Genomic DNA, 54452 nt, shown 5'->3' with positions numbered 1-54452 from the left:
GGAGTAGGCGAACTGGAGCGTGGCGCCCTTGCAGCCGTCCTGGTTTTTGGTGGTGTCCAGCATGGCGATTTGGGGCCACAGCGCCGGAGCGATGCCAATCGATTGGAGCGAGCTGGAGCCCGCGGGAACGTTGAGGGGATACTGGCCCGAATAGTTCGTCACCACGTAGTCTGCCGTCGTGCAGGGCAGCCCCGCGGCCACCGCAGCAGGCGTCCTGTTGATGGCAGCGATCGAGACGGACAGGCTGTTCAAAGCCAGGCCCTTATTGTTTGGATTCGCTATTGCTAGATTCAGCGGGACAGTTGACCCCGGCGTGAGTTGGGTGCCGAGGTTTCCGGAAATGCTGAATGTCTTGTTGGACGATTGGACCTGCAGTTGAACCACGACGGCGGTGGGCTGGCTGACGCCGGCCGTGGCCGGAACAGTGCCCCCAATACTGAGGTCCGCCTTGCCGTCAGGGGTGGTGGCGGACGTGCTTACCGTGAGCGTGACGGTGGCGGTCTTGCCGGAAGCGAGCGTCACCGACGTCGGTGCGAAGGCCGCCGTCGTACTTGCCGGCAGGCCTGCAATTGTCGGAGTGATGCTGCCGCTGAACCCATTGTTGGAGGTCAGCGACATCGCATAGGTGACTGAATCGCCCTGGTCAACTGACCTGCTGGCGGGATTCACCTGGATGGTGACGCCCTTAGTTTTGTCGCCTTGGCTCCCGCCCTGGCTGGCCGCGAAGATGGTTCCCGCCGAAACGAGCATCACCACAAGACCCACCAGCAGCACCTTCGCCGCGGTGGTGGTTCTTCGCATGATTGTGCGGAAGTACCCGGATTCGTTCTGCACGTTCAGCCTTTCTGGTGTGGTTCTGAGTTAGCGGGAGGAGGTGGAGTTCGCCGGCGGGAAGACTCTGACACCTTCCCGCCGGCGAATTCTGTTAGACGCTGCCGACGGTGATGGTGACTATTGCGCCCTTGCACGGGCTCTGGTCGACCGTTGCACTGTCGTTGAACGTCAGTACTCCGCTACCAACGGAGGTGCCAGTGGAGTTCTTTGCCACCGTAGTGCTGCTTGTGTTGGCAGTAACGCTGAACCACGCAGGGAGGCACTCGGCAACGTTGGTTGACACAGTAGCGGTCAAGGCCCCGACCTTGGTGCTCGTATTCAGGTCGGCGTTGTCTGCCGTATAGCCCACGGTGCGGAAATCTCCCGGCGTGAGCCCGCCGGTGAAGTTGGCATGCAGCGTGACCGTTCCGCCGCCCGCGGAGTTTGTCGCTTTGCCTTCACCTGCACCGGTCGTGGTCCAGTAGGCGTAGGCAGCACCGCCGCCGCCGGCTACCAGGGCGAGTGCTCCGGCGGCTGCCAGGACCTTGTTCTTCTTCGTCATTTTGCGCATGGCTGAGACTCCTTTGGCTGGGGGTGTAAACGATGAGTGAGACGCACAGCCATTGGAATCCACTAAGGGAACTTGCTTCCGGCTGATCGTTGACGCCCATACTTCCCGGGGCGGGTACCTCTGGACAACGCGTAGCGGTACTGGATTTTGCGCTCCTTCAGGGAAGGTACTTCTTGGATTGGGGCAGAAGTACTCAGATTTGATGGGTGCCGCCGGGGGCCAAAACCAAGTAGTCCGCGGCGCCCGGGCATACCCTCCAGGCGTGACGGGTGCAGTGGCCAGAGCTGTATATAATTCTGGTTGTCGGTTTAGCAGTAGGCCGTTGGACAGTTCGTCGATCCAGCGATCTCTGCCATCCTCAAGCCGTGACGGCAGGATGTGCGGCGTAATTGCGGGTCGTCTTGACCTGAGTGAATGGCACCGAGAACCTTGGCCGGCGAGTCGACAGCAAATACAGCTCCTTCAATTACTGATCATCTACATGAGGAACTTCTCAACAGCTCCGACGTTGAGGATTTCCTCGCTGAACTCGCGCGCGTATCAGCGCGCAACCTGTGCGAGCCCCGCGACGAAGTGCTGTGCTGCGTCACGCTTCTGCGCCAGCGCAAAGCCGCCACCGTGGCCAGCAGCGGGGACCCGGCCCAGGTGGTCAGCCAGATCGAATACGAGTCAAGCGACAGCCCGGGCATAACCGCCTCCGAGGGGCATATGACGGTCCACATCCCCGATCTGGAGCAAGAGGACCGCTGGCCCGAATACGTCCAAGCAGTGCTGGGCCACGGCATTCGGTCAGTCCTGGCCATTCCCTTCCAACTGGAGGGGGAAACCAAAGCCACCCTGCTCCTGTACTCCCACCGGACCGGCCGCTTTGAGGGCCGCATCCTCGAAACCGCCGAGGACTTTGTCCGCCAAACGTCCCTGGCCCTGCGGCTGGCCGTGCGGTTCGCCCATTACAGCGAGACCGCCGCCCACCTGCGCGCCACCCTTGAGAGCCGTACTGTCATCGATATGGCCGTGGGCATCATCATGGCCCAGAACAGGTGCAGCCAGCAGGAGGCCTTCGGTCTCCTCAAGGCCGCCTCGAGCACCCGTAATTCCAAGCTGCACGCCGTGGCCGCGGCCGTGGTTCACGCCCTGGGACATGGGCCGGCGGAGACCCACTACGACGAGTAGACGACGGCGGCGCTACGTCCCGGCGTCGTAAACCAGTTCGGTCCCGTTGACCCGCACACCGGACGTGGGCTGGTGGCGCGCCAGTTTCCCTCCGGGCATCAGGTGCAGCACGTCCACGTGGTCGAGCAACACTGCGTGGTCCGAGATCAGCCGGCGATGGCACCGCCACCATACGGTCTCGCTGCACATGATGGCCACCGCCTGTTCTGCTGCCTGGGCCAGCAGCTCGTCAAGAGCCAGCGAAAATTCAGGCGACCGCATGTAGGCCGCGTAGGCCCGGAACGAATCGTTGCGCATCGTCACGTCCGGGGAATCCGCCGGAAGCTTGCGGAATCCGCCCAGCCTCTTCTCCCAGCGGTAGGACACCCCGGCCGCTGGCAGCCACTGCGCAAGCAGGTCCTTGCCGAAATGGGGAAACTTGCGGCTGCCGGGGGCGATGCGGACATCAACCAGGGATTGGACTCCAGCGGTGGCCAGCAGTGCAGTGAAGTCCTCCTGGCTGGAAGTTCCGTGGCCCACGGTCAGCAGCTGCGGGTGTTGCGCGGAAGATGTCATAGTAGCGATTCTCCCCCGACGCAGCCCGTACACTGGTGGGAAGCTGGCTCTAGGGGCTTTTATGGAAACTCAACACGTCTGCCTCGTCATCGAGGACGACGCCGATATCCGCGGGCTGATCACCGTCATACTGACCCGTGCGGGCTTTGCCGTACGCGAAGTTGCCACCGGCGCCGAGGGCATCGCAGCCGCAGCGGACCCCGGCATTTCCCTCATCACCCTGGATCTTGGCCTCCCGGACATGGACGGCCACGTGGTTGCCCGCGCAATCCGCGCCCTGAACACCGCTCCCCTGCTGTTCCTGACCGCCCGGTCCGAAGAGGACGACATCCTGGCCGGCATGGCCTCGGGGGCTGCCGATTACCTGACCAAGCCCTTCCACCCCAGGGAACTGCGGGAGGTGGCACTGCGGCTCTGCCCCGTTCCTGCCGCCAGCGAGGACGGCACCAGCCAGGACCCGGCTTCCTGCCAGCCTCTCTAGACACTGCACGCCGAACATCTGGGTGGTCACTGGCCTTGCGGTCTTATCCGGTGGAACCCGTCTTCGCGGCGTACGAAATGGCCTGGCGGCGCACCTGATCCACATAGGAATCGGACTGGTTGTAGGAGTAGATGGCCTCAGTCCAGCCGCTCGCCGTGGTGAGGTCACGGCCTTTGGCGCATAAATAACCGGCTGCGCTGAGGGCGGCATCGTCGATATTGAACGGATCCGCTATTCCGTCACCGTTCCCGTCGCGTCCCGCAAGCTTCCAGGTGGAGGGTATGAACTGCAGGGGCCCGACGGCGCGGTCCCAGCGGGCGTCGCCGTCCAGCGCGCCGTCGTCCGTATCGGCGATGGCGGCAAATCCGTTGCCGTCCAGGCTCGGGCCAACAATCGGTCCGCTCGCCTGCCCTGCGGGAGTCAGGCTCCCGCCGCCGAAAGCTCCGTGAGCGGATTCGACGAAACCAATGGCCGCCACGGTGTTCCACCCGATGCCGCACCCCGGGGTGGAATGGTTGGCCGCACCGGCCGCCGCTACATAGGCGCGGAGGGCACGGGCGGGAATACCGGTCTGCGAGGCAGCTTGGATGACCCACTGGGCGTCGGCGTTCCTGGTCACATTCACGGCGGAGGTAATCCCGGCGGCGAGCGTCTCGAATTTCGCCTCCGCCCGTGGTGGCGGAAGAGCCCCGCGGGCGTCCGCGCCGGATTGCCGGAGTGCCCAGAATGAGAACGCCGTGATGACGCAGGTCGCGAACACGCAGAAAACCGCAAGGCGTTTGAGTCGGAGCACGGGGTTGATCCTATCGAGTCCGAGCCCGCCAGGAGGAACGACGGGTGCCGGACGCCCACCCCCGACTCCCGGGGGCCGGGGGTGGACGCCCCCGACCCCCAACCCCTTCGGACGCTCTCTCACTTAATGCGGGTTTTTGATTGACGCTCTCTCATTTTCCTCAAGAAAGTGATAGAGCGATTGGGAATTTCCTGCATTAAGTGAGAGAGCGTCCGGGGTGGGGCGGTGCTGTATCGATTTCGGTTAACGGCGCATACTTGAACGCACAGGCGGGCACGGCCATGGGAGGACACCATGAAGTTTCTCGGAGCACTGATTGTCATCTGGCTGATCGTCGGAGGAATCGCCGCCTGGCAGCGCGGTTACTTCGGGGGTGCGCCCGGAACCTGCGCCCAGGCGGGCACGGTGGCAGTGACCATCGTTGCGGGTCCGCTGAACTACATGGGCGTCAACCCCAAGATTGAGTGCGAACTACCCCAACCCTCCCAGTAGCCCCGTCCTTGGAGCCGCGCCGGGCGTTCCCTAGAGTAGGGAATGCCGGGCGCGGCTTTGCGTGTTCCGCCCCGAACCTGATTCCGAACCGTCGAAAGGACCGCCTGATGGCCTACGTAACCGTTGGAACCGAGAACAGCACCGACATTGAGCTTTACTACGAGGACCACGGGAGCGGACAGCCGGTGGTTCTGATCCACGGCTACCCCCTGGACGGCGCCTCCTGGGAGAAGCAGACCACCGCACTCCTGAAGGCCGGTTTCCGGGTCATCACCTACGACCGCCGGGGTTTCGGCAAATCCAGCAAGCCCACCGAAGGTTTCGACTACGACACCTTCGCCGCCGACCTTGATACCCTCCTAACCACCCTGGACCTGAACGATGCCGTGCTGGTGGGCTTCTCCATGGGTACGGGCGAAGTGGCCCGATACATCAGCACCTACGGATCGGCCCGCGTTGCCGGCGCAGCCTTCCTGGGATCCCTTGAACCGTTCATGCTCAAGACCGACGACAATCCCGACGGCGTTCCGCAGGACGTTTTTGACGGACTCACCGAAGCCGTCACCGCCGACCCGTACGCGTTCCTGAGGGAGTTCTTCAAGAACTTCTACAACACCGACACGTTCCTGGGCACCCCCCGCCTCAGCCAGGAAGCAGTGGATGCCAGCTGGAATGTCGCATCCGCCGCAGGGGCCACCGCCCTGGTCGCAGCGCAGCCCACCTGGCTGACCGATTTCCGCGCAGACATCCCCAAGATCGACGTGCCGGCCCTGATTGTGCACGGCACGGCGGACAACATCCTGCCCATCGACGTGAGCGGCCGCCGGTTCACCAAGATGCTGCCCAGCGCCGACTATGTGGAGATCGACGGCGCCCCGCACGGCATGCTGTGGACCCACGCCGTGGAGGTCAACGAAGCCCTGCTCGCCTTCCTGAAAAATAAAGCGCTCGGCTAAGCGCTCAGCCCGCCACGATGTGGTCCGCCCTGCGCATTCGCACTGCAACGAGGACGCCGGACGCTGCCGTCAGGGCGGCGACGGCGCCCACTGCAGCAGGAATGCCGTAGGCATCAGCGATGATTCCGGAGAGTAGTGCGCCGACGGCGAACCCGCCATCGCGCCATAGCCGGTAGATGCCCACGGAGCGAGCCCGCCAGTGGGGGTGCGCCACGTCGCCGATCGCCGCCAGCAGGGTGGGGTAAACCATGGCGGTGCCGGCGCCGAGCAGGATGACCGCTGCGAGCCAGATTCCGAAGTCTTCGCCGACGGCCACCATGGCCAGCGCTGCGGCCTGGACGATCATGCCGACGACGATCAATGGCTTGCGGCCGATCCGGTCGGAGAGCGCACCAGTGATCAACTGCCCGGCGCCCCATACGGCCGGATAGGCGGCGGCGAGGATTCCAATGCGTTCAAGGCTGAGCCCTGCAGTGGCGAACAGGACCGGGAACAGGCCCCAAGCCAGCCCGTCGTTAAGGTTGTTCACCATGCCGGCCTGGCTGACGGAGGACAGTGAACGGTCGCGGAAGCTGGTCAGGGTGAAGACCTCACGACTGCTCAGGCCGGCGTGGGTTCCGGTGTGAACCGGGACATGGCTGGCAGCCTCCGCCCGGGCATGCTGATGTGTCTCGCGGACGGTCAGCACTGACAGTCCAAGTCCCAGGGCGATGAACGCTGCTCCCAGCAGAAACGGGCCTGGGCGGAGCCCGTAGGCGGAAGCGATGTAACCGGTCGCCAGCGCCGTGCCGGCCACGCCGAGGTAGCCCGCGGCCTCGTTCAGGCCCATGGCCAGGCCGCGGCGTTTGGGCCCCACGAGGTCCATCTTCATCATGACGGTGGTGGACCAGGTCAGGCCTTGGCTGATGCCGAGGACCACGTTGGCTGCAACGATCCAGCCCCAGGACGGCCCGAAGATCAGCAGGAACGGGACCGGGAGGGCCACCAGCCAGCCTGTGACCAGGACGGGTTTGCGGCCGTAGCGGTCCGAAAGGGTGCCGGCGAAGTAGTTGGTGGCTGCTTTCGCCACGCCGAACGCCAGGATATACGTCAGGGCGCTGGTGTAGAGGTCGAGCTGAAAGACCTGCCCGGCCAGCAGGGGCAGCACCGTGCGTTCCTGGCCCAGGGTGCCGCCCACCAGGGCGTTGACGGCAACCAGCAACATGAACTGGGCGAGGTTCTGCCGCAGGCCGAGTAAGGCTGCGCCTGAATCGGCAGTCCCGGAGACGAAGGTGTTCGGCCGCATTCCTGCTTCTTTCGGTAGACGTAAGGTGGCCCGGGCGTGTGGGGGCACGCCCGGGCCGGATGCCCGGGCTGGAGGGGGACCTGCCCGGGCGGTCTTGGGGTTGCTAGGCCTGCTTAGGCGGCGGGGACGCTGTTCTGCCGGGCGTTCCAGGCGGCGTAGCTGCCGTCGAGTTCGACGACGTCGTACCCGGCCCGGCGAAGCGCGCTGGCGGCCACGGAGTTCCGCACCCCGCTCTGGCAGTAGGTCACAATGGTGCCTTCCGCGGGAAGCTCATCAAGGTGCCACATGACGCGGCCGCCGCTGAGCTGGTACGAGCCCGGGACATGCCCGGCCTTGTGTTCGGTCTTGTTGCGGACGTCCAGGACCATGGCGGCGTCGAAACCGTCGAGTTCCTCCGGCTGGATCAGCTTGGGAGTATAAGCGGGCAGCCCGTCGATGCCCGTCAGGTAGCCGGCGACGTTGTCGATGCCGACCCGGACCAGGTGGTCCCACATGTCCATGGCCTGCTCCTGGTCCTTGGCAAGGAGCACCAGCGGGTTCTCGTCCGTCTCCGGATTGACCACCCAGGCGCCGTACCACCGACTTGCCGGCCGGGACGTTCAGGGACCGGGCCACGGTGCCCTCGTGGACTTCGCCGTGGGAGCGGGTGTCGATGAACGTCAGGGTGTCTTCTGCCAGGCCTGTTGCGACGATGTCGGTGGAAAGCTCAGGCAGCGGGGTGCGTTCGCCCATGACGTCCGGGCCTACACGGTTTTCGCGCTTCATCCGGCCGAAGTAGGCGTGCGCGTCAGGCTGGCCGTCGAGCAGTTCGTCGATGAAGCCCTGCTCATCGTTGGCGGCCAGGTACGGGCCCCACCAGGCGTAGAGGCGCTCGTAGCCCACTGTGGAGGACGGGATGGCGCCCAGGGCCTTGCCGCAGGCGCTGCCGGCGCCGTGGGCGGGATGGACCTGGACGTAGTCCGGCAGGGTGAGGAACTTCTCCCGGAGGCTGGTGAAGAGCTGCTTGGCGCCTTCGAAGCGGGTGTCCACGCCGCCGGCTGCTTCGTCCAGCAGGTCCGGCCGGCCCAGGTCCCCGGAGAAGACGAAGTCTCCGGAGAGCAAGTAGCCGGGCTTGTCGCTGAACGCGCCGTCGGTGACCAGGAAGGACAGGTGCTCCGGTGTGTGCCCGGGGGTGTGGACTGCCTTGATGCTGATGTTGCCCAGGGCGATGGTGTCGCCGTCGTACAGCCGCTCGCCCTCGAATTCGTACTGCCAGTCCGGCCCGCCCTCGCCCGAAACGTAGACCTTGGCGCCGGTAGCGGCGGCCAGCTCACGGGTGCCGGAGAGGTAGTCGGCGTGGATGTGGGTCTCGGTGACGGCCACGATCTTCATGCCGTTCTTTTTGGCGAGGTCCTGGTACACCGCGATGTCGCGGCGGCCGTCCACCACGATGGCTTCACCCTTGGCCTGGCAGCCGATCAGGTAGCTGGCCTGGGCCAGGTCTTCGTCGTAAATGCGCTCGATAAGCATCTGGTGCTCTCGTTCGCGAAGGGGGTGGAGGGGAAGTCTTGTGGCTCTGACATCAGTTTAGATACCCCACGGGGTATAGCGCAGGGCTTGATTTAAGTTGGTAAGTGAATACCCCGCCGAGTATTACTGATACCCCATGGGGTAGTCAAACACCCCTCCGGGTATATAGTTGACCGCAAGGAAGACGACTATTGGAGACGCATGCAACTTGATTCGACTGAACTGACACCCGTGGTCAACCGCCTCAAGCGGGCGCAGGGCCAGCTCGCCGCTGTCACACGCATGCTGGAGGAAGGCCGGGACTGCAAGGACATCGTCACGCAGCTTGCCGCCGTGTCCAAGGCCCTGGACCGCGCTGGATTTGCCATCATTGCCAGCGGCCTGGAGCAGTGCATCGTCCGCGAAGACACCACCATGGACCGGAAAGAGCTCGAGAAACTCTTCCTGTCCCTCGCCTAGGGGCGCCTTCGCTGACTTCATGGGGACTCCGCGTTACGGCCAGGAGTCACGGAACGGCGCGTTAAACAGACAGCGGAGGGGCCAGGCATTGTGCCTGGCCCCTCCACTGCTGTCTGTTGCTCTTCTTCCCTTAGGCCTTTGCGGCCTTGCCCGGCAGTGCCAGCCTGAAAATCTTGCCCCAGGTTGATCCCACCTGCTTCAGCAGCGGACCCGTGGTGTACTTCAGGCCGTAGCGCTGGCAGATTTCCTGGACCAGGGGCGCAACCTCGGCATACCGGTTGGACGGCAGGTCCGGAAAGAGGTGGTGCTCAATCTGGTGGGACAGGTTCCCGGTCATCAGGTGCATGAACTTGGAACCGGAGATGTTGGCGGAGCCGATCATCTGGCGGACATACCAGTCGCCGCGGGTTTCGCCTTCCACCATTTCCTCGCTGAAGGTGTCCGTGCCTTCCGGGAAGTGGCCGCAGAAGATCACCGCGTGCGCCCAGACGTTGCGGACGGCGTTCGCGGTCAGGGTGCCGTACAGGGCCTGCTTGCCGGATCCGGTGAGCATGGCGACGGCGGGCGTGGCGGCGTAGTCCTTGGTGAACTGCGTGACCACCTTCTTGCCCAGCGCCTTGAGATCCTTGAGCAAGGCTTCCTTGGACTTGTTGCCCTCTTTGAAATCGTTCAGCTCGAGATCGTAGATGGCGATGCCCCATTCAAAAAGGGGTGCCAGGATCGCGTTGTACAGCGGGTTGCCCAGGTTCATGGGCACCCATGGCTGGGATTCGTCCATGCGCAGCAGGTTGTACCCGACGTCGTTGTCCTTGCCCACCACGTTGGTCCAGCGGTGGTGGAGGTCGTTGTGGGTGTGCTGCCATGAGCGCGAGGGGGTGACGAAATCCCACTCCCAGGTGGTGGAGTGGATGTCCGGGTCCCGCATCCAGTCCCACTGGCCGTGCAGCACGTTGTGCCCGATCTCCATGTTTTCGAGGATCTTGGCGAGGCTCAGAAGGGTGGTGCCGGTGACCCAGGCTGCCTTGTTTTTGCTGACCAGAAGTGCGGCGCGGCCGGAGATCTCCAGACCGCGCTGAATCTTGATCAGGCGTCGGATGTAGGCGGCGTCGGAGGCGCCGCGCTTGGCGAGGATGTCGTCGCGGATCGCGTCGAGTTCCCGGCCCAGCTCAGCCACCTGTTCGTCCGAGAGGTGCGCTGCGCTGGGAGGGCGAACCGAAGGGCTGCCGGACTCGGCCAACGCTCCGGGGCGCGTCCTTGCCGCCCCGGCCGGGGCGGTTTTGTCTTCTGAAATTGTCTTGTTTTCTGAAACTACTGACATGCGGTGAAGCTCCTCAGAGTTCGAGGTTGACGGGTCCGGCGGCTGCCGAGACACACGTTTGGATCAGTTGGCCGGGCTCGCCGTGGATCTCGTTGGTGCGGAGGTCACGGACTTGTCCGGCCAGGAGCGGAGTAAGGCAACTGTGGCAGATCCCCATCCGGCAGCCACTGGGCATCAGCACCCCGGCGTCCTCGCCGACGTCGAGCAGTGGGGTGTCGCCGTCGGCGTCGACTTCCCGGTCCGAGGCTTCAAAGGTGACCAGGCCGCCGTCGTGCCCCACACCACCGGCAAAGGTGGTGTTGAACCGTTCGATCATCAGGTTGCCGGGGTCACCGGCGATTGCCACGTCCGAGCCGGGGGCTGCAGTGGTGAGTGCTGCCTGCTTCCACAGCGCCTCGGCGTCGTCCAGGAAGCTGTCCGGACCGCAGGCGTAGGCGGCGCGTTCCTTCCAGTCCGGGCAGATCTCATCGAGCTCTGCCGTGTTGGTCAGGTCCATCCGGCCCTGCTCGCCTGTGTACCAGTGGGCCAGGCGGAAGTTGGGAAATTGGTCGGCCAGCTCGGCAAGTTCCTCACGGAAAAGGCTGTCGCCCGGGGTGCGGGCCGAGTGCACAAGCACGACGTCGGCATCCGGGCGGCGCGGGACCAGCGTGCGGATCATGGACATCACCGGAGTGATGCCGCTTCCCGCGGTGACCATCAGCAGGGGCCGCGGGTGTTCGGGGAGGATGAAGTCACCTTGCGGAGGTGCGAGGAACAGGACGTCGCCGGGTTTGGTGGTGCGCACCAAGGTGCCGGAAACGGCGCCGACGTCGGTGACGGTGATGGCGGGGTCCTTGCCGGCGGGGGCACTCAGGGAGTACGAGCGCCAGTGGCGGACGCCGTCTAGCTCAACGCCGATGCGCGCCCACTGGCCAGCCAAATGAGAATGCCAGCCCCGGCCGGGGCGGAAAAAGATGGTGGCCGACTGCGCAGTCTCCTGGACCACCCGGGTAACCACGCCGCGCAGCTGGCGCGCGGAGAAGACAGGGTTGAACAGCGAAAGAACGTCTTCCGGCGACAAGGGTGAGGTCAAGACGGAGGCCGCTTGGGCCAGCTGACGTAGCCGGATCATGCAGTTATACCTTTAGCGGCGCGAGCCATTTTTCTCTCTCCTGACCGTTCCGCAGTCATGCTGTATCAAATGGGCACTTTATTCCCCCAAGCCCACTACCAGCCTAACGGCTGCGGCTCGTTGATGGTTCCGGAAGAATATTAGTAAGGATACTGACTGATCTCCACTGCAGGTCGCCGGGACGGGCCAGCCCGACGGCAGGGGACGGTTTTCAGCGGTCGTCGCGGTCCTGGAATTCCTCGTCCAGGTCCTCGTGCCGGAACTCCGTCTCCGGGTTCGGTCCGCCCTCGGCCACGTACTCATAGTCCAGTTGACGCTGAACTTGGCTGTCCAGAACTTGCAGCTCCCGGTCCGGAACGGTGGAAAGGTCATCCGGAAACTCGTCTTCCGGCTTCAGGTGGAGCTTCTCGGACATGGTGCCCCTCTCTAGGCCGTGGGAATAGCCGGGCCGCAATGCCCGCGCCCTCTCCGGATATCCCTTCCAGGCCGATCACCCAGCGGAATTACGCCGGATCAAGACCGGCCGGCGTCCAGAAACGGGGATGCCTGCTGACGGGCGAAGTGGTGCACCCGGAAGAAGGCGCCGTCGATGCCGAGTTCCTCCGCGGCGACCGCAAGATCAATGCCCTGCAGCAGGGCCTCGCCCGCAGTTCTGGTCTGTGAACCCTGGCCGCATTCCCGGCTGGCATGATGAACGTGTGAACATTCCTGCTGAAACGGTGTCGATCGCCAAAACGGCGGTGCTTTTCGTCCTCGCCGCGGTGGCTGAAATTGGCGGCGCCTGGCTCGTGTGGCAGGCCGTCCGCGAAGGCAAGGACTGGTGGTGGGCAGGACTCGGCGTCATTGCCTTGGGCCTCTACGGTTTTGTTGCCACCCTGCAGCCGGACGCCCATTTCGGCAGGATCCTGGCGGCCTACGGAGGTGTGTTCGTGGCCGGCTCGCTGGCCTGGGGCATGGTCTTTGACGGCTTCCGGCCGGACCGGTGGGACGTTGCGGGCTCCGTGATCTGCCTGGCGGGCGTGGCCGTCATCATGTTCGCGCCCCGGAACGCCGGCTGACGCGCCCACTGCGACTGCATTCCCCGGCGGCTAAACTGTCCCCGTGTCCAGCAACCAGCCACCGCCCAGCGGTCCCGTGCCGCCGCCGCCCCCGCCGCGCGGACGGATAGCCGAACGGCTCCTGCCTGGCGGCACCGAACCCGACCCGCGCTTCACCCTCGCCAATGAACGGACCTTCCTCGCCTGGATCCGCACCGCGCTGGCGCTCCTGGCCGGCGGCATCGCCATCGAGGCCTTCACCTCGGACCTCTTCCTTGAGCCTGTCCGCAAGAGCCTCGCCGTGCTGCTTCTGCTCCTTGGCATGCTGCTCAGCGCCGGCGCCGCAGGGCGCTGGCTCCGCGTGGAACGGAGCATGCGCAACAAAACGCCGCTCCCGCTGCCCCTCATCGTGCCGCTCCTGGCCGGTGCCGGGGCGCTGGCAGCCGCCGTCGTCCTCATCTTTATCCTCTGGCGTTAGCGCCATGGCCCGCACCAAGGTTCCGGATCCGGCGCCGCACGGGGATCCCGGGCTCCAGCCTGAACGGACCACGCTGGCGTGGGGCCGGACCATGCTGGCGCTGGTGACCGTCAGCGCCATTTTCCTGCGGTGGCTCCCCCACCACGGCTTCCCCATCCTGCTGCTGTTCGCTGTTTCGGCGAGCGCCGCTGCGGCGATCTACTTCACCCAGCGCCGACGCTACCTGGCCCGCGCCCGCGGGGTTGCCAACGAGAGCATCGAGGCCGACACGTCAGCCATCCTGTGGACCGCCTTCGCCGGCATCGTCCTGGGCGCACTCGGCATTGGCGTGGTGCTGGCCGCTTAGCCCCCGGGGTCAGGCCTTCGCGGTTTGGACGGTTTTCGACGGACCACGCAACACCAGGGCGGTGAAGGCGAATGCAACCAAGGCGGTTGCAACCAGCAGCAGCAGGCCGATGGAGTAGCTGCGCGTCGCGGCGTCATACGTGGCGCCCATCACAAGGGGCGGGAAGTAGCCGCCCAGGCCGCCGGCCGCACTGACAACGCCGCTGATGCTGCCCACCTTGCCGGGAGGAGCGAGGACGCCCACCCACGCGAACACGCCGCCGGTTCCCAATCCCAGCGCTGCTGCCATGGCCACGAACGTCAGGCCGGCGGGGACTTCGCCGTCCGGCTGGAGGTTCACCACCCAGCCGAGCACGGCAACCCCTGCCAGGGACGCGAGCACCACCGGCTTCGAACCGAATTTGTCGGCGAGGACGCCGCCGATTGGCCGGGCCAGCACTGCTGCAAGTGCGAAGCCCGCCGTGCGGGCCCCGGCGCCGCTGGGATCAAAGCTGTACACGTCCCGCAGATAGGTGGGCAGGTACGTGGCGAAGGAAACGAAGCCGCCGAAGACCACGGCATAGAGGAAGCACATCTTCCACGTGACCGGTGTTTTGGCGGCGTCCAGGAGCTTGGGCAGTACCGGGGCGTTGTTGCGGGTCCAGCCCGGGGACTCCTTCATGAGGAACCACACCAGGGCTGCCATGGCGGCCAGGACCCCGGCGATCAGCAGGTGCGTGGGCAAATACCCGATGCTGGCCACCAGGCGCGGGTTCAGGAAGGCCGCCAGGGCCGTGCCGCCCATCCCGGCACCAAAGACGCCGGTGGCAAAGCCCCGCCGGGACGGCTCGTACCAGGCGCTGACGAAAGGAATCCCGACGGCGAAGACGGTACCCGCGACGCCGAGTACCAGGCCGGCGGCGAGCACCAGCGCGAAGGAGCTGAGAAGGCCGCCCACCGAGACCAGCAGGATCGGCAGGATGGAGGCGAGCAGCACAAAGGTGAACATCGCCCGGCCGCCGTACTTGTCCGTCAAGGTGCCGACGACGATCCTGCCGAGCGAGCCGACAAACACCGGCATGGCGACCAGTACCCCTGTGGCCGCCGGGTTGAGGTGGAGGTTCTGGGTGTAGAACGAACCCAGTGTTGCCACCGAGTTCCACGCCCAGAACCCCACCACCGAGGCGGAGGTTGCGAGCACGAGATTGAGCGTCCGGCCGGCCGGTGCCGGCCGGGCTGGGGCGGCGGATCCGGCCACGGCGTTCCTCTTTCCTCTTTCCTCTACGTCTGGTTTTGGTTTTCGCTATCGGTTCCGGGTGTCCCTGTCGCGCGTTCCGACGGCGGACCAGCCGCGGCGTGCCGCGGTCCCCGTGGTGCGTGCGGCAGAAACTCCGGCTGCTTCCTGGCGCTTCGGCTGCCCGGGCCTGCGGTCCCGGTCACGGGAGCGGTAGACGATGTAGGGCCGGAAAAGGTAGTGCAGCGGCGCCGTGAAGGCGTGGACCAGCCGGGTGAAGGGCCAGATCACGAACAGCGCCATACCCACCAGCGTGTGGAGGTGGAAGGAGAACGGGGCTGTCGCCATGGCCGCGATGTCCGGCTGAAAGATAAACAGGGAGCGGAACCAGGGGGCCACGGTTTCACGGTAGTTGTGCCCGTGTTCGCCTTCAAAGACGCTGGCCAGCGTGGTCCACAGGCCGAACAGGATGGCCGCCGTGAGCACCACGTACATGCCCTTGTCGTTTTTGGTGGTTGCCATAAAAACCGGCCCGGTGGTGCGGCGCCGGTAGATCAGCAGCAGAATTCCGCCCAGGGTTCCCACCCCCGCGATGCCTCCCACCAGCAGGGCGTTGAAGTGGTAGAACTCCTGGCTCATGCCCACGGCCTGCGTCCAGGCCATCGGGATGACGAGGCCGAAAAAGTGGCCGGCGATGACTGCCAGCAGACCGAAGTGGAACAGCGGCGACGCGATCCGCAGGAGCCGGGACTCATACAGCTGGGAGGACCTGGTGGTCCAGCCGAACTGGTCGTATTTATAGCGCCAAATACTGCCGCCCACCAGCACCACCACCATGACGTACGGCAGGACACTCCAGAGGACGATGTCCAGGGCAGTGAGGTCGACGGCGGCCCTTGGCCCGGTCTCGAAGCTCAGCATGGTCAGGCCCCTTTCACGGGCAGCAGGCGAGGATCGTATGGGTCCAGCCCCACGGCTTCGGTGGGCGGCCCGTAGCCGGCCATCCGCATGACAGCCTGCTCATCGGCCGGCGATTTCCCGGGAAGGGTGGCGCAGATTGCCTGCAGGATGCGGGCATGCGGCAAGTCATCGCGCAGCAGGCCGAAGCGGAGCATCTCGAGGCTGGCACGGTACCGGATCAGCAGGTCACGGCCCGCCGCGAGGTCCACCCGGGCGGCATATTCGAGGACCATAGGCAGGTAGTCCGGCAGTTCGCCGTGCGTGTCCACCAGGATGTCGCTTTGCCGGTAGGCCTTCTTGAAGTTGCCCAGGACTTCGCCGCGGCGCCGGGTGTCGCCGTCGGTCCAGTAGCTCAGGTGCAGCGCGTGCCGCCGGCCCAGGTCGAATTCACGGACGTAGTGGGCCTGGACTTCCATTGGCGGCGTGCTTTCCAGGGCATCCATCACCTCCCGGAAGTCCGCGGCGGCGCCGGGAAATTCGGCCAGCGCGGCCCGGATCAGCGGAACCTTGGCAATCAGATCCTCATCCGGGTACGACAGGCACCAGGCGGCGGCCAGGTAGACCACCTGAACGCGCCGGCTCACGGCCGTTCCCGGTCCGCCGGCGGACCGGGCTCGGGGTGCGACCGTCCCGGGAAGAGCCCCGGCGGCGCCCCGCGTCCGTCCCAGTTCAACAGGTTGACCCGGCCGCTGAGGCCGGTCCCGGACCCCATCTCGTCCGTGGTCTGCCGGTCGCGAAGGGCATTGAAGGTTTCCACGGCCACCGGGACGGGCCTGCCGCTTGCCTCACCGAACGGGGAGGAGTCCTGCATGCCGGGTCCGCCGTCGAAATCCAGTGAGCAGCCCATCTCTTCCAAATCGTGCGCCTGTTCCACGTGCGCCTTGGGGATCACGTAGCGTTCGTCGTATTTGGCGATGGCCATGAGCCGGTACATCTCGTACATGGTCTGGCTGTCCATTCCCACTGACTCGGGGATGGAGTCGTCGGGATCGTTGCCCAGGCTGATGCCGCGCATGAAGGAGCGCATCGCCGCGAGCTTCCTCAGCACGGCCGTGACCCGGTCCGTGTCCCCGGCCGTGAACAGTTCCGCCAGGTATTCCACCGGGATGCGCAGCGCCTCGATGGCGCCGAACAGGTTGCCGTGATCCTCGCCGTCGTGCCCCTGGTCCCGCAGCAGGTCCACCACCGGGGAGAGCGGCGGCACATACCAGACCATGGGCATGGTCCGGTATTCGGGGTGCAGCGGCAGGGCCACCTTGTAGACCTTGGCGAGGGCGTAGACCGGCGAGCGCCGGGCGGCGTCGATCCAGTCCTCCGGAATGTTCTGGGCGCGCGCTTCGGCCTGGACGGCGGGGTCGTTCGGGTCCAGCAGCACGTCCATCTGGGCGTCGTACAGTTCCTTCGGGTCGGTGACCGACGCAGCGGCGGTGACGGCGTCGGCGTCGTACAGGAACAGCCCCAGGTACCGCAGCCGGCCCACGCAGGTCTCGGAGCAGACCGTAGGCAGCCCCACCTCCACGCGCGGGTAGCAGAAGGTGCACTTTTCGGCCTTGCCGGTCTTGTGGTTGAAGTAGATCTTTTTGTACGGGCAGCCAGTGATGCACTGCCGCCAGCCGCGGCATTTGTCCTGGTCCACCAGGACAATCCCGTCCTCCACCCGCTTGTAGATCGCCCCTGAAGGGCAGGACGCCATGCAGGACGGATTCAGGCAGTGCTCGCAGATCCGCGGCAGGTAGAACATAAACGTCTGCTCGTACGCGAACTTGATCTTGTCCTCGGATTCGCGCCGGACCTTCTCCACGATCGGATCCAGATGGCCGTGCTCGGTGGAACCGCCCAGGTCATCGTCCCAGTTGGCGGACCACGTGATCTTGGTGTCCTCCCCCGTAATCAGGGACTTGGGCCGGGCCACGGGGAAGTCGTCCCCCAGGGGCGAGTCGATCAGTGTCTTGTAGTCGTAGGTCCAGGGCTCGTAGTAGTCCTTGAGCTCGGGCTGGACCGGGCTGGCGAAGATCCCAAAGAGTTTCTTGACCCGGCCGCCTGCCTTGAGGACCAGCTTGCCGCGCTTGTTCAGTTCCCAGCCGCCGTGCCATTTCTCCTGGTCCTCGTACCGGCGGGGATAGCCCTGCCCCGGACGCGTCTCCACGTTGTTGAACCACACGTATTCGGTGCCCGCACGGTTGGTCCAGGCCTGCTTGCAGGTCACCGAACAGGTGTGGCAGCCAATGCATTTGTCCAGGTTCATAACCATGCCCATTTGAGCCATAACACGCATCAGTACTGCACCTCCTGGGAACGACGGCGGACGGTGGCAACCATGTCGCGCTGGTTCCCGGTGGGGCCAAGATAGTTGAACGCGTAGGCCAGCTGGGCGTAGCCGCCGATCAGGTGCGAGGGTTTGACCAGCAGCCGGGTGACGGAGTTGTGGATGCCGCCGCGCCTGCCCGTTGCCTCGGACTTCGGCACGTCGATGGTGCGTTCCTGCGCGTGGTGGACGTACACCACCCCGGCCGGCATCCGGTGGCTGACGATCGCCCGGGCCACCAGGACGCCGTTGATGTTCACGCATTCCACCCAGTCGTTGTCCCTGACCTTGATGGACTCGGCGTCGGACGGGCTCATCCAAACTGTCGGCCCACCGCGGGACAGTGAGAGCATCAGCAGGTTGTCCTGGTATTCGGAGTGGATGGACCATTTGGAGTGCGGCGTCAGGTACCGGACCACCACCTGCAGCTCCCCGTTGCCGCCGAGCTTGGGTTCCCCGAAGAGCCGGTGCATGTCCAGCGGCGGCCTGTAAATGGGAAGGCCTTCGCCGATGTCCGTCATCCAGTCGTGGTCGAGGAAGAAGTGCATCCGTCCGGTCAGGGTGTGGAAGGGCTTGAGCCGTTCGATGTTGATGGTGAACGGGGCGTAGCGGCGGCCGCCGGTTTCAGAACCGGACCATTCCGGCGAGGTGATCACGGGTACGGGGCCGGCCTGGGTCTGGGCGAAGGTGATGAACTTTTCCTCCGAGCCTTCGGAGAGGTCCACGAGTTTGCGGCCGGTGCGGACCTCCAGGTCCTCGAAGCCCTGGACGGACAGCGCCCCGTTGGTGGTACCGGAGAACGCCAGGATGGCTTCGGCCATTTTCGCGTCGGTGTCGATCGCCGGCCGGCCGTCCGCGGCGCCGCCGAGCATCACGCCGTTGGAGCGGCTAAGCCGGTCAAGGGGTCCGGCAAGTTTGTACGTGACGTTCTTGACCGTGAAGCCCAGCTTGTCGGCCAGGGGTCCGACGGCGGCTAGCTTGTCCGCGATGGCCGTATAGTCGCGCTCCACCACGGAGAACACGGGCATGTTCTGTCCGGGCACGGCGGGGATGTCTGTCTCCCGCCAGTCGCGCACGATTCCGCCGGGCTGGGCCAACTGGCCCGGGGTGTCGTGCTGCAGCGGAACGCTGACCAGGTCGCGGCGGACGCCGAGGTGGGTTTTGGCCAGCCGCGAGAACTCGCGGGCCAGCACGTGGAAGGTGTCGAAGTCTGTTTTGGTCTCCCATGGCGGGTCGATCGCCGGGCTGAAGGCGTGCACGAACGGGTGCATGTCGGTGGAGGAGAGGTCGTGCTTCTCGTACCAGGTGGCAGCGGGGAACACGACGTCGGACAGCAGCGTGGTGGAGGTCATCCGGAAGTCTGCGGAGACCAGCAGGTCCAGCTTTCCTTCCGGGGCCTGCTCATGCCACTTCACGTCCTTGGGTTTGAGCCCTTCTGCGTGGTCCTTGCCCAGGACGTTGTTATGGGTGCCCAGCAGATTCCGCAGAAAGTACTCGTTGCCCTTGGCCGAGGAACCGAAGAGGTTGGAGCGCCAGAGCACCAGGGTCCGGGGCCAGTTCTCCGGGGCGTCCACGTCTTCGATGGCCGGGTTCAGGGTGCGGTTCTTGAGTGCGTCGGCAATGTAGCTGGGGGTGTCCTTGGCTGACCCGGCGGCGACGGCGGCCTCCGCCTCGTCCGCGAGGTCCAGCGGGTTGCGGTCGAACTGAGGGTAAAACGGCATCCAGCCGAGCCGGGCGGACTGGGCCATCGCGTCCGCGGTGTGCATCCCGTCCAGGGCCCCGGTGGAGAGCGGCGATTTCAGGGCATCAGCGGAGTAGCCGTCCTGGCGCCACTGGTCTGTATGCATGTACCAGTAACCGGTGCCGATCATGGTCCGCGGCGGCCGGGCCCAGTCCAGGGCATTGGCCAGCGACAGCCAGCCGGTAACCGGCCGGGTCTTCTCCTGCCCCACGTAGTGCGCCCAGCCCCCGCCGTTGCGGCCCATGCAGCCGGTCAGCATCACCAGCGCCAGCACGGCCCGGTAGGTGGTGTCACCGTGGAACCACTGGCAGATTCCCGCGCCCATGATGATCATGGAGCGGCCCTTGGACTCTTCGGCATTACGGGCGAATTCACGGGCCACGCGGATGCAGGCCTGCGCCGGAACGCTGGTGATTTCCTCCTGCCAGGCCGGGGTGTAGGGCGTGGACGCATCGTCGTAGCCGGCCGCCCACTCTCCCGGCAGCCCGTCCCGGCCCACACCGTACTGGGCCAGCATCAGGTCAAAAACGGTGGTCACCAGGTGACCTTCAACCTCCGCGACGGGCACGCCGCGGCGGAGCACGGTGCCCGTCCCGTCCGCCTGTTCGAAGCACGGGAGCAGGATTTCGGCGCTTTCCCCGGACACTTCCCGCAGCGACAAGGCCGGTTCGATTCCCTCAAGGTCAAGGTTCCATTTACCTTCCCCGCTGCCGGAGTACCGGAATCCCATGGAGCCGTTCGGGACGGCGGGACGACCGGTTTTTTTGTCGAACAGCACGGTGCGGAACGCTGCATCCTCAGCCCCGGACTCCGCCGGGAGGTCCTTCGCGGTGAGGAATTTCGACGGCGTCAACTCGCCGTCGTCGTTCCTGACCAACCTGACCAGGAACGGCAGGTCCGTGTACTGGCGGACGTAATCGGTGAAGAACGGGACCTCGCGGTCCACGAAGAATTCCTTGAGCATCACGTGGCCCATGGCCATGGCGAGCGCGGCGTCGGTGCCGGCCTGGGCGGGGAGCCATTCATCGGCGAACTTGGTGTTGTCCGCGTAGTCCGGGCTGACGGTGACAACCTTGGTGCCGCGGTACCGGACCTCGGCCATCCAGTGTGCATCCGGGGTGCGGGTGACCGGGACGTTGGAGCCCCACATCATGAGGTAGCGCGCGTCCCACCAGTCCCCCGATTCCGGGACGTCCGTCTGGTCGCCGAAGACCTGCGGGCTGGCCACGGGCAGGTCCGCGTACCAGTCGTAGAAGGAGGTCATCACCCCGCCGATGAGCTGGATAAAACGGGTTCCCACCGCGTGCGAGACCATGGACATCGCGGGAATCGGCGAGAAGCCGGCGCACCGGTCCGGGCCGTAGGTCTTGATCGTGTTCACATGGGCGGCGGCGGCGATCTCGATCGCCTCCTGCCACGACACCCGGACCAACCCGCCCTTGCCGCGGGCCTGCTGGTAGCGGCGCCGCCGCTCCGGGTCAGTCGCGATCTCCGCGAAAGCGAGCACCGGGTCACCGAGGCGGGCCTTGGCCTCCCGGTACATCTCCACCAGGACGCCGCGGGCATACGGGAAACGGACCCGCGTGGGCGAGTAGGTGTACCACGAAAAGGCTGCCCCGCGGGGGCAGCCTCTAGGTTCATATTCGGGACTATCCGGGCCAACCGAGGGGTAATCGGTCTGCTGGGATTCCCAGGTGATGATGCCGTCTTTGACGTACACCTTCCAGGAGCAGGAGCCCGTGCAGTTCACCCCGTGCGTGGACCGGACCACTTTGTCATGGCTCCACCGGTCCCGGTAGAAGATGTCGCCCTGGCGGCCGCCTTCGCGGAACACGGCCCTGCCATCGTCGGTCTGGTCCCACTTCGTGAAGAAACGGCCCAGCTTGAGCATTGCATCTGATGCGGGTCCGTCTAACCCCGCGTTGGGTCCGGCAGCCATGGGCAACACGCTAAGCGATGGCAGAGCATAAGACTAGGGCCGGGCGGCCCTTGCTTAGGGCGATCGGAACATCGGCAGGAGGAACCCGACGATGAGCGCCGCGGCACCGATTCCGGTGAGTACGCGGCCAAGCACGACGGCGGTTACCCCCACTTCCTCGGGCGCTGCGGTCTGCCACTGGGTGGGGCGCTTGGGGTGGTAGTAGATCGGGAGCGTGTCACCGACGGCCAGCTCACGGATGTCATAGGGCGACATCGGCGCGTGGTGGACCTGGAATTTACGGTCGAACCAGCGGAACCCCGTTCCGCTCTCGTCCGCGTAGACCACCGCTTCGGCCACTGACCACGGGTGCACAAAACGGCGCAGGATGCCGGAGTAGAAGAGCAGGCCAAGCCCGGCAGGCAGGCACAACCAGGTCAGGATCTCCAGGATGGGACCTGCCATTTCGAGCACGGTGGGCATGGAAATGATGGTACCGGTGGTTGGCTCCGGAAAAGATCGCTGGTGACTTCCCGCAGGACTGATTAGCCTGAGGGAACCCGCCATGGACCAAAGGAGAAGCCATGAATGATCACGACATCTTAGGCCGCATTCAGGCGCTGGTAGCCGAAGAGCATGAACTCCGCGAAGCGTCCGGAACCGGCAAGGCACCGGACGAGGCGCGCCTGAAGCATCTGGAAGAGAGCCTGGACCAGTGCTGGGATCTGCTGCGGCAGCGCCGGGCCAAGCTGGAGTCCGGCGAGAATCCGGACGAGGCGTTCACCCGCTCAGTCAGGGAGGTGGAAGGTTACAAGCAGTAGCCAGGGGGTTGTGAGCAGCTGGTGACGTTGAGGAAATGTGGAGTCCCGCTCCGCCCTCTTCACCCGGTCTTTTCGCGCCGCAGGGCAGCCATGTAACCTGCCCGAAACATGCCGGTCACGCGGTCTTCACGCAACGGCCCGTTACGTAACAAGCACGCAACGTGCTGCTGCACATCACGAAACACGGCACCACGACCATTGATCAGGGGGATTGCCCGGGCAGAAGACCGGGCGATCTGGATCAATGGGAAGGGACGCCGGTGGCAATCACTGCGCAACACGTCTGGCTGATGATCGCGGCGGCAATGGTGCTGTTCATGACCCCGGGGCTTGGCCTCTTCTACGGCGGCATGACCCGGGCCAAGGCCGCCCTCAACATGATCATGATGAGCTTCATCTCAGCCGGCATCGTAGGTGTTGTCTGGGTTTTGTGGGGCTATTCCATGACCACCGGCGAGGGCTTCCTGGGCATCTTCGGCAATCCGTTCACCAACTTCGGCCTGCAGAACCTCATGGGTTCCCCCGATCTGATCAAGGCCGGTTTCAGTGCCACCTTCGCGATCATCACTGTTGCCCTGATCAGCGGCGCAATCGCGGACCGCGCCAAGTTCGGCGCCTGGGCCCTGTTTGTCCCTGTCTGGGTCACGCTGGTCTACTGCCCGCTCGCCTACATGATCTGGGGCGGCGGGCTCATGAGCGCCGGCGGCGCCATGACCGCCATGTTCGGTCAGGTGATCGACTTTGCAGGCGGCGCCGTGGTGGAAATCAGTTCCGGAACGGCAGCCCTCGTTTTGGCCCTGGTGGTTGGACAGCGCCACGGTTTTGCGAAGGACCCCAGCCACCGCCCGCACAATGTCCCCTTCATCATGCTCGGTGCGGCCATCCTCTGGTTCGGCTGGTTCGGGTTCAACGGCGGCGCCGCCACCACGGCGGAGCAGGCCGGCCTGATCTGGGTGAACACCCTGGCTGCTCCGGCCGCGGCAATGCTGAGCTGGCTGCTGGTGGAGAAGGTCCGCCACGGCCACCCCACGTCACTGGGCGCAGCGTCCGGCGTGGTCGCGGGCCTGGTGGCCATCACGCCCTCCTGTGCCAACATCAGCCCAGTGGCCGCAATCGGCCTGGGCCTGGTAGCTGGGGCGGCCTGCTGCGTGTTTGTTGACCTCAAATACCTTTTCGCCCTGGACGATTCCCTGGACGTGGTGGGTGTCCACCTCGGTGCGGGCCTGATCGGCACCCTGGCCCTGGGCTTTATCGCCCTCCCGGTGGACGGCGAAGGCGGCGGCCTCCTCTACGGCGGCGGCTTCCAGCAGCTGGTGGCCCAGTCCGCAGCCGTAGTGGTCACCGTGCTGCTGTCCGGCGTCGTCACCCTGATCATCGGCCGGGGCATCCACCGGTTCATCGGCTTCCGTGTCAGCCACGAGGCCGAAACCGCGGGCGTGGACATATCCCAGCACGCCGAGACGGCCTACGCCTTCGGCGAGCTGTTCGCCGGCCACTTCAACCCGCTGGGCCACAGGCTGCCCGTACCGTCCGCGGCAACGGTGGGTACCGCCGTCGAATCTTCCCCGCGGCCCGGCGGGCCGACCAGGGAAGACAGCTTCGCCTAGGGGCTCAGCCTTCGTCACACAGCAGGTGATACCAGCTGTCGGCCAGCACCTCGAGTGCATGTTCCCGGTTGGGCTCGAACTTCCGGCGTGTCCAGAGCGTGGCCACGTAGTCAAGCGAGGTAAAGGCGAGGGTACCCCGGATGTGGCGGGTCTCTTCCGGGAAGCGGCCGGCCAGCTCCATGCCCCGGACGAGGTCGGAGATGACCTCTTCGTGCCATCCCTCAAGCATGGCCCGCACTTCACGGTCCACTGCTGCGGCTTCGTCCAGCACATCAAGGTAGGGGCGGAAGACCGGCCACAGAGCCGCGCGGGACTCAAGCCACGCAAGGATGCCTGACAGTTCACCCTCCCGCACGACGTCCACCAGTTCGGCGGCCGTAGAACCCTGTTCGGGGGCGTCCGCGCGCTCCAGCAGGGCGTTGACGCGCGCCATAAAGTCCCGCATCAAATCGCTGCGCGAAGGGTAATAGGCGTAGAAGGTTGCCCGGGTGGTTCCGGCTGCCGCGGCGACGTCATCGATGGTGGTCGCGGCGTAGCCCTTTTCGGTGAACAGCTGAAGGGCCCGTTCGACGATGACGTCGCGGGTCAGCTGTTTCTGGGCTTCTCGCAGCGACGACATGAGTCAATCCTATCGGTGGGGTGCGGCGGCCGAACGCACGCAGCGACGCGGTGCGCGGGGACGGCCCTGGCATGCCATGGCGAAAAGCGTGCCGGACACATCAGACGCCCGCAGCTACGGTCCGCTGGAGGGCTCCCGGACCGGCATTGGCCAGGCGACGCAGCTTGGGAATGGGAATCCGATAGTTGATTGCAGCGGCCGTGCCGGAACCGTCCGGGTGCTCCCAGCGCAGCAACATCGAATCCGCCCCCTCGCCGGCCTCGGAGTAGTCGGGCGAGCCGATGACCGGGGTGAAGCCCACCGATTTGAGCGACAGGCCGAACCCCTCAGTCCAGAAGTACGGCTGGAAAGTGAACTCGGGTGCGGCGTCGCCCTGAAGCAGTCCGACGGCGGCGGCCTTGGCCTGGTCGATGGCGCTCGTCCACAGCGGAATCCGCTGCATGCCCCGCTGGGTGGGGAAGAACGCCACGTCGCCGGCGGCGACGACGTCCGGCCGACGCCGGCCACGCGAGTCGACGCGCAACGAGCCATCAACAAGAAGTCCGGAGCCGGCCAGCCACTCAATGTTCGGCTCGTCACCAATGGCGATGACCACGAGGCCCGCCGTTAGCGTGGTGCCGTCGGCCAGGACAACCCGCTTCCCGCCATCGGAATCCACGATGCGGGCCTTCCCTCCCCCCACCACCCTCAGTCCCCGCCGGATGGCGGCGGAGGTGAAGATATCGGCCAGGTGGCCGCCGAGCTGATGGGAAAGTGGTGTGGAATCTGAGACGAGGGTGACCTCGCAGCCCACGTGCAGGCAACCGGAAGCGACCTCCATACCCAGAGGGCCGCCGCCGATGACGATGACAGAGGGTCGCGAGGCGACGCGTTCCTTGAGCAGGACCGCATCCTCTATGGTGCGCAAGGTAAGCTCCCGGAATTGGTCCGCAGCTCCTTCCACCGGCCCGAGACGCTTCGCCCGGGAGCCGGAGGCGATGACCAGGCCGTCGTACGGCAGCTCACCGCCCCCGTCCAGGCGCACCAGCCGGGCGTCCACGTCCAGGCCGGTGGCACTGACGCCGAGCAGTTCGGCGGCTTCGTGGGTCGGCTGGGGCAGCTCATGGGCCTGCAGGTTGTCCTCGCCGTGGAGCAGGGCTTTCGACAGCGCGGGCCGACTGTACGGGTGGTGGCGCTCAGCGCCCACCACCGTCAGCTCGCCGTCGAAGCCGGCGGAGCGCAGCGAATCGCACGCTGTGAGTCCGGCAATGCCGTTGCCCACCACCACGATCCGGCGCATCGTCATGCCGCGGCCAATCGCAGTGCGGCGACGGGGCAAATCCTGACCGCGGCGTTCGCGGCGTCGAGCTCTGGCCCGTCCACCACCTCCGGGACATCGATCACCAGTTCCCCGTCGTCATCCAGGTGCATCAGCTTTGGCGCGGCTTCCTCACAGAGTCCGTGGCCCTCGCAGCGCGGCCGGTCCAGTTCGATCCTCATGCTGCCACCACCTTGGTGACCTCGAGCTTCTCGATGCTCCGCGTCATGTTGCTCGGGACCCGAACCTCGTCCCCGATGGTCAGCGACTGCACCCGGCGGGCAAGGGCCTCGATGATCGCATGGCCTTCAAGTCTCGCCAGGCCCTGGCCCGCACAGCCATGCGGGCCGTAACCGAAGGACAGATGATCCACGGGGTTGCGGAGCACGTCGAACGTGTCGGGATTTTCGTAGTGCCGCGGGTCCCGGTTCCCGGCCCCGAAGAGAATGCCAACCTGGGCGCCTGCGGGAATCGTTACGCCGTCGATCTCCACATCGCGCGTTGCCTTGCGGCCCCAGACGTGGATGGGCACCCAGTAGCGCAGCACCTCGGCGAAAGCGGCAGGCACGAGTTCCGGGTTGGCCCGGACCAGTTCGAACTGGTCCGGGTGGCGCCCGAACAACGCAATGATATTTCCGATCGAGGCGATCGTGGTGTCGACGCCGGCACCGAGGTACTGGTGGATGATGTGCCCGGCAGTGCCTTCCGGGATGTCGCCCCTGGTTTCGGCGTCGAAGATGCCGCGCCCGATGGAGCCGGGGGCGAGGTCTTCGGCAGTCACCGACGAGCACCAGCCGTAGAGCTCCCCGGCGATGGGGAAGCTCTCCTGGGTGCGCTGGTTCAGCGGGCCGAGGACCTGCATCGCGGCCTGGCCCCAGCGCAGCATGTTGTCCTTGACGTGTCCCTGGAAACCAATGAGGTCGGCAACGATTTCGATGGGGAAGGCTCGGGCCAGGGCGTCGATGGCCTCGAAGCTGCCGCTGCCGGCGAGCTCGGCGACGAGCTTGTCGGCCTTTTCGTCGATGACCACCTTCAGGCCGCGCAGGGCGCGGGGGGTCAGGTTCTGCGACAGCGTGGCGCGGAGCTGCGTGTGAAGGGGCGGATCGGAGGCCAGGGAGGTGCCCTGCAGCGCCTCATTCACCATGGGGTTGAACCCGATGCTGGTGGACGAGAAGGTTTCCGGATCGCCGAGGGCGTCGCGGATGGCGTCGTAGCGGGTCAGCACGTAGAGGTCGTTCTTGGGCAGGTGGACCAGTGCAGCCTGCTCGCGGAGTGCGGCGTAGGTGGGGTAGGGATCGACGAGGATATCGTCAGCCCAGATGTCGATGCCTGATTCGATGGGTGCAGTCACGGTGTTCTCCTTACGGATCGTGGCGGTAGGTGGTGGGTCGACGAGGGCTTCCGTCAGTTGGTGACGGCGGCCTCGGCGTTTGCTTCGGTGGTCTCCGCGATGTCATCGACTGAGGGTGCCGAGGACCGTGCGGAGATGAAGAGGGTAAGGACGGCAGACAGCGTCGCCGCAATGCCGGCGGCGAAGTACACAGCCTGGAAGCCCTGGCCGAGGGAAGTCCCCGCGATGCCCTGGATCTGGGGCTGGGCCGAGGCGAGGGCCTTGACCATGCCGTCGACCGCCTGGGCCGGTGCGCCGCTGGCCGCTGCCTGGCCCGTGAACTGCGCGATCACGCCGTCCCAGCCGGAGAGGAAGCCCAGCGGCGGAACGTTGGACAGCCCGCTCACGGCTTCCGCCGGAAGGCCTGCACCGCTAAGGATCCCGGCAATAGGTCCGGCAAAGGCGGTGGCCCCGATGCCGAAGGCGATGGCTGAGCCCACAACGGGGCCGAGGGCGAAGCCGAGGTCACGCAGCAGGTTCGTTGTTGCCGAGGCCATACCGATCTGCCGGGGCGGAACCGTGTTGATGGCTACCGCGGTGACTGAGCCAACGGTGAGGGCGAACCCGATACCGAGCACCAGAAGCGGCGGAATGAACGCCGTCCACGGAGTCCCGCCGAAGGCTTCGGGAGTGCCGAGGGCGAACGACGAAAGCCAGAAGCCCGCGACGGCCATGAGGGCAAACCCAGCGGTGAGAACCCAGCGCGGGGCCACGTGGTGGATGAGCCAACCCACCACCGGGATGAAGGCGAAGGCAGGACCCTGAATGAAGACGAAGAGCACACCGATCTTCCAGGTCTCGGCCAGCGCGAGTCCACTAACGGCGACGCTCGTGCTGAAGCAGATTGCCAGGAAGGCGAACATGCCCGTGACCGCCACAATGCCGGTGATCGAGTAGGCGCTGTTCTTGAACAGCGAGAGGTGGATCAGTGGCTCCGCTGTGCGTGATTCAATGACGACGAAAGCAACCAGGAGGACGACTCCGGCGACGTAGCTGGCGATCACCTGGGCGCTGCCGAAGCCGGCATCCACCGCGGTCACCGTGGCGTAGAGAACGGCGATGAGGCCAAGTGCCAGCGTGAACTGGCCGGGCAGGTCCAGCTTGCGCCCTTCGGCGGCTGCGGAGTCCTTCGCCCGGAGTGCGACGAGGAGCACGAGCACGGCAAGGCCTGCGGCAACCAGGTAGGCCGCCCGCCAGCCGCTGAACTCGTTGGGCGCACCCGGAGCAGCGCCTGGCACCGTGAAGACCTGCGCCGTGAAGCCGGCGAGCACCGGTGAGATCACTGCGCCGAGGGACAGGAACCCGGCCCAGGTGGCGATGACCTTCGCCCGGGCCCGGTGGTCCGGGGTGATAGCCGCGATCATGGACAGCGAGATGGGGAACAGGATGCCTGCCCCGATGCCGCCAACCGCCTGCGCGAAGATCATCATTTCGGTGGTCGGCGCCACCGCGGCCAGCACGGAGCCGACCACGCTGACCGCAGCGCCGGCGTAGAGCAGCTTCTTGCGCCCAAACATGTCGCCCAAGAGTCCCCAGCTGAGCTCAAACACCACAATGCCCATCAGGAACATGCCCGCAATCCACGTCAGGCCAGCGCCCGAAGTATGGAATTCCACGGCAAAGGTCCCGCTGAGGGCACCCGGCAGGGCATTAGTGATCTGCGCGAGCGTGACCGCGCTGTAGGCCGCGATAAAGGTGGCCCGTACCGAGCTGCGGCTCACTACGGGGATTGTCTGGTTCATCAATGAAACTCCCTTGTTTCTGAATAGATGTGGCGCTTCCCACAGTCTGACGCCAGACTTTACACAATGTCAAGAGTATCTACTTTACGTTTGGCTCGTAAACATTTGGACTAATACGTGGCGTCCAATTCTTTGACACTATGTATAGAAATATGTGATGCTGGCTACATTGCAACGGAGCGAAGGCATGGCCCCACCTCCGCGGTGCCCCTGCATTCAGCCCCCATCTTCAAGGGAGAAGCCAAGTGAGTCACACCACACCCGTCGCTACCGGTGACGCGTTCCATGCCCCAACCGGGCCAACCGTCAACACGGTCCTGGGTCCCGTCCCTGCTTCTGAACTGGGCGTCGTCGCAGTCCACGAGGCCCTGTTGTCAGTACTCCCGGGCGCTCAGTACGCCCCGGATATCTCCATGGACCGGGCGGAGATCTTCGAGGTCCTCGCCGCCAAGCTCAATGAGTTCCGTGAGCACGGCGGTAAGACCATCGTGGACAGCACCGGAATGTTCCACGGCCGTGACCTCAAGCTCTACGAAGCACTCTCCCGCTCGACGGGGGTCCACATCGTCGCTTCCACCGGCCTCGGGCCGGAGGAAGAACTCGGCGGCTACTTCCTGACGCCGCAGACCAACCCGCCCACCCCGTGGCCGGCCGAGAAGTTCGCCGATCTTTTCGGCAAGGAAGTCACCGAGGGAATGGTGGTCCCCCGGGTTGAGCGCCGCGCTGCTGCCGGAATCGTCGCCACCATCGCCGACCGCGCCGGCATGACGCCGACCGAGGAAAGCCTGTTCCGCGGATCCGCCCGCGCCGCCAAGAACACCGGCGTGCCCGTCTCCATCCGTTTTGGCGCGGACGTCCTGCACGACCTGGACATCGTCCTGGACGAGCAGATCCCGGCCGACCGGGTACTCGTCGGCGACCTCGACCGCAGGGACGCCAAGAGCTCAGCCATTGAGGTTGCCGCCCGCGGGGCCTTCGTGGGGATCGACCACGTAGGCCTGAACGACCATGCGGACTACGTCACCGACCAGGAGCGCGGCGAACTGGTCCTTGAACTGGTCAAGGCCGGCCATGCGAACAAGATCATCCTGTCCGGCAACTCGGTCGGCGTTGCCAAGGGATTGCCGGAGTACAACCTGCCCTACAGCCACGTCCTGACCACATTCGTGCCTTTCCTCAAGGCACAGGGCCTCAGCGACGAAGACGCCCGGCGCATCCTTGAGGACAACCCGCGCAACCTGCTGACCGTGCGCTAAGCACCCCTCCGCTGCCCACCCCCAACAAGCTTTCGAACCCCTGAGGTGAACGAATGACCAAGGTCAACACCGTGCTGGGAACCATCCCGGCCGAAGAACTGGAAATCGTGGCGGTCCACGAACACATCGGCTACGGCATGCCCGGGTCCGAACTGGACACGAAATGGTGGAAGACGCCGGAACAGGCGTACGAGGAAACCGTGCCGAAACTCCGGAAGTTCCGTGAATACGGCGGCGGCACCTTCGTGGACGCCACCGGCATCTGCAACGGCCGCGACGTCGACTACTACAAGTCGCTGTCCCGGAAGACGGGCGTGCACATTGTGGCCTGCACCGGCTTCGTTGGCGGCGACACCACCCTCCCGCACTTCTCCCGCGCAACCGTGGACTACCTCGCGAAGGTCTTCATCCACGAGATCACCGTGGGAATAGGAAACACCGGCGCCAAAGCCGGCGTCATCAAAGTCGGCGTGAGCCGTGGCGGACGCATGACCGACCTGGACAAGCGCATCTACCGTGCCGCGGCCCGCGCCGCCGTCGTCACCGGCGCGCCGATCCTCACCCACCTGGCCATCGACCCGGAGCCGGCGGTGACCATCTTCAACGAGGAGGGCCTCCCCCTGGACCGTGTGCTCTTCGGCCACGCCGACGACGGCCTGAACGCTCCCATCACCCCGCACGACTGGATCTACGAGCAGGGCGGCCGCATCGGGTTCGACACCTTCGGCTACGACCTGGAACTGCCGGATCCGCCGTTCTGGGGCCGCAAGCGGGCAGAGCGCATGGAACACTTCGTCAACCTCGTGAACAAGGGCTACGCAGACAAACTCCTCGTCTCGGCCGATGCCAACTGCAGCCCCCTTGGCTGGCCGGGCGTTAAGGGCCACACCATCAACTACATCTTCGAGGACATGATCCCCGACATGCGGGCGGCCGGGATCGACGACGCCACGCTCAAACTCCTGCTCGAGGACAACCCGGCCGACTTCCTGTCGCTCCACGCCTGACCCCGGACAGACCACCACAACTTACCCCCAGGCCCCGCCTGGCACACGAAAGAGACTTATCCCATGAAGGCTGAAGACATCAAGAACCTCAAGATCGCCATCGTCGGCGCAGGCTACGGCGGCGCCGCCGCGGCCAAGGCCCTGAGCCTGCTCGGTGCAGACGTCAAGGTCTACGAGCAGGCTCCCCAGATGGGCGAGGTCGGCGCCGGCATCGGACTGCGCCCCGCCACCATCGCCCGGTTCCGCCAGTGGGGGATCTTCGACGCGATCGCCAAGGTCAGCTCGGCGAGCGACTACTTCGAGATCCTCTCCGCCACCGGTGACCCGATCATGAAGGACACCTGGCCGGAATTCGGCGAAGAGAAGCACACCTACCTCATCCACCGCCGCGACTTCATTGAAGCCCTCCTCAGCGTGCTCCCCGAGGGCATGGTGCAGCTCGGCCACAGGCTGGAGACCATCGAGGACAAGGGCGGCCGCTCAGTCCTGACCTTCGCCAACGGCGAGACCGCCGAGGCCGACCTGGTGGTCGGCGCAGACGGCATCAAGTCCTCAGTGCGCGAACAGCTCTTCAGCGACCAGGGCCCGGTGTTCTCCGGCGAGCACGCCTACCGCGTGGTGATCTCCGCCGATGACGCCCATGGCATGGTGACCGACGATAACCTCCGCATGTACATTGGCAAGGGCACCAAGGTCTACCTGCTGCCGCTGCGCCACCGCAACCAGATGTCCTTCGACATCACCGCCCTGAACCCGGACGGCACCTGGGCGCCCACCATCACCAAGGACGACCTCCTGAAGACCGTGGAAGGCTTCGACGAGCGGATCGTGGACATCACCCGGGGCCTGGACATGGACACCGTGAACATCCGCGCGGTCTACGACATTGACCCCGTCGACACGTGGCACACCGACTCCGTGGTCCTCATGGGCGACGCGGCGCACTCCATGCTGCACCACCAGGGCCAAGGCGCGAACTCCGCCATTGAAGACGCCGGAGCACTGGCCGACGCACTCGCCCAGGCCGGCTCGGTCAAGGAGGCCCTGGCCCTGTTCCAGGCAACGCGCAAGCCGGTGACGGACGAGCTGCAGCGCATTTCCCGCCAGGGCTGGAGCGAGGAAGAAGTCAACGATGTCTTCCCGGGCCAGAAGCCCAAGTCCCAGCAGCCCGCGCCGGCTCAGGCCTGAGCCATGCCGCTGCATCCCGAAATTGCCAGGATCCTCGGTACCCTGCCGCCGCCTCCTCCGGGTCCGCTGAACCCGGAGGCGATGCGCGCCGGCGAGGCAGCGCAGGTCCCGCCGCTGGAAGACCGGCTGCCGCTGCACGCCGTTGAGAACGCAACGGCCGCGACCCCGTCGGGCGACGTGCCGGTCCGGATCTACACACCGGCCAACGCCGACGCGTACGGGCTGCTGGTCTACTTCCACGGCGGCGCGTTCTTCCTGGGCAGCCTCGACACCCACGACCACGTGGCGCGGGCCCTGGCCAAGGAAACGGGCCACAAGGTCATCTCCGTTGGCTACCGGCTTGCCCCCGAGTCCGCCTTCCCGGCAGGGCTCGAGGACTGCTACGGCGTTGTCCGCTGGGCCGCGGCGCACGGTGAAAGCCTGAAATGGGACGGGAAGAACCTCGCCATTGCGGGCGACAGCTCGGGCGGCACTTTTGTGGCCGCCGTCGCAGCCAAAGCCCACGACGACGGGTTCGACCGGATCACCCACCAGGTCATGTTCTACCCGTCCCTCGACCTGGACTTCGACGAAGACCGGTACCCGTCGATGCGGGAGAACGCTGTCGGGTACGGACTCGAAACTGCGGGCCTCAAACCGTTCAACTCCTTCTACCTCGAGAACGGTGCGGATCCGGCCGATCCCCTTGTCTCCCCCATCAAACGCGAGGACCTCACCGGCCTGCCGGCGGCACTGGTTATTACGGCAGAGCTCGATCCCCTGCGCGACGAAGGCGAACTCTACGGCCAGCGGCTGAAGGACGCCGGCGTGGAGGCCACTGTCAGCCGGTACGCCGGCGCCGGGCATGGATTCGTCCAGCACTTCTTCTGGCTCCCGGAGTACCACCGGGCGTTCGAAGAGACGGGTTCCTTCCTGAACAGTGCACCGGTCAAAACGGGGGCGGGGCAATGACAGCACCAGTTGCCGTTCATCCCCTGGTCTCCCCCTGGGGACGGTTCGGGCTCTACAGCTTCTTCATCGACGCTCCGGAGCCGGCCATCGTGGACACGGGGATCGCGTCCTCGCCCGCCGAAGGCATGGTGCCCGCCCTTGAAGCGATCGGCCGCCGCATCGAGGACGTCCGCTGGATTCTCCTGACCCACGGCCACATCGACCACATCGGCGGCGCCTACGCACTGTGGGAACTGACGGGACGGCGCGCCCAAGTGGTCATCCACGAGGCCGACGCACCGATGCTCCGCTCACGGCGGGCCCACGTGGACGAATACCTTTCCGGGCGGGCGAAGTATCTGAATGACCCCGACGGCGAGGCGAAGCTGACGGCGGCCACAAACGCGGTCATCTCCGGTGAAATGGAGCCCACCATGCTGGTGCGGGACGGCGAGACCATCTCGCTCGGCGGGGACGTCACCGTCTCCGTCCACGCGATCCCGGGCCACACCCCGGGGTCGGTGGCCTACGTGATTGACGGACAGAACGACGTGTTCGTCGGCGACGCCGTCCAGGTCCACGGGGCAGCCAATGGATTCCCCGGGTTTGTGGACCCCGCCGGCTACCGTTCGAGCCTGCAGTACCTCAGCGACGAGATCCGTCCGCGGCATCTGTATCTGGGGCACCCCTACAGGCGTGCCGATGGCACACCCTACGGTGTCGAACTCGACGCAGACCAGGCCCGGGAAGCGCTCCAGGGGAGCCTGGAGATCGAGTCCCGCGTCAAGGAAGCGGTGTGCGGCTGCCTGGCCGCCGGCCTGCAGGCTTCGGACTCGCCGTATTCACCGTTCGCCCCCGTGGCCCAGGACCTAGGCTACGAGGGGGACCCCACGTTGGAGCCGTCACCGTTCTTCACCACGCTGCACGGCTACCGCACAACGTTCGACCGCTTGACCGAAGATGAGGAGTTACGCACCCATGGATGAGTTTCAGTTTTGGAATGCCGGCGGGGAAAAGATCGCCATCCGCAAGGACCTGCGCGTTCCAATGCGGGACGGCATCGAGCTCGCCGCGGACGCTTACCAGGGCGCTGACGACAAGCCCCGTCCGGCATTGGTGGCGCTGAGCCCGTACGGCAAGGAGCTCCAGGCCCTGGCCCTGACCACCCCGCCGCAGCGGCGTCCCAGCCCCATGTGGGATGGCTGCATCGAGGCCGGTGACATCGCCCGGATCGTCAAGGAAGACTACGTCCACGTGATCGGCGACCTGCGAGGCTCCGGCGCGTCCGGGGGCGAGCACATCGGCAACTACAACGCCGGCGGTGTTTCCCTGGGCCAGGACGCCTACGACTTCATCGAGTGGGTCGCCGAACAGCCCTGGTGCGACGGCAACGTGGGCATGGTGGGCATCTCCTACTTCGGCTCCATGCAGGTACTGGCCGCGGCCGAACGCCCGCCGCACCTGAAAGCCATCTTCGTCTCCGGCGGCCACTACGACTTCTACGAAACCACCTACCACGGCGGCGTGATGTGGTTCATGCCGCGTGCCGCCCGCGAAGGCCGCGGCGGCGACTCCGGCTGGGCGTTCACCGACGGCGTCAAGTCCCGGATGATCGAAAAGTACTCGCTGGAGGAACTGAAGGAGCTTGTCCGCAAGCGCCTGCAGGACCCGGACGTCGCAGCATGGCCTAACCTGGTCCACGTCCTGAACTACCCGAAGAACCACGAGGCCTGGTTCGACATCGTCATGAACGAGCTCGACGGCGACTGGTACGAGGAGCGCAACCCCATCACCCTGGCCCCGAACATCGACATTCCGGTGTGGCTGCAGCTGGACCAGGGCCGAGGTTGGACGCTGGATGGCACCATCGACCTCTACAACGAGCTGAAGGGCCCCAAGAAGCTGGACATCGGCCCCTACCCGCCCATGCAGTCGCGTCCCTTCATTGAGGAACACGACAAGATGTTCCGGTGGTACGACTACTGGATCAAGGGCATCGACAACGGTGTGATGGACGAACCCGCCGTCAGCGTCTTCGTGGAGGGCTCCCGTGAGCTGGTCACCGCGGACCAGTGGCCGCCGAAGGACGTGGAGTACAAGTCCCTGTACCTGCGCCCTCGCCACGCGCTGTCCACCGAACCCGAACTGATGGACACGGAGTACGCCGCTCCGGACGGCTTCTACCAGGCACCGCTGACGGTCACCGACAAAGTGGAAATCATCAGCTGGTCCACGCCTGTGTTCGAAGAGGCCACGGAGATGATCGGCACCGGCGCGGCACACATCTTCGCCGAGATCGACCAGCCTGACACCAACTTCATCATGCGGCTCTGGGATTACGCCCCCAATGGAAAGCGCCAGCTCATCACCAGCGGCTACCTCAAGGCCTCACACCGCGAACTGGACGAGCGGACCACGGAGGGCAACCCGCGCCACCCGCACACCCGCACCGAGCCGGTGGAACCGGGCAAGATCGAGGAATACGTGCTGCGCCTCTTCCCGTTCGCCAACACTTTCCTGCCGGGCCACAAGCTGACGGTGGAACTGTCCAACAACGAGCCGCTGGCGGACGAACACAACGCCCTGCTCCCCCCGGATGCCTTCCACCTGCCGGTGGGCCGCCCTGTCACCCACAAGATCTACCGCGACGCCACCCACCAGTCCCGGCTGGTGCTTCCGTTCACCGTCCGCAAGGCTGTGAAAGAAGCGAAATAGTCCCAGCCGGGACGTCCGGGCACGCCCGGACTTCTGAGGACAGCGCACGACGCCGGATCCTGGCTAATCGGCCAGGATCCGGTAGAGTGCGCGGCGGGTTTCGTCGAGCTTCTCCACTGCTGCAGTGCGTTGCTCTTCTGTTGCGGCGCTCCGGAACTGATGGATAACGCCCATCAGCTTCCCCACGCTCTGGTGGAATGCCGGCCCTGATCCTTCCGCCTCGGTGTTCCACGCGTTCTGCAGCTCCTCGGCGTGCTCAGCTACGTACGCCTTGCCGGTATCCGTGAGGGTGAAGTCTGTCCGCCTTCCCTCGCTGAGCGGCGTGATCAGTTCCTCGTCCACCAGCTGCTGAAGCGTTGGATACACGGAACCGGGGCTGGGCCGCCAGGCCCCCGAGGTTTTCTCCGCGATGGTCTTGATCAGGCCGTAACCATTCGAAGGGGCTTCAGCCAGGAGCGACAGGATCGCCCAGCGGACGTCCCCCCTGCCGGCGCGCCGGAAACCTGGCCCGAATCCGGGGCCAAAGCCTCCGCCCGGCCCGAACCCCGGACCAAATCCCGGCCCGAATCCGCCGCGCGGCCCGAATCCGGGGCCGAAGCCTCCGCCGCGGTGCCCGTGCGGGCCGCGCCGGCCTCTTCCGCGCTCAAACTTTCCCCGCCCGAACGGCGGTTCCAAAAACTTGTCATCGTGAATGCCTTTCATGGTGGCATCGTCCCTTCATGAGTTGTTGAATAACTAACTGGTGAACCGATCACCGATAGTTAACGATATATCGGTAACTATCGTGCGGCAAGGGTCCAACCTGATTCTCCGGCGAAGACATTGCGGCTTTGCGTCAGTTCGTCCGGCCTATGGCTGCCACCCGTTCCGCGGCGTATCCTGTTCACACGTCGCAAGCTTGAGGGCTGAAGAATGGCGAAGAAAAAGAAGCGCGGGCATCGCCTGGCCAGGACCCTGGGAAGGATCCTCGGGTTCTTCACTGCGAGCGCATTGTGCGGCGTGTTGGCCGCCAGCCTGGTGGTGCCGGCCGTGGCCGCCGCAGGTTTCGGGGTCAGCACTTCCATCGGATTCTTTGACAGCCTCCCCGAAGAACTCACCGTCCAGCCGCCGTCGCAAACCACCAAGGTGCTTACCGCTGATGGTCAGACCATCGCCACCTTCTATGCGGAAAACCGGGTCAGGGTTCCGCTGGCCAACATGTCGCCCTTCATCAGGGACGGCATCGTAGCGATCGAGGACAGCCGCTTTTACGAGCACGCCGGCATTGATCCCCAGGGCATCATGCGGGCTCTCTTTTCCAATGTGACCTCCGGCGGGCAGCAGGGGGCATCCACCATCACCCAGCAGTACGTCACCAATGTCATCAACGAAGCGAGGCTATCCCAGGACAAACGGGACGAGGTGGTCCTCAGCGGCCAGAAGGACATGGGGGACAAACTGCGGGAGATGAAGCTGGCCGTCGCGCTGGAAAAGAAATTCACCAAAGACCAGATCCTCGAGGGCTACCTGAACATCGTTTTCTTCAACAGTGACGCCTACGGGGTGGAAGCGGCCGCCAAGTACTTCTTCAGCACCACCGCCAAGGATCTGACCCTCCCCCAGGCCGCACTGCTGGCCGGGCTGGTCAACAGCCCCACCTTCTACAACCCCGCGCTCAACCCCGAGAACTCGATGGCCCGCCGTAACCAGGTGCTCGACGAGATGCTCAAACACCGCAAGATCACCCAGGTACAGCACGACGAAGCTGCTGCCACCCCCATCGAGCTCAAAATCACTCCGGAGCGGCAGGGGTGCGCCAACGCGGCCATGGCGCCGTATTTCTGCGATTACATCTCGCACCTGATCCTCAATAACCCGGCTTATGGTTCGAGCCTGCTCGAGCGGCAGCGGAGGCTCTACCGCGGCGGCCTCACCATCACCACCACGCTGGACAGCAGACTGCAGGGAGCCGCGCAGGCGCAGGTGGATGGCACGGCCGGCGCCAACCCGGACCACTGGGGCGCGGCGCTGGTCTCAGTCCAGCCGGGAACGGGGAAGATCCTGGCCATGGCGCAGAACACGGTATTCCTGCCGGCTGAGGGAAAATTCAACACCCAACTAAACTTCAACGTCGACGCCAAGGACCCCCAGGGCAACGACCTCAATGGAGCCGGCGGTTTCCAGCCCGGGTCGACGATGAAGCCTTTTACCTTCGCCGAGTGGCTCAACGAAGGCAAGTCCCTCACGGCCGAGGTGGACGCGTCCCGGCGGGTGTATCCGCTGGGGTTCCCGTGGCGGGACAGCTGCGGAAAGGTGCTGGGTGCCTACAGCACAGCCCAGAACAACCCTGAACTGGGCGCCGCGGATGACCTGCAGAACGCCGAGGAAGGGTTTTACCGCCCCATGCCCGTCAACTATGGGCTGTACAACTCCATTAACACCGCGACGTTCGCCTCCGCCGCCCAGCTGGACTTCTGCGGCATCCAGAAGATGGTGGACGCCGTTGGCCTTCACAGTGGCCTGGATGGCGCCCAGATCAACATGCACCAGCTGGGCAACCTGCTCGGCGCCACCGGAGTGGCCCCGCTGCACCTGGCCAACGCCTTCGCCACCTTTGCCAACGACGGAAAGTACTGCACCCCCGTGGCCCTCGTGGACGTCACTGACGCAACAGGAGGCAAGCTCCCGGCACAACCCAGCGATTGCCGGGACGCCGTCAAGCCCGACGTGGCCCGCGGCGTCAACTCGGTGCTGCAGGACGTCCTGGTGAAAGGCTCCGGCTTTTGGATCAACCCCAAGATCCACACCAAAATGCCGACTGCTGCCAAGACCGGCACCTCGAACAACAACGGCTCCACGTGGGTGGTGGGCTACACGTCGGGCCTGGTCACTGCATCCTTCTTTGGTGATGCCCTGGAGGGCCAGAAACGTCCCGGCCAGAACGTCACCATCAATGGAAACTTTTACCCCCGGCTCGATGGCTGGATGATTGCCGGGCCGCAATGGGTCAATTACATGCTGCAGGCGGCTCCGCTGTATCCGGCAAACCCGTTCCCGCCGCCACCGGCATCCATGATGAAACCCTCGTACGCCCCCGCTCCCCCTGCGCCCTGGGTTCCGCCGCCGGCGCCTGCAGTGGCCGTTGTCCCTGCCCCTGCCCCTCCCCCGGTGCCAGCACCACCGGTACCCGCTCCTGTGCCGGAGCCGCCACCCGCCCCGGCTCCAGCTCCGGCTCCAGCTCCGGTGCCTGCGCCTGCGCCTCCTCCTGTAACCGCACCTGGGCCACCTCCCGCGCCCGGACCGGCTCCTGCTCCGGCCCCCGCTCCCGGCTTCCCGGCACCGCCCCAGCCCCCGAACAATCCGGGGATCGATCCGCCGCCGGACGAACCCGGAGGCTGACGACGGCGGGAGGCACCGCCGTCGTACGCTCACCTCAGCGGTTCCGCGACCTGGGTGGTTCGGCGCCCCGGAGTGGATCCGCGCCCAGGGTTCCTTGCCTTACGTAGTACCGCGCCAGAGCCGCCGCCACCTCGAGGGCCTCGGCTCCGGTTCGGGCGCGGCAGCCTCGGCACGCGAAGCACGGCGCTCGTGCCAGCGGGCCACTTCAGCTTCCACGTCCCGCGTTTTCGTGATGACGGGGGGACCACCCTGGAGCTGGCGGCGGGCATCGATGACCCGCGCGTTGAAGTCAGCCAACATGCCCCGGACCTGCTGTTCGGTGAACAGGGCATCGAGCCGGCCGTCGAGTTCGGCGTCCTCGGTGCGCAGGAGGATGGCTTTGGGGCCGAGTCCGCTGATGTTCTCGCGCTGGATCAGGCCCTTGACCCACCAGTCCGGATCATAGGCCTCTCCCAGCCCCGGGATGGGCTTGCCCGCATACTTGAGGTTGTCGAACTTGCCCTGTGCCATGGCGTCCCGGATCAGGTATTCCGCGCGCCGGGCATCGTCCACCTTCTTGCGCTTTTCCCGCTCGGCTGCCTCGGCCGCCTCAAGGGCCGCTTCCTCTTCGGCGCTAATCCCCGCGCCGCGGTAGGAGCGCAGCTCAGCGGCCCGCTCCAGCCGGCGTTTGAAAACGTTGTCGCCCATGACCGCCACCGCCTCCACGCCCGTCCCAACCTCGCCCTTCCAGTATTCAAGGGTCAGATTCAGGTTTCAACAGCGCGGCGCCGGCGCGGCTATTCAGCGAGCAGGAAGCACCAGTTGTCCACCATGAGATCAAGCGACGTTTCGCGGTCAACGGTCCAGCCGAGCCGCATCCAGCGACGGGAGAAGAATTCCAGCTCGCCGAAGGCAAGGGCGCAGCGGACCCGCCGGCTGGATTCCTCGAACCGGCCTGCCAGATCCAGGCCGGCCTGCATGTTGTCGATGGCATCATCGAACCATCCGTCCAGGGCCGCCTGGATTTCCGGCTCACTGGCGGCGGCCTGGTGCGCCGCCGTCACGTACGGCCGGATGTCGGCCCACTGGTCAAATTTCCGCGAGAGCCAGAGCTTGATCTGAGCCCTGTCCCCCGACTCCACCACGGACCGCAGCGGCGGAACGTCGGCCTCCGTCAGGATCCGGTTGGAGCGCTCAACCAGCACCAGCATCAACTGGCCTTTGGACGGGTAATGCGCATAGAAGGTGGCCCTGGTGGTACCAACCGCCACGGCAATATCGTCAACGGTGGTGGCGGCGTAGCCCTTCTGTTCAAAGAGCTCAAGCGCCTTTTCCAGCAGCAGCCTGCGGGTCATCTGCTTCTGCGCTTCTCGGATACTTGCCACCCCCATAGATTAGTGCAACGCACCGCTTCAAAGACCACCGAGGATGAAGACTCCGATGAACACCCAAACTGCCAGCGACGGCTCCCCCGCACTCTCGCTGTTCTGCGCCTTTGCGCTCAAACAGGCCGTGGAGCACACCATCCTTCCCGCGTACATCGCGGCGGGCGGTGCCCAGGTTGAGGCAACCTTTGAGCCCACTTTCCGGCTGCTGACCCGGATCGAGTCAGGAGCCCGCCCGGACGTCATCGCGGGGATCACCGGCACCCTGAAGGACCTGGCCGCAGCGGATATGGTGATGGACCCCAGGCCCGTGGCCCGGACGGGAGTGGGTGCGGCCGTTCCGCCGGGCGCTGCCGCTCCGGACATCAGCACCTTGGATGCTTTCGTCAGTGTGGTGACGGGTGCCCGTTCGGTGGCGTACTCCCGCAGCGGGCCCAGCGGCATCTACTTCGCCGGGCTGCTGGAACGGCTGGGGATTGGCGGGCAGGTCACAGCCAGGGCCACCGTGGTGGACTCCGGGCCCACCGCGGCGGCGCTGCTTGATGGCCGCGCGGACCTTGCCATCCACCAACTCAGCGAGCTGATCCTGGTTCCCGAGGCCACCATTGTTGGCCCGCTTCCGGAGGCCGTCCAGGAGTACACCTACTTCTCGACGGCGCTGGGCACTGGGTCCCGGGCTGCCGGAGGGCCGGAGTTGCGCGAGTTCCTGCACGGAGCCGAAGCGCACGCGGCCTACACCGCAAACGGGTTGGAAGTTTTTTCGGAAAAAGCTTGACGCTTTAACTTTACGGGACTATATTTAGTTGTAGCTTCAAGTATTGATCCTCCAGCAGAACAGAATCTGATGAAAAACCTCCTCGCCCGCCTTTTCGGAAAGAAGAACACCATGACTGACATCACCATCATCGGCAACGGCAACATGGCCCGCGGCATCGCAACCCGCGCCCTCGCAGCAGGAAAGAACCTGGAGATCCTCGGCCAGGATGCCGCCAAGGCCCAGGCACTGGCGACCGAACTCGGGGCAAACGTCACATACGGCAGCACGGACAGCACGCCGCAGGGCAGCATCGTGGTCCTCGCCGTTCCGTTCGACGCCGCCAAATCCGTTATCGAGGCCTACGGCGACCGGCTCGCAGGCAAAACGGTTGTGGACATCACCAACCCCGTGAACTTCGAAACCTTCGATTCCCTGGTGGTGGAGCCCGGAACGTCGGCTGCCGAGGAGATCGCCTCACTCGCGCCGGCTGGAGCCAATGTAGTCAAGGCTTTCAACACCACCTTCGCCGGCACGCTGGTGGCAGGCGAGTCCGCCGGCCGGCCGCTGGATGTCTTCATCGCCGGAGACAACGCGGATGCCACCCGGGCAGTCAGCAGCTTCGTCAGCGCCGGCGGCATGCGCCCGCTGGTGGTGGGTCCGCTCAAGCGCTCCCGCGAGCTCGAGGGCTTCCAGTTCGTCCTCATGACCATGCAGGCGAACCCCGAGTTCGCCGACTTCAACTGGGACACCGGACTCGCGGTCACCAAGTAAAAACACGGCCACCAGCAACAACGCAAACAAAACTAAGGGCACGACGCGCGGAACCTCCCGGCATCGTGCCCTTAGCCTTTATGTCCCAGAGACTTGAGGGTTCCGTTTCCTTACAGCTGCGGAAGGACCTGGTCCCGGACCTGCCTCCGGAGGATCTTGCCCAGCATGGACCGCGGCATGTCCTGGATTTCCACAATCCGGCCCGGCACCTTGTAGCCGGCCAGATGCTCCCGGCAGTGGGCGCGCAGGGCTTCCTCATCGAGCGCCGTGCCGGGTTCAAGCTCAACGGCCGCTGCCACCAGCTCACCGCCGCGTTCCAGCGGCTTGCCGATCACGGCGGCGTCCTTCACGTCCGGGTGCAGCCGCAGGACGGACTCCACCTCACTGGGTGAGACGTTGAACCCGCCCGTGATGATCAGCTCCTTGGCGCGGTCCACCACTGTGGCAAAACCGTCGGCATCGACCGTGACGATATCGCCGGTCCGCAGCCAGCCGTCCGCAGTAAGGGTCTTTGCCGTTTCCTCGGGGTTGTTCCAGTAGCCCTGGAAGACCTGCGGGCCCTTAATCAGCAGCTCCCCCTGCAGGCCGGGCCCTACTTCCGTGGCGGGGTTATCCAGCTCCACCACCTTCATCAGCGTGGACGGGAACGGCACGCCGATGGTGCCGGGCCGCCGGCTCGGATGGAAAGGATTGCCCAGCGCCACGGGCGATGATTCGGTCATGCCGTAGCCCTCCACCAGCAGGCCCCCGGACACGGATTCCCAGAGTTCCACCACGTGGTCCGGCAGGTTCATGGCGCCGGAGATGCAGTACTTGCAGCTGCGCAGGGAGATACCTTTTTCCCTGGCCGCCATCGCGGTGCGCTCGTAGATCGGCGGGACTGCGCAGTAGACAGTGGCCGGGGACTTCTTCATGGCGGCGAGCACCAGGTCGGTGTCGAACTTGGGGAAGAGCACCAGCAGGCCCTGCTTACGGATGCCGAAGGTGAGGTAGAGGGTCATACCGAAGGCGTGGAACATCGGCAGGATGGCGTAGAAGACTTCCTTGCGGTACTCGGCACCCTGCATCCAGGCTTCCCCCTGGAGGGCATTGGCGTAGAGGTTGAAGTGGGTGAGCATGGCACCCTTGGGCCTGCCGGTGGTCCCGGAGGTGTACTGGATGACCGCGAGGTCCTCCACCGAGGGCCGCGGGTGTGCCGGGTCAATCCGGCCGTGGCGCAGGAGCTGCTTCCACGGCATGGTGCCGGGAGCCGGGGCGGTCAGGGATGCCCTGGTTTCGCGTAGTTTCCCCACGGGCAGGCCCAGTGCCAGGCGCTTCACCGCGGGAAATGCCGTCAGCAGGTTGACGGAAACAACGTGGTCAATCTCGATGTCGGCCGGGAACTCCCGGATGGCAGCAGCCGCCTTGTCCCAGGCGATGACCACCCGGGCCTGGTGGTCTTCAAACTGGTGGCGGAGCTCCCGGGAGGTGTACAGCGGGTTGTGTTCCACCACCACCGCGCCGAGGCGGAGGACTGCGTAGAAGGCCACCACATGCTGCGGGCAGTTGGGCAGGATCAGGGCCACCCGGTCGCCGGCCCTCACGCCCAGCTGCCGCAGGCCCTCGGCGGCACGGTCCACCTGTTCCCCGAGCTCGGCGTAGCTGGTGCGCCGGCCGAAGAACTCCAGCGCCGGGGCGGTGCCGGCTTCGGCTACGGAGCGTTCCAGCATCGCCGTCAGGGACTCGGTGGGGAGTTCGATCTCTGCCGGCACACCGGGCTGGTAGTTCTTCACCCACGGCTGAACAGCGACATCCGCCACGGCGTCAGGCCTGCCCGAAACTAAGCACACGCCCGGCCGCGGTCCATCCCGAGGCCAGGAAGCGGTCCGCCTCGTCCGGGTCCACGATGAGGATCAGCGTGTGGGCGCCGTGGAGGTAGGCCTCTTCGGCGAGGGTGGCCAGCAAGGCCGGTTCGTATTCGTCCCGGTCCTGCGGAGTTTCGAAACGGAGGTTGCCGATGACCGCCGCCTGCTCGCCAACGCTGATGCGGCCACCGCCGACAGGATGGTCGAACACAGAGATCTCGGCGACGTCGTAGTCCTCCATGGGAGCCGAAGCTACCTGGGCGTTTTCCGGGAGGGAGTGGGCTGCGGCAATCTCGGCTGTGGCGGCAGTCAGGAAAACATGTTCTCCCAGGGGCGAGAGCCCCTGCTCCTGCGCTTGGGCCAAGGCATCGGAATGGTCCGCTTCGGAGGGGATGAGGACAGTGGAGACGTCGGCGGCGGGGTCAGTTCCGCGGACACGGCCCCACAGTACGGCCCATTCGCTGAGAGAATCCTGTAGTTCGGACATGTGGCGCTCCTCGACTCGACGGCGGCGGTTCATGTTGATTCTTGCACCACCGCCCCGCCGCCGCTAAAACGCGCGCTCCCTGCCGTTAACCCGCGCCGACCCCTGCCGCTAGACCGCCCGCGCGTGCTCGGCGAGAACGGCGTCGATCTGGCCGGCCGCTTCCTTCATGCCTTCCTCCATGCCCATCTTGACCATTTCCTCCATCTGCTCTTCGGACTCGAAGCCGGACAGGATGGTCATCCGGGTGCGGCCGCCAAGGTCCTCCAGGTCCACGGCGGCGTGCGAGATACCCATGGCATCCACGGGCGCGCCGGATTCGTCCGCGAAACCGTCATCAAACTCGAGCTTCCGCGGCGCCTCGATGGAGGTGAATTTCCACCAACCGCGGGGCTTCTCGCCTTCGGGGGTGGTCATGTAATAGGCGGCCTTCCCGCCGGGCTGGAAGTCGAACCGGTCAAACGTGGCCGGATAGTTGGGCGGACCCCACCAGCGCTCCAGCTGCCGCGGGTCTTCCCAGACCTGCCAGACGCGTTCGACGGCGGCGTCGAACTCCGCCACGAGGGTGAGGCTGAGGGCCTCGAGATTCTTGGTGGAACTGATAACAGGCATTGCCGTACCTTCCTTATCCTTCAGCCAGAATGTCCGCAATCCGACCGGCGCGCTGCCGCCAGATCGCCTCGTACTCATCGAGCAGCCGGCGGGCCTTTTCCAGTCCTTCGTGGTTGCCCCGCACAATCTGCTCCCTGCCGCGCTTCTCCTTGGTCACCAGGGACGCGCGCTCCAACACCGCCACATGCTTCTGGACGGCGGCGAAACTCATGGCGTAGAGCGCAGCCAAGCCGGAGACGGAATACTCGGCCATTGTTACCCGCCGCACGATGTCCCGGCGGGTGGCGTCCGCGAGTGCCTGGAACAGGCGGTCAACGTCCGCATCACTGAGCTGATCTACAACCATTTGGTTGTACAATACGCCTGCCATCGCGGGGTGTCAACGGGTTCCCAGGGCGCCGTTCTTCATCTTCCGCTTGCCTACCGCGGGTGGATCGATATTTTCCTTTACTGAGAGCTTCCTTCACGAACGTGTAATCGATCACACTTTCGCCGTTTCAGTTGTCAAGCGCGGGGCCCACCATGAACCATGAAGTAGGAGCCTCGTGGCTCCGCACACCTAGATCAGCAATCCTCACCGACGAGGATGCGGCCTTATCAAGGATGACCGGGCCGTTAACTGCATGAGCGAAAGTACTGACAATGACGTTTGAATCCAGCCACTCCGTATCCCTCAAAATCTGGGACCGGTCCGCGATTGACCACACTCTCGACGCCGCCGCGCAGGACCTCTCGGTCAAGGCAAACACCACCAAGTGCCGCATCGCGGTTCACGCCAGCGGCCCCAATACCTTCACGCTGAGCGTCCGCAGCGACGACCACCAGCTGGTCACCGCCTAACGGTTCCAGACGAAAACAGAAGCGGGCGACGCCGGGACTTTCCGGCGTCGTCCGCTGTTTTGTGCCCCGGGGGACTCCGCACGATAGTTGGATCACATTGGGGCGCCGACTCTCTGAAAGAGGAGTATGGTGAAGCTAAGTGCATGCATATGCATGAAGCTATCCAATGGATCGACGAAGGAGAATGCCCCATGAAGGCATGGCAGTTCAACGGCACGAACAACCCCCTGGAACTCAACGAGGTCGCAGAACCGACTGCCGGTCCGGGCCAGGTGGTCGTCAGCGTCAAGGCCGCCGGAGTGTGCCACTCCGACGTCACCGCCCTCGACGACGCCGGGTGGATGCCGCTGTTCCCCGAACTCCCCCGCACCATGGGCCACGAAAATGCTGGTGTTATCACGGAGGTGGGCGAAGGCATGGACCACTGGAAGGTCGGCGACCGCGTGGGCCTCTCCCCTGTGATGAGCGACGGCGACGCCCTCGGCTACGGAAAGTGGAACGGCGGGTTCGGTCCCAAGCTGCTCGCCACGGATGACAACCTGGTGAAGCTGCCGGACGAGGTCACGTTTGAACTCGGCGCCATGGCCACGGATGCCGGGCTCACCGCGTACCACGCCATCATGGCCGTCGGCGGAGCCAGGGCAGGGATGAAGGTCGGCGTGATCGGCCTCGGCGGCCTCGGGTACATCGGCGCCCGCGTCGCCGTGCTCGCCGGAGCCGAGGTGTACGGCGCCGAAGTGAATCCCGAGACGCAGAAGCTGGCCGACGAGATCGGCCTTGCTGGAGTTGCGGACTCCATCGAAGCCTTCAAGGACAAGAAGCTGGACCTGATTGTTGATTACGCCGGCTTCGGCACCACCACCGCAGCCGCGCTCGAGACACTGGCCGAGTTCGGCACGCTGGTGCAGGTGGGCATGGGACGCCTCGAGTCCACCATCAACACCTACCCGCTGATCATCAACCAGCTCTCCATCAAGGGCTCCAAGTCGGGCACCAAGGAGGACCTCGAAAACCTCTACGCCCTGATGAAGTCCGGCGAGCTGACCCCGCCAATGAACCTGATCACCCAGGCGGACATCCCCGAGGCGATCGACAAGCTGCGCAAGGGCGGCGTGGTGGGCCGCTTCATCGCGATCTACCAGGACTAGCCCCTTCGGTCCCAATGCAAAAGCTGTACCACTGCAAAGCACAAGCGGACGACGCCGGGGGCTCCCGGCGTCGTCCGCTTCTGTTGTGTGCCCGGGGAAGGAGCGCTAGCCCTGGTCGCCGCCACCCACCGGAAGTACGGTGCCGGTGATGTAGCTGGCGTCGTCCGAGGCCATAAAAAGGATCGGCGCGGCCTGCTCGGCGAGCGTTCCGTAGCGCTTGAACAGGGTACTCTCCGTGGTCTGGTCCACAATCTCCTGGTACCACACCGCTTCCTGTGCCGACTGTTCGTTGGGGTTGCGCGGCACCTTCCGCGGCGGGGCTTCCGTGCCGCCGGGTGCAGTGGCAACCACTCGGATGCCCTTGGACGCGGCCTCAAATGCGAGCGACGCCGTCAAGGCGTTGACCCCGCCCTTGGACGCCGCGTACGGCACGCGGTTGCGGCTGCGGGTGGCGATCGAGGAGACGTTGACGATGACGCCGGCCCCGCGCTCCAACAAGTGCGGCAGCGCGGCCCGGCTGCACCACAGGGTCGGGAAGAGCGAACGCCGCACTTCGGCCTCGATCTCGTCCGCCTCGTAGTGCTCAAACGGCTTGGCCCAGATGGTGCCGCCCACGTTGTTGATGAGGATGTCGATCCGCCCGAACTCCGCCACGGCATAGGCCATCAGGTCCGTGGCGCCGGCGTAGGTCTCCAGGTCGCAGAGGAAATGCCGGGACGTTGCGCCGCCCGCAGCGATTTCCGCAGCCACCTCCGCCACCAGGTCCGACCGGTCGGCCAGCACCACCGTGCCGCCCTCGGCGGCAACCTGATGGGCGACGACGGCCCCGATGCCTTGGGCGGCTCCGGTCACCACCACAACTTTGTCCGTAAAGCGCATCGCCATGTGTCCTTCTTTCGTATCCTTCGTAGCTTGCCTCTGCGTGTCCGCCCGCCTAAAGGGCGGGTTCGCGATTCAGCGCTGGGGCCGGTTCGCTTTCAGCTTCTACCGCGGCGGCGGCAACCGAATTGCGCACCAGCAAAGTGGCGAGGGCGGCCAGGACCAGCGGCACAGCCAGTGTCATGAAGTAGCCGGAGGCACCGAACCCGGCGAGGATAAGCCCGCCCAGGGCTGAACCCACGATGGAGCCGAGGCGGCCGATTCCGATGCCCCAGCCCGTGGCCGTGGCTCGCAGCTGGGTGGGGTAGGCGTTCGCGATCAGGTAGTTCAGGGCCAGCTGCTGGCCGCCAATACCGAATCCCGCCAGGCCGATCAGGATAAACACCACGGCGAAATTGGAGCCGGCCAGGCCCAGGCCCAGCGCCACGAGGATCCCGGCGCCGAACATGACCAGCAGCAGTTTCCGCGCGTTGACCTTGGGCAGGATGATGGACAGCGGGATAGCGAAAAGGATGAAGGCGCCGTTGACGGTCACGGTACCCATGGCGGCCTGTGAAGCTGCCAGGCCCAGCGTCTTCAGGGCTGTGGGCATCCAGAGGAGCAACAGGTACCAGGCGATCCAGTTCAGCAGATAGGTGGAGAAGACGGCGATGGTGACCATCCGGTACTTCGCGGAGAACAGCGCGGCGATGGAGCTCCGTTCTTCCTTCTTGTCCTCGGTGACCAGTTCAGTGCCCGGATCCACCGGCTTTCCGGAGATGGCTGCCATGATTTTGCGTGCCTCAGCCTGCGCAGCCGGTGTGCGCCTGGTGGCCAGGAACACCGGGGATTCGGGGAGCAGTTTGAGGCAGATCAGGAGCAGCGCCAGCGGAAGCACGCCGCCCAGCAGGAAGATGCCGCGCCAGCCCATGACGGGAAGCCAGGCGGCGGCCACCAGGCCGCCAAGCAGCGCACCGCCCGGCAGGCCAAGCAGCACCAGGGTCATAAAGGTGCCGCGGCGGGACTTCGGGCTGAACTCCGCCGTCAGGGCCAGGAGTGCCGGTGTTGCACCGCCCATGCCGAGACCGATCAAGAACCGGAGGACGATGATCTGCTCCAGCGTCTGGGCGAAGGCACCGGCCAGTGAGAAGACGCCGAAGAGGACTAGGGCCAGCAGGATGGTCTTCTTGCGGCCGATCCTGTCGCCGAACGTGCCCAGAGTCATGGCACCTGCGCACATGCCGATGGTGCTGGCGGTGATGACCCAGGTCATGTCGGTGGCCTGCAGGCCGAAATCGTCGGCGATGGCCGGTCCGATGAAGGCGATGGACTGCGTGTCGAATCCGTCCAACAGGGCGATCACGAAGCAAAGGGCCACGACGGACCAGCGCTTGACACCCATGGGTGTGTTGTCGATAACGTCCTGGACGTTATATGCGGTTTTAGTCACCATTGACTCACTTTCAAAATACTTCGGGGCTTGGCCCCTCAGGACATGGTTAGCCTTAGAATTTGGGGCGACCGGACTATGGCGGCGCGTCATTGCGTGCCGGACATCACGTTCGGGCCACGGCCAGCCTAAATCATGCATTGAGTTACGATAAATACGCATTCCAGGCCTACTAAGACCCCTGCCGTCCGAATGCTTCCCTCGGGACGCCGGGCCGGTTGACACGCCCTTGCGAAGTACTGTTAACTTTTGCATACGCTGAAATAACAGTTCCACGATGCGAAATGAAATAGCCGCATAGCCTACACCGTGGATGCCAGCATCGACATATTAGGATCTGTTATGCACCTACAACAGTTCAATGCGGCCGGCCGCACAGAAGCCACCGAATTCCTGCGCCCCTGCCTGGACATCCAGCGCTGGATCGACGAGCTCGCCGACGCGCGGCCATATTCCAGCCTCGATTCCCTTCTGGCATCGGCGCGGGAGGCTGCCACCCCGTTCACCCCTGCGGAAATGGACGCAGCCCTCGCCCACCATCCGCGGATCGGTGAGCAGGCGAAGGGCCACAGCGCAGAAGCCAAGCTGTCCCAGTCGGAACAGGCCGGACTGGGCGCGGCCAATGCCACCGTCGCCCGGACCCTGGCAGAAGGCAACCGGGCCTACGAGGAGAAATTCGGCCAGGTCTTCCTGATCCGCGCCGCGGGCCGCAGCCGCGAGGAGATCCTGGCTGCCCTCCACACCAGGCTCGGCCACACTCCCGAAGAAGAACAACCCATCATTGGCCAGCAGCTACGGGAAATCGCTGTGCTCCGACTCGAAGGGCTGATCAGCAAATGAGCACCTCCCACGTCACTAGCCATGTGCTTGATACCGGCTCCGGCAAACCGGCGGCGGATGTCCCGGTAACCCTCAGCGTTCTCGACGGTAAGGGTTGGGCGCAGATCGCCGAAGGCGTTACCGACGAGGACGGGCGGATCAAACAGCTGGGACCGGACCGCCTGGCTACCGGGACGTACCGCCTGGCCTTCGACACGGGCAAGTATTTCGCCGCCAGTGGCACCGAAACCTTCTTCCCGGAAGTGACCCTCACGTTCGGCGTGGTGGAGTCGGAGGCCCACTATCACGTGCCGCTCCTCTTGAGTCCGTTTGCCTACTCCACCTACCGGGGCAGCTGAGCCGGCCTTTCAGCCCGACCATCTGCACGTCTTCGATGAGCGATTCAGCGGCACTGCCTCTGGATCGCGGTTGTGTCCCGCGAAGCACGGAACCCCGCCCTGTCAGGAGCGGGGTTCCATGCTTTGCGCCGACGTACCGGCCCGGGATTTCGCGCGGCTGTTACTTTTCGTGCCCTGCGTCCGAAGACGCGTCAGGTGCGGCAGCGGCGTGGGTGGGCCGCCTCATGTGGAACTCGGGGATCTCTTCCGGGTTCGGGCCGCCGCGGAACTTGGGGGACGGTTCCTGGCCGCCGCTGATCCGCTGTAGCTCCTGGTCCTCGAAGTCGTCCTCCACGCCGAGCATGATGGCGGAATCGTGGTTGGTGATTTCGCCGCGGAATGCCCGGACCATCACGCTCCGGTCGAACTGGCCTTCCCACTTGGAGACGACGAACGTGGCGACGCAGTTGCCCAGGAGGTTCACCACCACCCGCATCGAGTCCATCAGCCGGTCTGCGCCGAGGAGCAGGGCGACGCCGGCCACCGGGAAGATTCCGAGGGCGGCAGCGGTCGCGGACAGTGCCAGGAAGGACGATCCGGGAACTCCGGCCATACCCTTGGACGTCAGGAGCAGGACTCCCAGGGCCGCCAGCTGCTGGCCAAAGTCCAGGTGGTGTCCGAAGGCCTGAGCCAGGAAGAGGAGCGAGATCGAAAGGTAGATCGCGGCGCCGTCGAGGTTGAAGGAGTAGCCGGTGGGGACCACCAGGCCGGTAGTGGCGCGGGAGCAGCCCGCGTTGGTCAGTTTGGTCATGATGCGCGGCATCACGGCCTCGGTGGAGGCGGTGCCGAGTGCCAGCAGGAACTCCTCGCGGGTGTACTTCAGGAAATGCCAGAGGGGAACCCGGGCGAAGCCCCAGGCCACGAGGAACAGCAGTCCGATGAAGATGATGGCCGCGCCGTAGCATGCGGCGATAAGCAGCGCATAAGTGCCCAGTGTATCGAGTCCGTACTGGCCGATGATGAACGCCATGGCCCCGAAGGCACCGATCGGCGCCACTTTCATGATCCAGGACATGATCTTGAAGATGAGCTCCAGGACGGTCTCCATGAGGCTGATGACCGACATGCAGCGTTCGCGTCCGATGACCACGATGGCTGCGCCGAAGAACACCGAGAAGAACAGGACCTGCAGGAGGCTGTTGTTGGCGAAAGCACCGATGACGCTGGTGGGGATGACGTCCAGGATGAAGGCCGCGGCGTCCTTGGGCACGGCATGGCCGGTCTTGGCGTCCAGGGCTTCCTGGGAAAGCGTGCTGGGGTCGATGTTCAGCCCGGCACCGGGCTGAACGAGGTTGCCTACGATCAGGCCGAAGACCAGCGCGAAGAGGGTGGCCGCGGTGAAGTAGAGAAGGGCTTTTACTCCGACCCTTCCGACCGCTTTGACGTCGCCTACGGCCGAGATGCCCGTGACGATCACCAGGAAAATCAGCGGCGCGATGATCATTTTGATGAGCTGGATGAAGCCATCACCGAGCGGCCTCAGTTGTGAGCCGAGGGCCGGCCAGAAATGTCCGATGAGAACACCTGCCACAACGGCGATCAGAATTTGGAAAAAGAGCGACCTATACAGGGGCTTCTTCTTCGACGGCGCCGAACTCGCCTTCAGCGCCGCGGAATCTGGGATCTTCATTGATCTGTACCTATCAATCGGGAACAGCCCCGGAGATCGGGGTCTGTTTCCAACGTAACCCCGGTCACACTATTTCCGCAAGAGGAAAATCAAATTCCGCAATGTGAAAACTTAAGTACAGGGATGCGGGCACGCAAAACGGCGCGATGCCGGCGGCCGCCCGCGGGTGAACCCCCGGGTGCCGTCTGCATCGCAGCGGAAGGGTAAGGGTGCCGGCGCTAGCCGCGGCCGATGAAGGGCATTCCTGCTGCAGTAATCACCACCGAGCCGACACTGGCCGACGGCGGCATGCCGGCCATGAGGAGCACGGCGCGGGCGGCGTCCTCAACGGGGAACATCGGCTCGACCTTCCGCGAACCGTCAGCTTGGAGCGCGCCGGAGCCGACACCGATGGTATCCATGATGTCGGTGGCCGTATTGCCGATGTCTATCTGCCCGCACGTGATGCCGAAGGCCCGGCCATCGAGCTCTATGCTCTTGGTCAGGCCCGTCATGGCATGCTTGGTGACGGTATACGCCACCGTGCGGGGCCGCGGCGAGTGGGCCGAGATGGACCCGTTGTTGATGATCCGTCCACCTTGTGGTGATTGGGCCTTCATGGCCCGCACGGCCGCCGCGGCGCACAGCATGGAGCCGGTCAGGTTTACCGCCAGGACTGCGTCCCAGTCGGCCACGGCGATTTCATCCACGGACGCCGCAGGGCCGAACACGCCCGCATTGTTGAAGAGGACATCGACCCTCCCCCACCGCCGGATGACGTCCGCGAAGAGACGCTCGACGTCGTCGGGCCGGGTGACGTCACAGGGCACCACCAGTGCATCGGGATGACCGTCAGCCGTGTCCACCAATTGCGCTTCCCGGCGCCCGGCAAGCGCCACACGGTAGCCTGCTGCCAGCATCTGCCTGGCAACCGCCCTGCCAATGCCGGAGCCGGCCCCCGTGATGACAGCGACCCTCCGGGCCCTCTCTGGACTACTCATGCAAAGCTCCTCATCGTCGCGGTCACAATTGAATAGTAGGGCCTGCCGTCATAATCTCGAATTGCAAGATTGTTTTCTCACAATACGAAAACATGAGCCAACATTCAACGACGAAACGAGGCTGACGTGGCTGCAGGAGAAGATACCTCCCATATCCTCAGCGGGTTGACTAACCAGCTGCCTGATCGTGATCCGGAAGAGACCGCCGAGTGGGTTGAGTCCCTGGACGCGCTGATCAGGGAACAGGGCACTGAGCGTGCCCAATACATCATGCGGAGCCTGCTGCAGCGTGCCGGCGCGCAGAGCGTCGGGGTGCCGATGGTGACCACGACGGACTACGTGAACACTATTCCCGTGGACCAGGAAGCGCAGTTCCCCGGCAACGAGGAGTTTGAGCGGCGTTACCGGGCGTATATGCGCTGGAACGCTGCGATCATGGTGCACCGGGCGCAGAAGGCGAACATCGGCGTGGGCGGGCACATTTCCACCTACGCCGGTGCGGCGACGTTGTATGAGGTGGGCTTTAACCACTTCTTCCGGGGCAAGGACCACCCGGGCGGCGGTGACCAGGTCTTTTTCCAGGGCCACGCCTCGCCCGGCATGTACGCGCGTGCGTTTATGGAAGGCCGCCTGACCGAGGAGGACATGGACGGCTTCCGTCAGGAGAAGTCCAAGGAGGGCCACGCCCTGTCCTCCTACCCGCACCCGCGGCTGATGCCGGAGTTCTGGGAATTCCCCACGGTCTCGATGGGCATCGGCCCGATGAACGCGATCTACCAGGCGCAGTCCAACCGCTACCTGCATAACCGCGGGTTGAAGGACACCAGCGACCAGCAGGTCTGGGCGTTCCTGGGCGACGGCGAAATGGACGAGCCCGAGTCCCGCGGCCTGCTCCAGCTCGCCGCGAACGAAAACCTGGACAACCTGAACTTCGTGATCAACTGCAACCTCCAGCGCCTGGACGGGCCGGTGCGCGGCAACGGCAAGATCATGCAGGAACTCGAAGCGTTCTTCCGCGGCGCGGGCTGGAACGT

At 65.2% G+C, this 54452-nt stretch carries 54 protein-coding genes and 2 pseudogenes (1 of these 56 running past the window's edge); 25 read left to right on the top strand and 31 right to left on the bottom strand.

The genetic code is table 11. The features are described 5' to 3' along the window. Together AB4Y73_RS14255 and AB4Y73_RS14250 are read right to left on the bottom strand one after the other, a co-directional pair. Positions 1-834, bottom strand: partial view of a COG1470 family protein gene (locus AB4Y73_RS14255; RefSeq protein WP_441872533.1) — the 5' portion only. The gene continues 21 nt to the left of window position 1, outside the view; 834 of the gene's 855 nt are visible here — the first part of the coding sequence; its start codon is at positions 832-834; its stop codon lies off the left edge, out of view. A 91-nt stretch (positions 835-925) separates the two neighbouring features. After that, on the bottom strand, positions 926-1384 hold the full coding sequence (locus AB4Y73_RS14250) for a hypothetical protein (RefSeq protein ID WP_441872532.1): 459 nt from the start codon (positions 1382-1384) through the stop codon (positions 926-928). Positions 1385-1813: 429 nt separating this feature from the next. Between AB4Y73_RS14250 and AB4Y73_RS14245 the strand changes: the two genes are divergently transcribed. Further along, positions 1814-2557, top strand: a complete 744-nt coding sequence (locus AB4Y73_RS14245) for an ANTAR domain-containing protein (protein WP_441872620.1) — start codon at positions 1814-1816, stop codon at positions 2555-2557. 12 nt (positions 2558-2569) lie between these two features. Here the strand turns inward: AB4Y73_RS14245 and AB4Y73_RS14240 are convergent, their stop codons facing one another. After that, on the bottom strand, positions 2570-3112 hold the full coding sequence (locus tag AB4Y73_RS14240) for a DUF488 domain-containing protein (protein WP_441872531.1): 543 nt from the start codon (positions 3110-3112) through the stop codon (positions 2570-2572). A gap of 61 nt (positions 3113-3173) precedes the next feature. Between AB4Y73_RS14240 and AB4Y73_RS14235 the strand changes: the two genes are divergently transcribed. Then, complete coding sequence (locus AB4Y73_RS14235) at positions 3174-3593, top strand: response regulator transcription factor (protein WP_441872530.1); 420 nt, start codon at positions 3174-3176, stop codon at positions 3591-3593. 43 nt (positions 3594-3636) lie between these two features. Here AB4Y73_RS14235 and AB4Y73_RS14230 read toward each other — a convergent pair whose 3' ends face one another. After that, complete coding sequence (locus AB4Y73_RS14230; protein ID WP_441872529.1) at positions 3637-4386, bottom strand: lytic transglycosylase domain-containing protein; 750 nt, start codon at positions 4384-4386, stop codon at positions 3637-3639. Positions 4387-4680: 294 nt separating this feature from the next. Between AB4Y73_RS14230 and AB4Y73_RS14225 the strand changes: the two genes are divergently transcribed. Both AB4Y73_RS14225 and AB4Y73_RS14220 read left to right on the top strand, forming a co-directional pair. After that, entirely contained in the window at positions 4681-4878 is a 198-nt protein-coding gene (locus AB4Y73_RS14225; RefSeq protein ID WP_441872528.1) for a hypothetical protein, read from the top strand. Between the two features lie 107 nt (positions 4879-4985). After that, the gene (locus AB4Y73_RS14220; protein WP_441872527.1) at positions 4986-5834 is read left to right on the top strand and encodes an alpha/beta fold hydrolase; all 849 of its coding nucleotides are present in this window, start codon (positions 4986-4988) and stop codon (positions 5832-5834) included. A gap of 4 nt (positions 5835-5838) precedes the next feature. On the opposite strand, the gene AB4Y73_RS14215 is transcribed toward AB4Y73_RS14220, so the two are convergent. Beyond that, positions 5839-7038 carry an MFS transporter gene (locus AB4Y73_RS14215; RefSeq protein WP_441872619.1) on the bottom strand — a complete coding sequence of 400 codons (1200 nt, stop codon included), beginning with the start codon at positions 7036-7038 and terminating at the stop codon, positions 5839-5841. A gap of 194 nt (positions 7039-7232) precedes the next feature. Further along, positions 7233-8628: pseudogene (locus AB4Y73_RS14210) on the bottom strand (MBL fold metallo-hydrolase). A gap of 201 nt (positions 8629-8829) precedes the next feature. Here AB4Y73_RS14210 and AB4Y73_RS14205 point away from each other — a divergent pair. After that, entirely contained in the window at positions 8830-9087 is a 258-nt protein-coding gene (locus AB4Y73_RS14205) for a metal-sensitive transcriptional regulator (RefSeq protein WP_056626479.1), read from the top strand. A gap of 130 nt (positions 9088-9217) precedes the next feature. Here the strand turns inward: AB4Y73_RS14205 and AB4Y73_RS14200 are convergent, their stop codons facing one another. From AB4Y73_RS14200 to AB4Y73_RS14190, 3 genes are all read right to left on the bottom strand, one after another. Continuing rightward, complete coding sequence (locus AB4Y73_RS14200; protein WP_441872526.1) at positions 9218-10405, bottom strand: fatty acid desaturase family protein; 1188 nt, start codon at positions 10403-10405, stop codon at positions 9218-9220. Positions 10406-10418: 13 nt separating this feature from the next. Continuing rightward, positions 10419-11516: a ferredoxin reductase gene (locus AB4Y73_RS14195; RefSeq protein ID WP_441872525.1), complete on the bottom strand. Its 1098-nt coding sequence runs from the start codon at positions 11514-11516 to the stop codon at positions 10419-10421. A gap of 211 nt (positions 11517-11727) precedes the next feature. Then, positions 11728-11931, bottom strand: a complete 204-nt coding sequence (locus AB4Y73_RS14190) for a hypothetical protein (protein WP_441872524.1) — start codon at positions 11929-11931, stop codon at positions 11728-11730. A gap of 38 nt (positions 11932-11969) precedes the next feature. Between AB4Y73_RS14190 and AB4Y73_RS14185 the strand changes: the two genes are divergently transcribed. Genes AB4Y73_RS14185 through AB4Y73_RS14170 form a run of 4 tightly spaced genes read left to right on the top strand, consistent with a single transcriptional unit; the run spans position 11970 to position 13377 of the window. After that, complete coding sequence (locus AB4Y73_RS14185) at positions 11970-12179, top strand: hypothetical protein (RefSeq protein WP_441872523.1); 210 nt, start codon at positions 11970-11972, stop codon at positions 12177-12179. A gap of 56 nt (positions 12180-12235) precedes the next feature. Next, positions 12236-12574 carry a YnfA family protein gene (locus AB4Y73_RS14180; RefSeq protein ID WP_441872618.1) on the top strand — a complete coding sequence of 113 codons (339 nt, stop codon included), beginning with the start codon at positions 12236-12238 and terminating at the stop codon, positions 12572-12574. A 43-nt stretch (positions 12575-12617) separates the two neighbouring features. After that, complete coding sequence (locus AB4Y73_RS14175) at positions 12618-13031, top strand: YidH family protein (RefSeq protein ID WP_441872522.1); 414 nt, start codon at positions 12618-12620, stop codon at positions 13029-13031. A 4-nt stretch (positions 13032-13035) separates the two neighbouring features. Next, the gene (locus tag AB4Y73_RS14170) at positions 13036-13377 is read left to right on the top strand and encodes a DUF202 domain-containing protein (protein ID WP_441872520.1); all 342 of its coding nucleotides are present in this window, start codon (positions 13036-13038) and stop codon (positions 13375-13377) included. Between the two features lie 9 nt (positions 13378-13386). Here the strand turns inward: AB4Y73_RS14170 and AB4Y73_RS14165 are convergent, their stop codons facing one another. From AB4Y73_RS14165 to AB4Y73_RS14140, 6 genes are read right to left on the bottom strand one after another with little or no spacing between them, the layout of a single operon-like run. After that, complete coding sequence (locus AB4Y73_RS14165) at positions 13387-14613, bottom strand: MFS transporter (protein ID WP_441872519.1); 1227 nt, start codon at positions 14611-14613, stop codon at positions 13387-13389. A gap of 45 nt (positions 14614-14658) precedes the next feature. Next, entirely contained in the window at positions 14659-15510 is an 852-nt protein-coding gene (narI, locus tag AB4Y73_RS14160) for a respiratory nitrate reductase subunit gamma (protein WP_441872518.1), read from the bottom strand. A 2-nt stretch (positions 15511-15512) separates the two neighbouring features. Next, positions 15513-16133 (bottom strand): nitrate reductase molybdenum cofactor assembly chaperone, encoded by a 621-nt coding sequence (gene narJ / locus AB4Y73_RS14155; RefSeq protein WP_441872517.1) that lies wholly within the window; start codon positions 16131-16133, stop codon positions 15513-15515. Continuing rightward, entirely contained in the window at positions 16130-17824 is a 1695-nt protein-coding gene (gene narH / locus AB4Y73_RS14150) for a nitrate reductase subunit beta (protein WP_441872516.1), read from the bottom strand. Before narH ends, narJ begins: the two co-directional genes overlap by 4 nt. Continuing rightward, entirely contained in the window at positions 17824-21534 is a 3711-nt protein-coding gene (locus AB4Y73_RS14145) for a nitrate reductase subunit alpha (protein ID WP_441872515.1), read from the bottom strand. Before AB4Y73_RS14145 ends, narH begins: the two co-directional genes overlap by 1 nt. A 54-nt stretch (positions 21535-21588) precedes the next feature. Next, a complete protein-coding gene (locus tag AB4Y73_RS14140) occupies positions 21589-21996 on the bottom strand; it encodes a hypothetical protein (RefSeq protein ID WP_441872514.1) in 408 nt (135 codons plus the stop codon). 101 nt (positions 21997-22097) lie between these two features. Between AB4Y73_RS14140 and AB4Y73_RS14135 the strand changes: the two genes are divergently transcribed. Further along, entirely contained in the window at positions 22098-22334 is a 237-nt protein-coding gene (locus AB4Y73_RS14135; RefSeq protein WP_441872513.1) for a DUF2630 family protein, read from the top strand. Between the two features lie 260 nt (positions 22335-22594). Continuing rightward, the gene (locus AB4Y73_RS14130) at positions 22595-23941 is read left to right on the top strand and encodes an ammonium transporter (RefSeq protein ID WP_441872512.1); all 1347 of its coding nucleotides are present in this window, start codon (positions 22595-22597) and stop codon (positions 23939-23941) included. A 4-nt stretch (positions 23942-23945) separates the two neighbouring features. Here the strand turns inward: AB4Y73_RS14130 and AB4Y73_RS14125 are convergent, their stop codons facing one another. From AB4Y73_RS14125 to AB4Y73_RS14105, 5 genes are all read right to left on the bottom strand, one after another. Further along, positions 23946-24560, bottom strand: a complete 615-nt coding sequence (locus tag AB4Y73_RS14125; RefSeq protein WP_441872511.1) for a TetR/AcrR family transcriptional regulator — start codon at positions 24558-24560, stop codon at positions 23946-23948. A 100-nt stretch (positions 24561-24660) separates the two neighbouring features. Beyond that, the gene (locus tag AB4Y73_RS14120) at positions 24661-25845 is read right to left on the bottom strand and encodes an NAD(P)/FAD-dependent oxidoreductase (RefSeq protein ID WP_441872510.1); all 1185 of its coding nucleotides are present in this window, start codon (positions 25843-25845) and stop codon (positions 24661-24663) included. Next, the gene (locus AB4Y73_RS14115; RefSeq protein ID WP_441872509.1) at positions 25842-26039 is read right to left on the bottom strand and encodes a ferredoxin; all 198 of its coding nucleotides are present in this window, start codon (positions 26037-26039) and stop codon (positions 25842-25844) included. Before AB4Y73_RS14115 ends, AB4Y73_RS14120 begins: the two co-directional genes overlap by 4 nt. After that, positions 26036-27208, bottom strand: coding sequence for a cytochrome P450 (locus tag AB4Y73_RS14110; RefSeq protein ID WP_441872508.1), 1173 nt, complete (start codon positions 27206-27208; stop codon positions 26036-26038). The genes AB4Y73_RS14115 and AB4Y73_RS14110 overlap by 4 nt, the downstream gene beginning before the upstream one ends. Before the next feature lie 53 nt (positions 27209-27261). Next, the gene (locus tag AB4Y73_RS14105; RefSeq protein WP_441872507.1) at positions 27262-28989 is read right to left on the bottom strand and encodes an MFS transporter; all 1728 of its coding nucleotides are present in this window, start codon (positions 28987-28989) and stop codon (positions 27262-27264) included. 245 nt (positions 28990-29234) lie between these two features. Between AB4Y73_RS14105 and AB4Y73_RS14100 the strand changes: the two genes are divergently transcribed. The 6 genes from AB4Y73_RS14100 to AB4Y73_RS14075 all read left to right on the top strand — a co-directional run bounded on the left by AB4Y73_RS14100 (position 29235) and on the right by AB4Y73_RS14075 (position 36085). Further along, a complete protein-coding gene (locus AB4Y73_RS14100) occupies positions 29235-30245 on the top strand; it encodes a phosphotriesterase (protein ID WP_441872506.1) in 1011 nt (336 codons plus the stop codon). A 53-nt stretch (positions 30246-30298) separates the two neighbouring features. Next, entirely contained in the window at positions 30299-31252 is a 954-nt protein-coding gene (locus tag AB4Y73_RS14095; RefSeq protein WP_441872505.1) for a phosphotriesterase family protein, read from the top strand. A 63-nt stretch (positions 31253-31315) separates the two neighbouring features. Next, the gene (locus AB4Y73_RS14090) at positions 31316-32440 is read left to right on the top strand and encodes an FAD-dependent monooxygenase (RefSeq protein WP_441872504.1); all 1125 of its coding nucleotides are present in this window, start codon (positions 31316-31318) and stop codon (positions 32438-32440) included. Positions 32441-32443: 3 nt separating this feature from the next. Next, positions 32444-33391: an alpha/beta hydrolase gene (locus AB4Y73_RS14085; protein WP_441872502.1), complete on the top strand. Its 948-nt coding sequence runs from the start codon at positions 32444-32446 to the stop codon at positions 33389-33391. Further along, a complete protein-coding gene (locus AB4Y73_RS14080) occupies positions 33388-34356 on the top strand; it encodes an MBL fold metallo-hydrolase (protein ID WP_441872501.1) in 969 nt (322 codons plus the stop codon). The genes AB4Y73_RS14085 and AB4Y73_RS14080 overlap by 4 nt, the downstream gene beginning before the upstream one ends. Beyond that, the gene (locus tag AB4Y73_RS14075; RefSeq protein ID WP_441872500.1) at positions 34349-36085 is read left to right on the top strand and encodes a CocE/NonD family hydrolase; all 1737 of its coding nucleotides are present in this window, start codon (positions 34349-34351) and stop codon (positions 36083-36085) included. The genes AB4Y73_RS14080 and AB4Y73_RS14075 overlap by 8 nt, the downstream gene beginning before the upstream one ends. A gap of 63 nt (positions 36086-36148) precedes the next feature. Here the strand turns inward: AB4Y73_RS14075 and AB4Y73_RS14070 are convergent, their stop codons facing one another. Next, a complete protein-coding gene (locus AB4Y73_RS14070; protein ID WP_441872499.1) occupies positions 36149-36787 on the bottom strand; it encodes a PadR family transcriptional regulator in 639 nt (212 codons plus the stop codon). A gap of 210 nt (positions 36788-36997) precedes the next feature. On the opposite strand from AB4Y73_RS14070, the gene AB4Y73_RS14065 reads away from it, so the two are divergent. Beyond that, positions 36998-39463, top strand: coding sequence for a transglycosylase domain-containing protein (locus AB4Y73_RS14065; RefSeq protein WP_441872498.1), 2466 nt, complete (start codon positions 36998-37000; stop codon positions 39461-39463). A 99-nt stretch (positions 39464-39562) separates the two neighbouring features. Here the strand turns inward: AB4Y73_RS14065 and AB4Y73_RS14060 are convergent, their stop codons facing one another. Together AB4Y73_RS14060 and AB4Y73_RS14055 are read right to left on the bottom strand one after the other, a co-directional pair. Then, positions 39563-40150: a J-domain-containing protein gene (locus AB4Y73_RS14060; RefSeq protein ID WP_441872497.1), complete on the bottom strand. Its 588-nt coding sequence runs from the start codon at positions 40148-40150 to the stop codon at positions 39563-39565. Between the two features lie 89 nt (positions 40151-40239). Further along, positions 40240-40827 carry a TetR/AcrR family transcriptional regulator gene (locus AB4Y73_RS14055; RefSeq protein WP_441872496.1) on the bottom strand — a complete coding sequence of 196 codons (588 nt, stop codon included), beginning with the start codon at positions 40825-40827 and terminating at the stop codon, positions 40240-40242. 55 nt (positions 40828-40882) lie between these two features. On the opposite strand from AB4Y73_RS14055, the gene AB4Y73_RS14050 reads away from it, so the two are divergent. Both AB4Y73_RS14050 and AB4Y73_RS14045 read left to right on the top strand, forming a co-directional pair. Next, on the top strand, positions 40883-41602 hold the full coding sequence (locus AB4Y73_RS14050) for a molybdate ABC transporter substrate-binding protein (protein ID WP_441872495.1): 720 nt from the start codon (positions 40883-40885) through the stop codon (positions 41600-41602). Between the two features lie 111 nt (positions 41603-41713). Next, positions 41714-42355, top strand: a complete 642-nt coding sequence (locus AB4Y73_RS14045) for an NADPH-dependent F420 reductase (RefSeq protein ID WP_441872494.1) — start codon at positions 41714-41716, stop codon at positions 42353-42355. A 110-nt stretch (positions 42356-42465) separates the two neighbouring features. On the opposite strand, the gene AB4Y73_RS14040 is transcribed toward AB4Y73_RS14045, so the two are convergent. The 4 genes from AB4Y73_RS14040 to AB4Y73_RS14025 form a co-directional block, all read right to left on the bottom strand. Then, entirely contained in the window at positions 42466-44154 is a 1689-nt protein-coding gene (locus AB4Y73_RS14040) for a long-chain-fatty-acid--CoA ligase (protein WP_441872493.1), read from the bottom strand. Positions 44155-44158: 4 nt separating this feature from the next. After that, positions 44159-44686, bottom strand: a complete 528-nt coding sequence (locus AB4Y73_RS14035; RefSeq protein WP_441872492.1) for a hypothetical protein — start codon at positions 44684-44686, stop codon at positions 44159-44161. 108 nt (positions 44687-44794) lie between these two features. Beyond that, positions 44795-45295 carry an SRPBCC family protein gene (locus AB4Y73_RS14030; protein ID WP_441872491.1) on the bottom strand — a complete coding sequence of 167 codons (501 nt, stop codon included), beginning with the start codon at positions 45293-45295 and terminating at the stop codon, positions 44795-44797. Between the two features lie 13 nt (positions 45296-45308). After that, on the bottom strand, positions 45309-45641 hold the full coding sequence (locus tag AB4Y73_RS14025) for an ArsR/SmtB family transcription factor (RefSeq protein ID WP_441872490.1): 333 nt from the start codon (positions 45639-45641) through the stop codon (positions 45309-45311). A 296-nt stretch (positions 45642-45937) separates the two neighbouring features. Between AB4Y73_RS14025 and AB4Y73_RS14020 the strand changes: the two genes are divergently transcribed. Both AB4Y73_RS14020 and AB4Y73_RS14015 read left to right on the top strand, forming a co-directional pair. Further along, positions 45938-46135, top strand: coding sequence for a hypothetical protein (locus tag AB4Y73_RS14020; RefSeq protein ID WP_441872489.1), 198 nt, complete (start codon positions 45938-45940; stop codon positions 46133-46135). Positions 46136-46326: 191 nt separating this feature from the next. Next, complete coding sequence (locus AB4Y73_RS14015) at positions 46327-47283, top strand: zinc-binding dehydrogenase (protein ID WP_441872488.1); 957 nt, start codon at positions 46327-46329, stop codon at positions 47281-47283. Positions 47284-47388: 105 nt separating this feature from the next. On the opposite strand, the gene AB4Y73_RS14010 is transcribed toward AB4Y73_RS14015, so the two are convergent. Together AB4Y73_RS14010 and AB4Y73_RS14005 are read right to left on the bottom strand one after the other, a co-directional pair. After that, a complete protein-coding gene (locus AB4Y73_RS14010; protein ID WP_441872487.1) occupies positions 47389-48168 on the bottom strand; it encodes a 1,6-dihydroxycyclohexa-2,4-diene-1-carboxylate dehydrogenase in 780 nt (259 codons plus the stop codon). Between the two features lie 49 nt (positions 48169-48217). Next, positions 48218-49594, bottom strand: a complete 1377-nt coding sequence (locus AB4Y73_RS14005) for an MFS transporter (protein ID WP_441872486.1) — start codon at positions 49592-49594, stop codon at positions 48218-48220. 339 nt (positions 49595-49933) lie between these two features. Between AB4Y73_RS14005 and uraD the strand changes: the two genes are divergently transcribed. Together uraD and uraH are read left to right on the top strand one after the other, a co-directional pair. Continuing rightward, positions 49934-50431 carry a 2-oxo-4-hydroxy-4-carboxy-5-ureidoimidazoline decarboxylase gene (gene uraD / locus AB4Y73_RS14000; RefSeq protein ID WP_441872485.1) on the top strand — a complete coding sequence of 166 codons (498 nt, stop codon included), beginning with the start codon at positions 49934-49936 and terminating at the stop codon, positions 50429-50431. Next, positions 50428-50769, top strand: coding sequence for a hydroxyisourate hydrolase (uraH, locus tag AB4Y73_RS13995; RefSeq protein ID WP_441872484.1), 342 nt, complete (start codon positions 50428-50430; stop codon positions 50767-50769). Before uraD ends, uraH begins: the two co-directional genes overlap by 4 nt. A 160-nt stretch (positions 50770-50929) precedes the next feature. Here uraH and AB4Y73_RS13990 read toward each other — a convergent pair whose 3' ends face one another. Next, positions 50930-52438 (bottom strand): cation:dicarboxylate symporter family transporter, encoded by a 1509-nt coding sequence (locus AB4Y73_RS13990; protein ID WP_441872483.1) that lies wholly within the window; start codon positions 52436-52438, stop codon positions 50930-50932. A 218-nt stretch (positions 52439-52656) separates the two neighbouring features. Beyond that, on the bottom strand, positions 52657-53418 hold the full coding sequence (locus AB4Y73_RS13985) for an SDR family oxidoreductase (RefSeq protein ID WP_441872482.1): 762 nt from the start codon (positions 53416-53418) through the stop codon (positions 52657-52659). A 126-nt stretch (positions 53419-53544) separates the two neighbouring features. Here AB4Y73_RS13985 and AB4Y73_RS13980 point away from each other — a divergent pair. After that, positions 53545-54452 (top strand): annotated as a pseudogene (locus tag AB4Y73_RS13980) (pyruvate dehydrogenase (acetyl-transferring), homodimeric type); the annotation flags it as partial.

The sequence above is a fragment of the Pseudarthrobacter sp. TAF60_1 genome (genome assembly GCF_052113505.1).
Classification (GTDB): domain Bacteria; phylum Actinomycetota; class Actinomycetes; order Actinomycetales; family Micrococcaceae; genus Arthrobacter.
This window is presented reverse-complemented; position numbering and strand designations above follow the sequence as displayed.

Excerpts from the sequence above, each read along its gene's own strand:
- AB4Y73_RS14105 (WP_441872507.1), bottom strand. The coding sequence starts at position 28,989 with ATGAACCAGACAATCCCCGTAGTGAGCCGCAGCTCGGTACGGGCCACC.
- AB4Y73_RS13990 (WP_441872483.1), bottom strand. The coding sequence starts at position 52,438 with ATGAAGATCCCAGATTCCGCGGCGCTGAAGGCGAGTTCGGCGCCGTCG.
- AB4Y73_RS14045 (WP_441872494.1), top strand. The coding sequence starts at position 41,714 with ATGACTGACATCACCATCATCGGCAACGGCAACATGGCCCGCGGCATC.
- AB4Y73_RS14135 (WP_441872513.1), top strand. The coding sequence starts at position 22,098 with ATGAATGATCACGACATCTTAGGCCGCATTCAGGCGCTGGTAGCCGAA.
- AB4Y73_RS14020 (WP_441872489.1), top strand. The coding sequence starts at position 45,938 with ATGACGTTTGAATCCAGCCACTCCGTATCCCTCAAAATCTGGGACCGG.
- AB4Y73_RS14190 (WP_441872524.1), bottom strand. The coding sequence starts at position 11,931 with ATGTCCGAGAAGCTCCACCTGAAGCCGGAAGACGAGTTTCCGGATGAC.
- AB4Y73_RS14095 (WP_441872505.1), top strand. The coding sequence starts at position 30,299 with ATGACCAAGGTCAACACCGTGCTGGGAACCATCCCGGCCGAAGAACTG.
- uraH (WP_441872484.1), top strand. The coding sequence starts at position 50,428 with ATGAGCACCTCCCACGTCACTAGCCATGTGCTTGATACCGGCTCCGGC.
- narH (WP_441872516.1), bottom strand. The coding sequence starts at position 17,824 with ATGCGTGTTATGGCTCAAATGGGCATGGTTATGAACCTGGACAAATGC.
- AB4Y73_RS14070 (WP_441872499.1), bottom strand. The coding sequence starts at position 36,787 with ATGAAAGGCATTCACGATGACAAGTTTTTGGAACCGCCGTTCGGGCGG.
- AB4Y73_RS14240 (WP_441872531.1), bottom strand. The coding sequence starts at position 3,112 with ATGACATCTTCCGCGCAACACCCGCAGCTGCTGACCGTGGGCCACGGA.
- AB4Y73_RS14215 (WP_441872619.1), bottom strand. The coding sequence starts at position 7,038 with ATGTTGCTGGTTGCCGTCAACGCCCTGGTGGGCGGCACCCTGGGCCAG.
- AB4Y73_RS14195 (WP_441872525.1), bottom strand. The coding sequence starts at position 11,516 with ATGATCCGGCTACGTCAGCTGGCCCAAGCGGCCTCCGTCTTGACCTCA.
- AB4Y73_RS14075 (WP_441872500.1), top strand. The coding sequence starts at position 34,349 with ATGGATGAGTTTCAGTTTTGGAATGCCGGCGGGGAAAAGATCGCCATC.
- AB4Y73_RS14025 (WP_441872490.1), bottom strand. The coding sequence starts at position 45,641 with ATGGTTGTAGATCAGCTCAGTGATGCGGACGTTGACCGCCTGTTCCAG.
- AB4Y73_RS14005 (WP_441872486.1), bottom strand. The coding sequence starts at position 49,594 with ATGGTGACTAAAACCGCATATAACGTCCAGGACGTTATCGACAACACA.
- AB4Y73_RS14120 (WP_441872510.1), bottom strand. The coding sequence starts at position 25,845 with ATGACGATGCGCCGGATCGTGGTGGTGGGCAACGGCATTGCCGGACTC.
- AB4Y73_RS14065 (WP_441872498.1), top strand. The coding sequence starts at position 36,998 with ATGGCGAAGAAAAAGAAGCGCGGGCATCGCCTGGCCAGGACCCTGGGA.
- AB4Y73_RS14235 (WP_441872530.1), top strand. The coding sequence starts at position 3,174 with ATGGAAACTCAACACGTCTGCCTCGTCATCGAGGACGACGCCGATATC.
- uraD (WP_441872485.1), top strand. The coding sequence starts at position 49,934 with ATGCACCTACAACAGTTCAATGCGGCCGGCCGCACAGAAGCCACCGAA.
- AB4Y73_RS13985 (WP_441872482.1), bottom strand. The coding sequence starts at position 53,418 with ATGAGTAGTCCAGAGAGGGCCCGGAGGGTCGCTGTCATCACGGGGGCC.
- AB4Y73_RS14145 (WP_441872515.1), bottom strand. The coding sequence starts at position 21,534 with ATGGCTGCCGGACCCAACGCGGGGTTAGACGGACCCGCATCAGATGCA.
- AB4Y73_RS14085 (WP_441872502.1), top strand. The coding sequence starts at position 32,444 with ATGCCGCTGCATCCCGAAATTGCCAGGATCCTCGGTACCCTGCCGCCG.
- AB4Y73_RS14220 (WP_441872527.1), top strand. The coding sequence starts at position 4,986 with ATGGCCTACGTAACCGTTGGAACCGAGAACAGCACCGACATTGAGCTT.
- AB4Y73_RS14090 (WP_441872504.1), top strand. The coding sequence starts at position 31,316 with ATGAAGGCTGAAGACATCAAGAACCTCAAGATCGCCATCGTCGGCGCA.
- narI (WP_441872518.1), bottom strand. The coding sequence starts at position 15,510 with ATGCTGAGCTTCGAGACCGGGCCAAGGGCCGCCGTCGACCTCACTGCC.
- AB4Y73_RS14205 (WP_056626479.1), top strand. The coding sequence starts at position 8,830 with ATGCAACTTGATTCGACTGAACTGACACCCGTGGTCAACCGCCTCAAG.
- AB4Y73_RS14185 (WP_441872523.1), top strand. The coding sequence starts at position 11,970 with ATGCCCGCGCCCTCTCCGGATATCCCTTCCAGGCCGATCACCCAGCGG.
- AB4Y73_RS14010 (WP_441872487.1), bottom strand. The coding sequence starts at position 48,168 with ATGGCGATGCGCTTTACGGACAAAGTTGTGGTGGTGACCGGAGCCGCC.
- AB4Y73_RS14225 (WP_441872528.1), top strand. The coding sequence starts at position 4,681 with ATGAAGTTTCTCGGAGCACTGATTGTCATCTGGCTGATCGTCGGAGGA.
- AB4Y73_RS14200 (WP_441872526.1), bottom strand. The coding sequence starts at position 10,405 with ATGTCAGTAGTTTCAGAAAACAAGACAATTTCAGAAGACAAAACCGCC.
- AB4Y73_RS14250 (WP_441872532.1), bottom strand. The coding sequence starts at position 1,384 with ATGCGCAAAATGACGAAGAAGAACAAGGTCCTGGCAGCCGCCGGAGCA.
- AB4Y73_RS14170 (WP_441872520.1), top strand. The coding sequence starts at position 13,036 with ATGGCCCGCACCAAGGTTCCGGATCCGGCGCCGCACGGGGATCCCGGG.
- AB4Y73_RS14115 (WP_441872509.1), bottom strand. The coding sequence starts at position 26,039 with ATGAGGATCGAACTGGACCGGCCGCGCTGCGAGGGCCACGGACTCTGT.
- AB4Y73_RS14035 (WP_441872492.1), bottom strand. The coding sequence starts at position 44,686 with ATGTCCGAACTACAGGATTCTCTCAGCGAATGGGCCGTACTGTGGGGC.
- AB4Y73_RS14080 (WP_441872501.1), top strand. The coding sequence starts at position 33,388 with ATGACAGCACCAGTTGCCGTTCATCCCCTGGTCTCCCCCTGGGGACGG.
- AB4Y73_RS14030 (WP_441872491.1), bottom strand. The coding sequence starts at position 45,295 with ATGCCTGTTATCAGTTCCACCAAGAATCTCGAGGCCCTCAGCCTCACC.
- AB4Y73_RS14050 (WP_441872495.1), top strand. The coding sequence starts at position 40,883 with ATGAACACCCAAACTGCCAGCGACGGCTCCCCCGCACTCTCGCTGTTC.
- AB4Y73_RS14060 (WP_441872497.1), bottom strand. The coding sequence starts at position 40,150 with ATGGGCGACAACGTTTTCAAACGCCGGCTGGAGCGGGCCGCTGAGCTG.
- AB4Y73_RS14125 (WP_441872511.1), bottom strand. The coding sequence starts at position 24,560 with ATGTCGTCGCTGCGAGAAGCCCAGAAACAGCTGACCCGCGACGTCATC.
- AB4Y73_RS14015 (WP_441872488.1), top strand. The coding sequence starts at position 46,327 with ATGAAGGCATGGCAGTTCAACGGCACGAACAACCCCCTGGAACTCAAC.
- AB4Y73_RS14140 (WP_441872514.1), bottom strand. The coding sequence starts at position 21,996 with ATGCCCACCGTGCTCGAAATGGCAGGTCCCATCCTGGAGATCCTGACC.